This is a genomic window from Vibrio profundi (assembly GCF_005281835.1).
Lineage (GTDB): Bacteria > Pseudomonadota > Gammaproteobacteria > Enterobacterales > Vibrionaceae > Vibrio > Vibrio profundi.
The window spans coordinates 229,170-286,840 of record NZ_RZIS01000002.1 but is presented as its reverse complement, the minus strand read 5'-3'; the positions used below and the strand labels follow the sequence as shown (position 1 = coordinate 286,840).

At 44.2% G+C, this 57,671-nt stretch carries 46 protein-coding genes (2 of these 46 cut by a window edge); 20 read left to right on the top strand and 26 right to left on the bottom strand.

Going from position 1 to position 57,671, the window contains the following annotated elements:
• From ELZ11_RS06175 to ELZ11_RS06155, 5 genes are all read left to right on the top strand, one after another.
• Nucleotides 1-656, top strand: partial view of a bifunctional transcriptional activator/DNA repair enzyme AdaA gene (locus tag ELZ11_RS06175; RefSeq protein WP_137356509.1) — the 3' portion only. It extends 403 nt beyond the left edge of the window; the window shows 656 of its 1,059 coding nt (coding positions 404-1,059); its start codon lies beyond the left edge, outside the window; it ends in the stop codon at nucleotides 654-656.
• A gap of 116 nt (nucleotides 657-772) precedes the next feature.
• A complete protein-coding gene (locus ELZ11_RS06170; RefSeq protein WP_137356508.1) occupies nucleotides 773-1,075 on the top strand; it encodes a DUF1330 domain-containing protein in 303 nt (100 codons plus the stop codon).
• Between the two features lie 245 nt (nucleotides 1,076-1,320).
• Entirely contained in the window at nucleotides 1,321-1,731 is a 411-nt protein-coding gene (locus ELZ11_RS06165) for a hypothetical protein (protein ID WP_137356507.1), read from the top strand.
• 433 nt (nucleotides 1,732-2,164) lie between these two features.
• Nucleotides 2,165-2,689, top strand: a complete 525-nt coding sequence (locus tag ELZ11_RS06160) for an OsmC family protein (RefSeq protein ID WP_137356506.1) — start codon at nucleotides 2,165-2,167, stop codon at nucleotides 2,687-2,689.
• A gap of 436 nt (nucleotides 2,690-3,125) precedes the next feature.
• Nucleotides 3,126-3,527: a hypothetical protein gene (locus tag ELZ11_RS06155; RefSeq protein ID WP_137356505.1), complete on the top strand. Its 402-nt coding sequence runs from the start codon at nucleotides 3,126-3,128 to the stop codon at nucleotides 3,525-3,527.
• A gap of 866 nt (nucleotides 3,528-4,393) precedes the next feature.
• Here the strand turns inward: ELZ11_RS06155 and putP are convergent.
• The 4 genes from putP to ELZ11_RS06135 form a co-directional block, all read right to left on the bottom strand.
• On the bottom strand, nucleotides 4,394-5,884 hold the full coding sequence (gene putP / locus ELZ11_RS06150) for a sodium/proline symporter PutP (protein WP_137357023.1): 1,491 nt from the start codon (nucleotides 5,882-5,884) through the stop codon (nucleotides 4,394-4,396).
• 107 nt (nucleotides 5,885-5,991) lie between these two features.
• Nucleotides 5,992-6,696 (bottom strand): 1-pyrroline-5-carboxylate dehydrogenase, encoded by a 705-nt coding sequence (locus ELZ11_RS06145; protein ID WP_137356504.1) that lies wholly within the window; start codon nucleotides 6,694-6,696, stop codon nucleotides 5,992-5,994.
• A gap of 11 nt (nucleotides 6,697-6,707) precedes the next feature.
• Complete coding sequence (gene putA / locus ELZ11_RS06140) at nucleotides 6,708-9,866, bottom strand: bifunctional proline dehydrogenase/L-glutamate gamma-semialdehyde dehydrogenase PutA (RefSeq protein ID WP_137356503.1); 3,159 nt, start codon at nucleotides 9,864-9,866, stop codon at nucleotides 6,708-6,710.
• A 179-nt stretch (nucleotides 9,867-10,045) separates the two neighbouring features.
• Entirely contained in the window at nucleotides 10,046-10,873 is an 828-nt protein-coding gene (locus tag ELZ11_RS06135) for a helix-turn-helix domain-containing protein (RefSeq protein WP_137356502.1), read from the bottom strand.
• A gap of 425 nt (nucleotides 10,874-11,298) precedes the next feature.
• Between ELZ11_RS06135 and ELZ11_RS06130 the strand changes: the two genes are divergently transcribed.
• From ELZ11_RS06130 to ELZ11_RS06120, 3 genes are all read left to right on the top strand, one after another.
• Entirely contained in the window at nucleotides 11,299-12,402 is a 1,104-nt protein-coding gene (locus ELZ11_RS06130) for a PEGA domain-containing protein (RefSeq protein ID WP_137356501.1), read from the top strand.
• Nucleotides 12,403-12,535: 133 nt separating this feature from the next.
• Nucleotides 12,536-14,353 (top strand): SUMF1/EgtB/PvdO family nonheme iron enzyme, encoded by a 1,818-nt coding sequence (locus ELZ11_RS06125; RefSeq protein WP_137356500.1) that lies wholly within the window; start codon nucleotides 12,536-12,538, stop codon nucleotides 14,351-14,353.
• A 397-nt stretch (nucleotides 14,354-14,750) separates the two neighbouring features.
• Complete coding sequence (locus ELZ11_RS06120) at nucleotides 14,751-15,473, top strand: helix-turn-helix transcriptional regulator (RefSeq protein ID WP_137356499.1); 723 nt, start codon at nucleotides 14,751-14,753, stop codon at nucleotides 15,471-15,473.
• A 59-nt stretch (nucleotides 15,474-15,532) separates the two neighbouring features.
• On the opposite strand, the gene pdxH is transcribed toward ELZ11_RS06120, so the two are convergent.
• Complete coding sequence (pdxH, locus tag ELZ11_RS06115; RefSeq protein ID WP_137356498.1) at nucleotides 15,533-16,168, bottom strand: pyridoxamine 5'-phosphate oxidase; 636 nt, start codon at nucleotides 16,166-16,168, stop codon at nucleotides 15,533-15,535.
• A gap of 168 nt (nucleotides 16,169-16,336) precedes the next feature.
• Between pdxH and ELZ11_RS06110 the strand changes: the two genes are divergently transcribed.
• The 6 genes from ELZ11_RS06110 to ELZ11_RS06085 all read left to right on the top strand — a co-directional run bounded on the left by ELZ11_RS06110 (nucleotide 16,337) and on the right by ELZ11_RS06085 (nucleotide 25,678).
• Nucleotides 16,337-18,148: a sensor histidine kinase gene (locus tag ELZ11_RS06110; protein ID WP_137356497.1), complete on the top strand. Its 1,812-nt coding sequence runs from the start codon at nucleotides 16,337-16,339 to the stop codon at nucleotides 18,146-18,148.
• 25 nt (nucleotides 18,149-18,173) lie between these two features.
• On the top strand, nucleotides 18,174-19,403 hold the full coding sequence (locus ELZ11_RS06105) for a sigma-54-dependent transcriptional regulator (RefSeq protein WP_137356496.1): 1,230 nt from the start codon (nucleotides 18,174-18,176) through the stop codon (nucleotides 19,401-19,403).
• Nucleotides 19,404-19,519: 116 nt separating this feature from the next.
• The gene (locus ELZ11_RS06100; protein WP_137356495.1) at nucleotides 19,520-20,911 is read left to right on the top strand and encodes an HlyD family type I secretion periplasmic adaptor subunit; all 1,392 of its coding nucleotides are present in this window, start codon (nucleotides 19,520-19,522) and stop codon (nucleotides 20,909-20,911) included.
• Between the two features lie 52 nt (nucleotides 20,912-20,963).
• Complete coding sequence (locus tag ELZ11_RS06095) at nucleotides 20,964-21,632, top strand: transglutaminase-like cysteine peptidase (protein ID WP_137356494.1); 669 nt, start codon at nucleotides 20,964-20,966, stop codon at nucleotides 21,630-21,632.
• A gap of 5 nt (nucleotides 21,633-21,637) precedes the next feature.
• Nucleotides 21,638-23,548: a bifunctional diguanylate cyclase/phosphodiesterase gene (locus ELZ11_RS06090; RefSeq protein WP_137356493.1), complete on the top strand. Its 1,911-nt coding sequence runs from the start codon at nucleotides 21,638-21,640 to the stop codon at nucleotides 23,546-23,548.
• Between the two features lie 15 nt (nucleotides 23,549-23,563).
• Nucleotides 23,564-25,678: a type I secretion system permease/ATPase gene (locus ELZ11_RS06085; protein WP_137356492.1), complete on the top strand. Its 2,115-nt coding sequence runs from the start codon at nucleotides 23,564-23,566 to the stop codon at nucleotides 25,676-25,678.
• A gap of 78 nt (nucleotides 25,679-25,756) precedes the next feature.
• Here the strand turns inward: ELZ11_RS06085 and ELZ11_RS06080 are convergent, their stop codons facing one another.
• From ELZ11_RS06080 to ELZ11_RS06005, 16 genes are all read right to left on the bottom strand, one after another.
• Entirely contained in the window at nucleotides 25,757-27,427 is a 1,671-nt protein-coding gene (locus ELZ11_RS06080; protein WP_137356491.1) for a DUF342 domain-containing protein, read from the bottom strand.
• Between the two features lie 161 nt (nucleotides 27,428-27,588).
• Nucleotides 27,589-29,271 (bottom strand): fused response regulator/phosphatase, encoded by a 1,683-nt coding sequence (locus tag ELZ11_RS06075; RefSeq protein ID WP_137356490.1) that lies wholly within the window; start codon nucleotides 29,269-29,271, stop codon nucleotides 27,589-27,591.
• A 26-nt stretch (nucleotides 29,272-29,297) separates the two neighbouring features.
• Entirely contained in the window at nucleotides 29,298-29,597 is a 300-nt protein-coding gene (locus ELZ11_RS06070) for an STAS domain-containing protein (RefSeq protein WP_137356489.1), read from the bottom strand.
• Nucleotides 29,598-29,606: 9 nt separating this feature from the next.
• Complete coding sequence (locus ELZ11_RS06065; protein ID WP_137356488.1) at nucleotides 29,607-30,776, bottom strand: methyl-accepting chemotaxis protein; 1,170 nt, start codon at nucleotides 30,774-30,776, stop codon at nucleotides 29,607-29,609.
• 34 nt (nucleotides 30,777-30,810) lie between these two features.
• A complete protein-coding gene (locus ELZ11_RS06060) occupies nucleotides 30,811-31,845 on the bottom strand; it encodes a protein-glutamate methylesterase/protein-glutamine glutaminase (RefSeq protein ID WP_137356487.1) in 1,035 nt (344 codons plus the stop codon).
• Between the two features lie 2 nt (nucleotides 31,846-31,847).
• Nucleotides 31,848-32,471, bottom strand: coding sequence for a chemotaxis protein CheD (locus tag ELZ11_RS06055; protein ID WP_244291618.1), 624 nt, complete (start codon nucleotides 32,469-32,471; stop codon nucleotides 31,848-31,850).
• Between the two features lie 23 nt (nucleotides 32,472-32,494).
• Nucleotides 32,495-33,358 (bottom strand): CheR family methyltransferase, encoded by an 864-nt coding sequence (locus ELZ11_RS06050; protein WP_137356485.1) that lies wholly within the window; start codon nucleotides 33,356-33,358, stop codon nucleotides 32,495-32,497.
• Nucleotides 33,343-36,897 carry an aerotaxis transducer Aer2 gene (aer2, locus tag ELZ11_RS06045; RefSeq protein WP_137356484.1) on the bottom strand — a complete coding sequence of 1,185 codons (3,555 nt, stop codon included), beginning with the start codon at nucleotides 36,895-36,897 and terminating at the stop codon, nucleotides 33,343-33,345. Before aer2 ends, ELZ11_RS06050 begins: the two co-directional genes overlap by 16 nt.
• Nucleotides 36,898-36,905: 8 nt before the next feature.
• A complete protein-coding gene (locus ELZ11_RS06040; RefSeq protein WP_137356483.1) occupies nucleotides 36,906-37,370 on the bottom strand; it encodes a chemotaxis protein CheW in 465 nt (154 codons plus the stop codon).
• Nucleotides 37,371-37,373: 3 nt separating this feature from the next.
• Entirely contained in the window at nucleotides 37,374-37,841 is a 468-nt protein-coding gene (locus ELZ11_RS06035; RefSeq protein WP_374939807.1) for a chemotaxis protein CheW, read from the bottom strand.
• Between the two features lie 84 nt (nucleotides 37,842-37,925).
• Complete coding sequence (locus ELZ11_RS06030) at nucleotides 37,926-40,061, bottom strand: chemotaxis protein CheA (RefSeq protein WP_137356481.1); 2,136 nt, start codon at nucleotides 40,059-40,061, stop codon at nucleotides 37,926-37,928.
• A gap of 80 nt (nucleotides 40,062-40,141) precedes the next feature.
• Entirely contained in the window at nucleotides 40,142-40,501 is a 360-nt protein-coding gene (locus tag ELZ11_RS06025) for a response regulator (RefSeq protein WP_137356480.1), read from the bottom strand.
• Between the two features lie 9 nt (nucleotides 40,502-40,510).
• Nucleotides 40,511-40,786 (bottom strand): STAS domain-containing protein, encoded by a 276-nt coding sequence (locus ELZ11_RS06020; protein WP_137356479.1) that lies wholly within the window; start codon nucleotides 40,784-40,786, stop codon nucleotides 40,511-40,513.
• A 292-nt stretch (nucleotides 40,787-41,078) separates the two neighbouring features.
• The gene (locus tag ELZ11_RS06015; RefSeq protein ID WP_137356478.1) at nucleotides 41,079-43,127 is read right to left on the bottom strand and encodes a tRNA(Met) cytidine acetyltransferase TmcA; all 2,049 of its coding nucleotides are present in this window, start codon (nucleotides 43,125-43,127) and stop codon (nucleotides 41,079-41,081) included.
• 94 nt (nucleotides 43,128-43,221) lie between these two features.
• A complete protein-coding gene (locus ELZ11_RS06010) occupies nucleotides 43,222-44,199 on the bottom strand; it encodes a ParB/RepB/Spo0J family partition protein (RefSeq protein WP_137356477.1) in 978 nt (325 codons plus the stop codon).
• Nucleotides 44,200-44,206: 7 nt separating this feature from the next.
• The gene (locus tag ELZ11_RS06005; protein ID WP_137356476.1) at nucleotides 44,207-45,424 is read right to left on the bottom strand and encodes a ParA family protein; all 1,218 of its coding nucleotides are present in this window, start codon (nucleotides 45,422-45,424) and stop codon (nucleotides 44,207-44,209) included.
• 1,234 nt (nucleotides 45,425-46,658) lie between these two features.
• Between ELZ11_RS06005 and ELZ11_RS06000 the strand changes: the two genes are divergently transcribed.
• Nucleotides 46,659-48,632 (top strand): replication initiator protein RctB domain-containing protein, encoded by a 1,974-nt coding sequence (locus ELZ11_RS06000; RefSeq protein WP_137356475.1) that lies wholly within the window; start codon nucleotides 46,659-46,661, stop codon nucleotides 48,630-48,632.
• A gap of 259 nt (nucleotides 48,633-48,891) precedes the next feature.
• Here the strand turns inward: ELZ11_RS06000 and ELZ11_RS05995 are convergent, their stop codons facing one another.
• The 3 genes from ELZ11_RS05995 to ELZ11_RS05985 are packed head-to-tail and all read right to left on the bottom strand — an operon-like array spanning nucleotide 48,892 to nucleotide 51,128.
• Complete coding sequence (locus ELZ11_RS05995) at nucleotides 48,892-49,362, bottom strand: transcriptional regulator (RefSeq protein ID WP_137356474.1); 471 nt, start codon at nucleotides 49,360-49,362, stop codon at nucleotides 48,892-48,894.
• Nucleotides 49,359-50,291 (bottom strand): ATP-binding cassette domain-containing protein, encoded by a 933-nt coding sequence (locus ELZ11_RS05990; protein WP_137356473.1) that lies wholly within the window; start codon nucleotides 50,289-50,291, stop codon nucleotides 49,359-49,361. The genes ELZ11_RS05995 and ELZ11_RS05990 overlap by 4 nt, the downstream gene beginning before the upstream one ends.
• A 9-nt stretch (nucleotides 50,292-50,300) precedes the next feature.
• On the bottom strand, nucleotides 50,301-51,128 hold the full coding sequence (locus tag ELZ11_RS05985; protein ID WP_137356472.1) for an ABC transporter ATP-binding protein: 828 nt from the start codon (nucleotides 51,126-51,128) through the stop codon (nucleotides 50,301-50,303).
• 363 nt (nucleotides 51,129-51,491) lie between these two features.
• Between ELZ11_RS05985 and ELZ11_RS05980 the strand changes: the two genes are divergently transcribed.
• Together ELZ11_RS05980 and ribA are read left to right on the top strand one after the other, a co-directional pair.
• Nucleotides 51,492-51,689 carry a PA3496 family putative envelope integrity protein gene (locus tag ELZ11_RS05980; RefSeq protein WP_137356471.1) on the top strand — a complete coding sequence of 66 codons (198 nt, stop codon included), beginning with the start codon at nucleotides 51,492-51,494 and terminating at the stop codon, nucleotides 51,687-51,689.
• A gap of 189 nt (nucleotides 51,690-51,878) precedes the next feature.
• Nucleotides 51,879-52,931 carry a GTP cyclohydrolase II gene (gene ribA / locus ELZ11_RS05975; RefSeq protein ID WP_137356470.1) on the top strand — a complete coding sequence of 351 codons (1,053 nt, stop codon included), beginning with the start codon at nucleotides 51,879-51,881 and terminating at the stop codon, nucleotides 52,929-52,931.
• A gap of 71 nt (nucleotides 52,932-53,002) precedes the next feature.
• Here the strand turns inward: ribA and ELZ11_RS05970 are convergent, their stop codons facing one another.
• Nucleotides 53,003-53,761: a substrate-binding periplasmic protein gene (locus ELZ11_RS05970; protein ID WP_137356469.1), complete on the bottom strand. Its 759-nt coding sequence runs from the start codon at nucleotides 53,759-53,761 to the stop codon at nucleotides 53,003-53,005.
• An 84-nt stretch (nucleotides 53,762-53,845) separates the two neighbouring features.
• On the opposite strand from ELZ11_RS05970, the gene ELZ11_RS05965 reads away from it, so the two are divergent.
• The 3 genes from ELZ11_RS05965 to ELZ11_RS05955 all read left to right on the top strand — a co-directional run bounded on the left by ELZ11_RS05965 (nucleotide 53,846) and on the right by ELZ11_RS05955 (nucleotide 57,344).
• Entirely contained in the window at nucleotides 53,846-56,209 is a 2,364-nt protein-coding gene (locus ELZ11_RS05965; RefSeq protein ID WP_137356468.1) for a response regulator, read from the top strand.
• Nucleotides 56,210-56,321: 112 nt separating this feature from the next.
• On the top strand, nucleotides 56,322-56,531 hold the full coding sequence (locus ELZ11_RS05960) for a DUF3283 family protein (protein ID WP_137356467.1): 210 nt from the start codon (nucleotides 56,322-56,324) through the stop codon (nucleotides 56,529-56,531).
• A 96-nt stretch (nucleotides 56,532-56,627) separates the two neighbouring features.
• Nucleotides 56,628-57,344, top strand: coding sequence for a YebC/PmpR family DNA-binding transcriptional regulator (locus ELZ11_RS05955; RefSeq protein WP_137356466.1), 717 nt, complete (start codon nucleotides 56,628-56,630; stop codon nucleotides 57,342-57,344).
• A gap of 88 nt (nucleotides 57,345-57,432) precedes the next feature.
• Here ELZ11_RS05955 and ELZ11_RS05950 read toward each other — a convergent pair whose 3' ends face one another.
• Nucleotides 57,433-57,671: the 3' portion of a DUF2798 domain-containing protein gene (locus ELZ11_RS05950; protein WP_137356465.1), read on the bottom strand. It continues 73 nt past the right edge of the window; the window shows 239 of its 312 coding nt (coding positions 74-312); its start codon lies beyond the right edge, outside the window; it ends in the stop codon at nucleotides 57,433-57,435.

The following is a 57,671-nucleotide window of genomic DNA, read 5'->3' as shown; positions in this document are numbered from 1 at the left end:
AGTTTAAGCGTAGTTTGAAAGATGGAAGTGGAATTACCGATGCCATTTACTCATCTGGATTTGGCTCACTAAGCCGCGTATATGGCGAAACGACGCGAAGCATTGGCATGTCACCGAAGGCCTATCGGGCGGGTGGTCAGGGAGAGATTATACATTACGCGTGTAGACAGACTGCATTGGGACAGATGGTCATGGCGGCCACTGAAAAAGGCGTATGTTCTGTCCAGTTTGGCGAGACACGAGAATCCCTTGTGGCTTTACTAGTTGAAGAGTTCCCAAAGGCACAACTGATCCTTTCTCAGGCACAAAATGCCCCCGAGCTTGATAACTGGATGAGCGCACTCGACAATCATATTTCTCATGGCGCCCCTAAACCACAGGTGCCATTAGATATCAAAGGGACCGCATTTCAAATTAAGGTCTGGAAGTTCCTGATAAGTATCAACGAGGGAGAGGTCATGAGCTACGGTGAAGTAGCAGCACAAATAGATAGCCCGAAAGCAGTCCGAGCAGTTGGCACCGCTTGCGGAAAAAACCGTATTAGCATCCTCATACCTTGTCATCGAGTCTTACGGAGCAATGGCGATTTAGGGGGCTACAGGTGGGGGCTAGAACGAAAAAAAACTCTTCTCGATATGGAAAAGAAAACACGCTAAATGATACTTTGGCTTCTTAGTGGCCAGCAGATTATCAAACGTACTTTGAAGGCTGCATCTCAATTAGCTCAAGACAGTGTTAAAACAATCAGATTGATAGTAACGGAGATTAAGTAATGTATGAGTTTTTAGTTGGACTAGAAGTGTCAGACAACGATATCTATGCCGATTACCGTGCAGCCATGAAACCTATTCTGACTTCGTATGGCGGCAAGTTTGGGTTCGATTTCATCGTTTCCGAAGTTTTACGTTCTGAAGTCGATGCTCCTATCAATCGAGTTTTTACAATTAACTTCCCAGATCAAGCAACAGCAGAAAGCTTCTTTTCAGATGACCAATATTTAAAAGTTAAAACTCAGTACTTTGACGCCTCTGTTGTTCATACAACGATCATTTCTAGTTATAACAAACAACCTTAATCATCCCTTTCAACAAACTGCAACACTAAGCACTTCCAGTATTGAAGGTTCACGAGGCAAGGGGCCATTTTATTTGGCAGTATGACTAGCGGCTCAACAGGGGCACGTAATGAGTAAATTTCCATACAGCTAAAAACCATTACAAGTCATTGTTTATATTAATGTTAATAGGTTTTTCGTGGTTGTTTTATGAATTCAATAAGGGATAATCTCGACTTTATATCTCTATATGGATTATTGATACTGTGAAACTGAAAAAGCTAACCCCACTACTGATGCTACTCTTCGCATCGGCTCATACTCAAGCTCAAGATATTGTCGAACTTATTGGCCCCTACAATGTAACTGCTGAACAAGCACAAAGTTCAGTGGTTCATTTCTATTTGCCCTCAGGCAGCATTGGAGTAGTTGGCCTGACTGGAGGGGATGAATTTGCTGAAGCTGAAACTCCGAGTGGTATTTTTGACGATATATCAGAGAATAAAAAAACGCTCTTTCTTAGAACACAATTAAGCGAAGGTGACTCAGTTACAGCCGGAATCAGCACTAAATGCGGACTTAGCTTATCTGTAGTCATTCATACCATCGCCAAGAGCACGAATGAAGGCACGATTAAGCCTAAACTATCGATTAATACCGCAAGTAGCTGTTCTTAAAAGCGCGAACTTCATATGGCACCCTAGCGTCAACGGTATACTTTGGCGCTATATTTTCTTTTCTATCTAGATTTCCCCCTTTCCAACACAACGCCAGCCCTGACTTTCCTGACCACTTTCAATCAAAACCTTCAACCAGGAATTGTTCCGAATTCACATTACCTTGAGCTTAGTTCCCAAATGGGGCGTTAAATCCTAGATAAAAGAATTAGCACTCTTGTTGGTTATGTCTAAGCTTTACTCTGAATATTGAATGTTATTTCATCGAAACCTATTGACTTAACACATAACAAAACAGTCAAGCTGAAAGCCAAAACATAGAGTTTTGATTTCGTATGGTTCAGTGTTGTGGGCATAGTGTTTTAGGTTCAGACGAACGCTATCAAGACTTATTAGCGAACCATTCCCTTACCCGGCTACAAGGAACTCAACTATGAAGTCTATTGTTTTTGAAGCGCAGAAACCGCTTAAAGATAGCTATGCGAAAGATCCTAGCTTGGCTATGGTGACCGACCACGCCATCACTTCCGGTGACAGTGTTGTAGATCCTTACCATTCCATCGTTCAACCTATGGATGGCTGTGGGGTATCGATACCCGTTGGGGTTCATGCAGCTGTCGGAGGAAAGCACGACGCCCCAACACCAGGAGATATCCTATGCGCAGCCTTAGCGGCTTGCCAAGATTCATCTATCCGAATGGTCGCTAACTTAATGGGCATTGAATTGATCGAATTAGAAGTAACGGTGAAAGCTGTGGCGGATGTCCGAGGAACTCTGATGATGGATAAGTTAGTTCCGGTAGGATTTCAAAAAATGACCTGTGATGTAAAAATGAAGGTAAAAGACGGAACGGATGCGAAACAATTAGAGCGGCTTCAGTCAGCGGCAAAAGCATGCTGCGTCGTTCAACAAACACTTAAATCGCCCCCACCAGTCGAGACAAACTTTATCTCCTAACGCACACACGCTATGGAGTTAACGATGAAGCTGTCTTTGAACAGTGTGAGAGTACAGCCCTAGGCTTAGAACGCTATTAGCGTTGCTCACCACGCTTATCGACGTCAGTAATGACCAACATCATCACGTTCATTTTTGGTTATTGTCCCCCCTTTCAAACTGCACTGCTGCTGTTTGCGTACTCTCCAACTTCCTATCAGAACCATTCATAAAACCAACCGTAAGAGAGAGACTAATAAGCTACTAAAATATCAGATATAACTCCTTACAAAACGAAGCGAATAAGACAACATTTCCAAGAGTTTTGATTACTTTTTCCACCCCATGGATGAAACAATTACGCATAAGCAGCAATGTCAGTCCCTGTTTTTGCTTTTTCTTTTAAGCGACCTGCTGTTACTACTCAACTAACACTCACAACGTTACGAGGCTTTCCATGAAAAAACACCTATTAATCGCAGCATCGCTTTTCACGTCACACGCCACTTTTGCAAATCAACCGATTGAGTTAGGCATGTGGAACAACGTCAACCCTGATACTCAAGGTGTCACTCGTTTGAAAATAGAGGAAAACAATGACACTCATATCATTCAAGCATGGGGGAGCTGCTCACCGGTCGATTGCGAGTGGGAACCGACAACATTGCATTTTCTATCAACCCCACCAAGTCCAACACTTATTGGTGAGGCTATTGCGCGTTGGGATAATGACTTTTCGAAGCGAACATTTGTGTTTAAGCCTGAGGGAGAAAAGTTAATCGTCGAATCTTATGTCGTATTTACGGATGACTCAGATCGCCGCCCATACAAGCAAACGGCAATTTTCATGCGCCGATAAAACGCAAAAAAGAGCCACTAAAAAGTGGCTCTTTTCTTAATCAGTAAGCAGTCTAGATAGGTTTATGCTGTGAACAAAACGTCAGGTAAAGCCTACACTCCGAACCTCCTAATATCATTCCCTCAGCGCTTATGCCGTCGAGATTCTTGTTGCGGTATACTTTGAATTCGCCAATGCACTGGGTATCTCGAAAAGAACGTGTACGCGATCACTTCTGAATACGAAAACTTTCCTGTCACAAACATGAAGAAAGAAAAAACAAACGCAACAATAACAGCTCCGCAATAGGCACAAAGCATACCCGCGGAAAGCATTAGGGCTGCAGCTCCTAGTTTCATCACTCCGCTTTCAACTTGATGATCCAAAGGGATATGCCCATAAAGACCAAACAACAACAGAAACTCTTCCAAATAGTAACAATAAAATATACTACCTAAGGAAGCCCCACAAACCGCCACATACCCTGTAATTCGCTGATATTTTATCGGCAACTGCCTATATTCTTTTATTTGATTTATTAAATACTTAAGCACAATTCAAACCTCCATGACAGTATTCTTAAAATCGAAAACCATGAGCACACAAGGGATCGATCTACACCGACGCAGAGTATTCTTAAGTTAAACAAACGGAGCAATATCTCTCAGGTAAAAGTCCAAGCATTATGGAAAGCCTGAGAGGCATGACAAAAAAGAACAGCAATAAGGATAAGTATTTACAGGCTGGCGTAAGAAGAATCGTGTCTACTATTCGACGACGTACCCCCCCCAACTACGTTATTCATACATAAAAAAAGAGCCACTCGAAAGTGGCTCTTTTTATTAATCAGTAAACAACCTAAATAGGTTTACACTGTAAATGAAAGCTTAGTCTAGCTCGACCAGCTGCTTTTCAAACTCTTTGTGTTGAGCTTGAACAGCCTCTTCTGGTTCACCAGTAATTAGGCTCACAACTACAATAGCAATTGTAGAGAAGATGATTCCCGGTACGATTTCGTACACATCGAACCAACCGCCAGTGAACTGTTTCCAAAGTACGATCGTCACACCACCGATAACGATACCTGCTAGCGCGCCATTACGGTTCATACGAGACCAGTACAGGCTAAGAACAATTGCAGGACCAAACGCAGCACCAAAACCAGCCCATGCATAAGATACTAAGCTTAGAACTGAGCTATCTGGAGTCATTGCTAGGAATAGTGCTACCAATGAAATACCGATTACTGCAATACGACCAACACGAACGATGTCGTCTGACGTTGCGTCTTTCTTCAGTACTTGCTTGTACAGATCTTCTGCAAGTGCAGATGAAGATACAAGTAGTTGTGAATCGGCAGTACTCATGATTGCTGCCAAGATTGCTGCCAGTAGAATACCTGCAATTACTGGGTGGAACATTGCGTTAACCAATAACATGAAGATCTTTTCACCGTCGTCTAGCGCTGCTGAGCCAGAGTTCGTTACGTAGATAAGACCCACAAGACCAACCAGCATTGCACCTACCATTGAAAGCGCAGTCCAAACTACCGCAATGCGGCGTGCTGTTGTTAAGTCAGCGTTAGTACGAGTTGCTTTAAAACGTGCAAGGATATGTGGTTGACCAAAGTAACCAAGACCCCATGCTGCTAGCGAGATGATCGCAATGGCAGACAAAGGCTCGCCTTTCGCATCATTCCATAGCGTTAGTAGCTCTGGGTTGATAGCAGAAAGATCACTAGATAGCTGGCCAAGCCCGCCATTCATTGCAGCGATTGGCACGATAAGTAGTGCTGCAGACATTAGTAGACCTTGAACTAAATCCGTCCAAGATACCGCTAAGAAACCACCAAATAATGTATAAGATACGACACAGACCGTACCAATGATTACCGCTGTTGTGTAATCAAGGCCGAATACCGTTTCAAACAACTTACCACCTGCTACCAAGCCTGAGCTTGTGTAGAAAAGGAAGAATAACAGAATGAAAAAGGCTGAAATTGTTTGAATCATCTTCGATGTATCATTAAAACGACGAGATAGGAACTCAGGTAGTGTTAATGCATTAGTCGTGATGCTGTATGTACGTAGGCGTTTAGCACTGATTAACCAGTTAGCCCAAGTACCAACTAATAGGCCACCAGCAAGCCAGAAAGCTTCAAAGCCAGCCGCGTAAGCGTAGCCTGGTAAACCAAGTAGCAACCAGCCACTCATGTCTGAAGCACCAGCAGAAAGTGCCGCAGGCCATGGGCCTAAACTACGTCCACCTAAAAAGTAATCCGTTGAATTAGATGTACGTTTGTAAGCAATAACCCCGATAGCAAGCATCATTATTAGATACGCAATAAACGTAGATGTTATTGCAAAACTGTTTTCTATCATTTGATAGTCCTCATTTTTATAGAACGCCTTCCCTGCTCTATTGAAACCAATAGAGAAACACCAGCTTAAATAACGGTAATTTAAGCTGGCAAACTTTTGAAAGGTTAGTGAGCGTCGTTACCAAGCTCTAGCAAGGTCGCGTTGCCGCCCACAGCTGTTATATTTATAGTTCGCGTTCGCTCGGTAATAAAGCGAAGCGATAGGTGTGAATCATGTGCAACGAGCATTGACACAAGATCCGTTTCTGACACCAAACTCACGATAGCACCGTCGCGTTTGGCAAGTTGCAAGTTGATACTTTGTTCAACTTGAGTGGAGCCGATATAACCCACACTTCTTACATCGCATTCTAGTAACTGCTGAGCTGCATCGTACGACACAACTTGTACTAGATTTGAAGGTAAGTTGGCTTGAGCGGCTGACTTTTCGACGTGGATATTAAGTTCCACGTCATCACTGCAAAGCAGCACGCTATTACCGGCTAACAGCGCAGCAGTAACCATCGCAATGGCGGCCTGCTGAGCTGAAAGTTTGTTGTCACACTCATCTAAAATGATCAGTGCAACGCCTCGGCCTGCTGCGTAAAGCTCATTGGTTTCCCCTGTCGGGCCAACCAATTGATGGCTTTCTTCTAGTAGGTTAGAGGCTTGTTGAATATGAAATGAGCTAACAGGGCCAAGTTCTGGCGCAAACCCTTCCAATTCAGATTTTAAAGAAAGAACGTGATCGCTCTTATGAGCAAACTCGGTCAAATTCCATTGTTCCCACGCAAGCAATGCATCAGAAAAACCTGTCACTTGATGAACCATGATACTGCTCCTTATGCGTTGTCTTGAGTGGTTGATTGTTGTGCCGGTGTGTCAGCAAAGTGCACATTGGTAAAACGGTACAAGTAGTGTGGTCCACCTGCTTTCGGTCCTGTACCTGAAAGCCCTTGGCCGCCAAATGGTTGTACGCCAACCACAGCACCAACTTGGTCGCGGTTGATGTAGCAGTTACCCACGCGAGCATGCTTTTCAATCCAACGGTAAGTCGTTTCGTTACGGCTATGGATACCCATCGTCAGGCCGAAACCAGTTTGGTTAATTTGCTCTACCACGTTACTTAGTTCGCTCGCTTTAAAGCGAACAATATGTAGCACAGGGCCAAACTGTTCTTCTTTCAAGCAGCTAATATCGGTAATTTCGAATGCACTTGGTGGAACGAAATCCCCTTGAGCGCATTCATCAGAAAGCGTTAATTGCGCCACTTTCTTCTGAGTCGCAGTCATGTTTTCTAAGTGCGCTAACAGCTTTTGCTTAGCGTTCGCATCGATAACTGGGCCCACATCCGTTTTGTGCAAATGAGGAATACCAACATGCAACTCATCCATCGCACCTTGAATCAAACCAACGATACGGTCAGCAATGTCTTCTTGAACGAATAGAACACGAAGCGCAGAACAGCGTTGGCCAGCCGAAGCAAAGGCAGAACGAATAACATCACGTACAACTTGCTCTGGCAGAGCCGTACTATCTACGATCATTGCGTTTTGACCACCTGTTTCCGCGATAAACGGGACAGGCTTAGCATCACGACTTGCAAGTGAAACGTTAATACGCTGCGCAGTAGGAGTTGAACCTGTAAATGCCACACCTGCAATCGCGTTATGCGAAGTTAATGCGCTACCGATTTCTGCACCACGACCTGGAAGTAGTTGAATCGTGCCAGTAGGGAAACCTGCTTCATTCATCAACTCGACAGCGCGTGCGGCAATCAAGCTAGTTTGCTCTGCTGGTTTCGCGACAACCGTGTTACCTGCGATTAATGCAGCAGTTACTTGGCCTAAGAAAATCGCCAGTGGGAAGTTCCAAGGGCTGATACAAACAAACACACCGCGACCTTCACGTGAAGATACGCGAGTCACACCATCAAAGCCTTTCAACTCAAATGGACCAAGGTTAGCCGCTTGTTTTGCGTAGTAACGACAGAAATCCACCGCTTCGCGGACTTCATCCACGCTATCGTGAATCGTCTTACCTGCTTCTTGGTGACAAAGCGCGACTAACTCAGCTAAGTTTTCCTCAAGTAGATCTGCTAGCTTCTCTAGTAACAGGCTCTTCTGCTCGATTGGCATCGCTTTCCACGTTGGGTAAGCCGCGTCTGCGTTTTCAATCGCAGCGGAAACATGATCAAGGTTTGCAAACGCTACCTGCCCCACATTAATACGGCGATCGTAAGGCGCTGTTATCGCTTCGACTGAGTGATCTACCTTGATCATGCTTTCGAATAGCGATTCGCCGTTGATCATAGGGCCAGCATTCCAGTTCTTATCTAAGAAGCGGTGAACTTCTTGCTCGAACTGGAGCGCTTCACTTTCAATATCAATGTTCACGCCGTAAGAGTTTTTACGCTCTGGGAACACTTGTGAAGGCAATGGAATCTGAGTGTTATTTAACGTATCAAACGCCAACAACATATCGACAGGGTGTTGGGTTAGCTCACTAACAGGACAACGAGCGTCAACTAGACGGTGAACAAACGAGCTGTTCGCCCCGTTTTCTAATAAACGACGAACCAAGTACGGCAGCAAGTCTTTATGGCTACCTACCGGTGCGTAAATACGCACTGATTGTTGATAAGCTTCCATCGCGTGGTTGTATAGGGAATCACCCATACCGTGTAAGCGTTGGAATTCGAAATCTTTATGCTCTGCCATCACCGCAATCGCAGTCACTGTATGTGCATTGTGGCTAGCAAATTGAGGGAAGATGTTTCCACGAACGTTGTCGCTTAATAGGAAACGAGCACACGCTAGGTAAGCCACGTCTGTCGCTTCTTTACGTGTGTACACTGGGTAATTATCGTAACCAGCTTGCTGAGACCACTTAATTTCACTGTCCCAATACGCACCTTTAACCAAGCGAAGTGGGATCATATCGCCCTGCTCTTTCGCCAAGCCGTTAAGCCATACTAAAACAGGTAATGCACGCTTAGAATACGCTTGAATTACTAAGCCAAACTTACCCCATCCTTTAACAAGTTCGCTGCGGTAAAGCTTTTCAAACAACTTAAGCGACAGCTCAAGACGGTCTGCTTCTTCTGCATCGATAGTAATCGCAACATCAAGTTCAATCGCGCGGCGCAGCAGCTGATCCAGCGTATCGCATAGCTCAGTTAATACGCGGTCTTCATTTGCCACTTCATAGCGCGGGTGCAAAGCCGATAACTTAATAGAAACAGAAGGCGCTGGGCTCTTAGGGTTTGAGTAGCTATCGCGGCCAACCGCTTCAATAGCCATTAGGTAATCTTTGAAGTACTTATTCGCATCCGCTGTGGTTAGCGCCGCTTCACCTAGCATATCGTAAGAATACGTGAAGCCTTTGTCGCGCATGCCGCGACCATTTTTTTGTGCTTCAGCAATGCTGCGTCCCAATACAAATTGGTGACCCATGACTTTCATCGCTTGGTGCATCGCTTTACGAATCACAGGCTCTGAAAGCTTGTTAACTAGGCGGTTAACTGCTTGAGTCGGGCTTGGAGATTGCTTCTCAGACAAACCAACGACTTTCCCCGTCAACATTAGACCCCAAGTCGACGCATTCACAAATACAGAATCAGAGCTCTTTAGGTGAGACTTCCAATCGGCAACGCTTAATTTGTCACGAATCAGCGCATCGGCTGTCGCAGCATCTGGAATTCGCATTAACGCTTCAGCTAAACACATCAACAAAATGCCTTCTTGAGTATCTAAGCTGTACTCAAGTAGCAATGCATCAATCATTTGGATCGAACTTTTATCAGCGCGGATCGCTTCGATTAGCTCAGTGGTTTTGCCACTAATTTGTTGTTTTTCTGTCTCAGAAGGCGTTGCAAGCGGTAGAAGCTGCTCTAGCCATTGTGTTTCATCCACCATATATAATGGTGAGATGAGTGACCACAGTTTGTCTAACGGTTGTTCAACAAACTCCGGCTTTAACACATCAGTTGCTGTAAACATGCGTTTTCCTCAATCTCACACCCGAAAAAGTCGGGATATCTACAATGGATGCAGTGTATTTTGAGACCATAAGGAATACTTGTCAAAAACTCCGAGTTTTTTGCTAAAAACTCGCTTTTATAACAAAACAAAAACAAGGTCACACATAAAAGTACAAGATAATATGTCGTCTGGTTTAACTATTTAACAAATATTTGCTTTTTATATTGTGACGGGGAGATGCCCTGCAGGCGAGAGAAGGTATGAGTAAATGCACTTTGACCAGAAAAACCACTTAATTCAGCAACTTGCCCTAAAGTGAGATGACCTTGTTCGATCAGTTTTCTCGCTAAATCGATGCGCTTTCCGAGAACGTATTGATGCGGAGTAATGCCCATTTGATCCTTAAAAAGCATATGAAACTGGCTCTCTCCGAGGAAAACACTGCCAGCTAGTTGTGCAACCGATATCTTATTTGACAAATGTTGCTCGATGTAGCGGTCGATCACTTCAAGATCGAATCGAGATTCTTTATGGGAAGTTTCAAAAACGGAAATATGACGTTGCAGTAACGCAATAACAGTGTCGTTACAGGCTCGGCTTAATAGCAGATCGTCGGGGCTAGACTGCATCTCTTGCACTAACATTTGGATCAGTTTCTGGATTTGGCCATCAAGCTGAAAATAGGTATTAGCACTCGAGAGTTGGTTTAACTTCTCAAGCATCAAAGGGTCATCGGCAGAGGGTGCAGGCATATTAAGCACTAAAATATCCGATTGGCCGACCACGCCACCGAAAGCATGATCAGAGCAAGCCGTCACGACACAACCTTGCCCAGGGCCAACTAAATTCCCTTTACCGCTAACTTCAAACTCCGCCTGTCCCTTTAAACCAATGACCACTTGAGTGTAGTGATGATCATGACAATCCATATGTGAAGGAAGCGTCACAATCTCAGCCGGGCGAGGCGAATGCTCGATTGGCTCCAGTGTGGCTGGTTGAATAAGTGGTGCAATTAATTTAGGCATGACAGTCAAAATTCCCGATCAGAGATCCTAAATAATACTCTGAATTTTCCTGAAGATGAATTTGTTAATAATCCTAATCCATCAAATTCTCATTTAAAGCTATTGTTCTTATAGATCATTTACCAAGATCATGGCGATCATGCTTCCGGAACAATGATCAAGTAGTGACAAGTTACGGCTCATGTATGGTCAATTTTCAGGCTTTTTCACATTTCGTCATTTTTTCGCTAGCAGCTCAAATTATTACTCTTTCGAAAGTGAAAACTGCTTGCTCGCCCGCTTTCTAGAGGCTTTTTAGTAGATTCATTATTGATAACAAGCTATAAATGGAACCGATAACAAATTTCCATCTAATAATGAAGATTAACTCAAATCGTTAATCTATAACTTTAAATTTAATTCTATTTACTATGCTGCAGGGACCTATGACCAACTTTCGAATTTCGGCGCTTTTACTCGCGCTATCCCCTTTTTGGGTATCTGCATCGGTATCAGCTGAAGAACTCAATCAAGTTGACCCAGTCACTGCTATCGATGAAAAATTAGACGCAAAAAGTAACGATATTGAACAACTTTCAGGTGTTCAAACTCAAGTAAATGACGAACTAAAACAGCTTCAGAATCAAAAATCTAAGCTAGAGCGTGAAGGGCAAGAGCTAAAAGCAAAACGCAATCGAGCTAAGTCAGCACTGGATAAACAGTACAGTCGCTTGCTTGAAGACCCTGAAATCGACCTGATCTCATTCCAAAAAAGCTACCAAGACTCTTGGACAGCAGTCAAAGAAAACCAAACTGAGCAGCTTGAGAATGAACAAGCACTCAGTGAAAGTGAAATTCGCCTCTCTCAAATCAAGCAAAAGAAAGCTCGTTTAAACAATGAGTTCGCGAATCTTGAAGAGTCAAAAGTTGAAGCTAGAGTGAAACGTATTGCCACTGAGCTACGTGAAAGTGCAGTTCTTGAGACCAGTTACTCAACTACTTGCTCATCAACAATGACGTTAGGCGAGTGTATTAATCAGGGTAAGCAGCTAACAAATCAAAAAGCAGTGAACACTTTCAAAGCAAAATTGCTTGAACAGCTCACCGAAAGTGGTTTAGCGAAACAAAACTTGCAAGGTGTTCAGCTAAACATTCATGTGCAAGACAGCCAAATCATTAAAAGTGGCTTCTCTGGTAACAATGCTTACTTCACGCAAATGCAAGCTCAACTTCAAGCAAAACCAGAAACGGTTGCGGCATGTAAGCTGCTGAACGTTTCTACTCGCTACTGTTTAACGGGTGATAAAGCCGCAAAAGTAAGCAAAAACGACAAGCAATGGGCAAACGTGGTTGTACGTTCTGATCAGTACAACGACTCCGTTACTGTGAATGGCGTAAAGTACGGCAGTACTCCTGTTGAAATTTTGCTGCCAGCGGGTCGTCACCAAGTCACCGTATCTAAAGACGGTTACGAAACCTACAACAGAAAGATCACAGTAAATGGCAGTGACACGATTTGGGTGAAACTTCTGCCAAATAAAAACAGTTAAGAACATAGCTTAATTCACAAAGCTGAACTTAAATTCGCCATTTTGTTAGTAAGTTACTCAGATAGCTTCAGACAAAATGGCGTTTTCGTTTAGAATATCCTTCTATCCATCAATTTGATTAAAGTAACCCGTTATGCGCAAAGGTATTCCTGCTCTATTATTCACACTTGCTCCCTGCTTAGTAACTCCAGCGGTGTTGGCAGAAGCCGCGCCACAATCGGTTACTTCAATTGAAAGCACCTTGTTTACCAAACACTCAGATTTAGCTGACGTCGAAAAGAAGCTGGCTGAGAAACAGAATCAAGTTGATAACCAGCAAGAGCAGATTCATCGCGCAGAGCAATCTGTAACCAAGGCCGAAGCCTCTCTGCAAAAAGCCAAGGCTCAGTTGGAACGCGATTATGCACGCATGATCAATGAGCCAGAGTTAGATATCTCACCTGCTCAAACTGCTTACCAAGCCGCGTGGCAAGATGTAAAACAAAGCCAAGCTCAACAGTTAGAGGCTCAACAAACGCTTCAAGATCTTGGTCTAGAGCTTTCAATGATAGAAGCCGATAAGATGGTTATCGACGCTTCAATTCATGCTTTGAACAAAGATAAACTCAGAGCAAGAGCAGAGCGCTTGCGCAAAGAGTTAACACAAACCAGTGAGCAAAAGGTTAGCTTCACCAATACCTGTCAAACCGATATGACACTGGCACAATGTTCAGGCCAAACTACCGATCTCGCGTTGCAAAAGGCTGTAAATCAATTCCAATCCAATGTTATCGACGACAGTTCAGAATCTAAGCTGATTAAACAAAACCTTGCTTCTGCTTCGCTGAATATTCATGTCCTGAACCATAAAGTCGAAACCGCTAATTTCTACGACAACAACAAACACAAGGCTGTCGTTAGCGCGCAGTTAGAAACACGCCCTGCGAAAAATGCTCCTTGCCGCCTGCTAGGAATCGACTCCAATTACTGCTTCGACCAAGGTGAAACCGAACAAGCAGCAACTCAAAAAGAAGTCGCTTGGGTCAGCCTGACGGTGCGTTCAAACCAATACAATGACAAAGTGACCATTGATGGTGTGAATTATGGCAGTACACCTGTTGAAGTGATGTTGCCTGTTGGGCCACACATGGTCACGATCGAAAAAGAAGGCTACAAGTCTTTCCATCAGCAATTAACGGTAAAACGCGATCATAACTTACGTGCGGTGTTACGTGAGAAACAGAACAACTTAAGTGCTGGCGATAAATTTGCTGATGCCATCGGCCATAGCACTCGCGCACCGGAACTGATCATTGTTGGCGCAGGCGAATACTTCATTGGTGAAAATACGGCTCAGCAAGTTCGTATACCTCAAGCATTTGCCCTTGCAGCAACACCAACCAGCGTTGGAGATTTCAAAGCCTTCATCGAGCAAACGGGCTACCAAACCGACGCTGAATTGAAAAACACCTGTAACACCATCCATGAAACCGAAGTAACCCCAATTCCAGACAGCTACTGGAGAAATCCTGGCTTTAAGCAAACTGCGAATAACCCTGTTGTGTGTGTTAGCCGCAACGATGCCACTGCCTATGTTAAATGGTTATCGCAGCAAACTGGCTTCACTTACCGCCTTCCAAGCGACGTTGAGTGGGAAGTTGCTGCACGTTCTGGCAATCAAACCGATTACTGGTGGGGCGATAGCTTCGGAGCAGGCCAAGCCAATACTGGTTGGGCAGGTACGCCTTGGTCTAACCAAAGTACTTCGCCAGTGAAGTCTTTCCCTGCTAACTCCGCCGGATTCTACGACATGGTAGGCAACGTTTGGGAATGGACTAACGTCAATCACGGTTTGGCTAAAGGCGGTGCATGGAGCTTCTCTCCAAATGAAGCTAAAGCCTATAGCGAACTAAATGTATCGACTTCGACCTCGGCGAACTACCTAGGATTTAGGGTTCTAAGACAACTTTAATCAGTAAAATTATCATTATCGAAAAGGGGGGATTTCCCCCCTTTTTTGTGCCTACAGCATTTTGTAAAGTAGCCCCATGACGTAGTACTTCACACCTGTTTCATGTGATGTCTCAGATTGTTAGCACAACCCTCGCTAATAGTTTTTAACGTCTTCTACACGTCGGCAAGTAACTATCTTGTCTTTGCCAGCCCTTCTTCAGGCTGGCTTTTTTTATGCCTAAAGAAAATAGCCAGCTCGAAAGTGTTCACTTAATAATCACTTGCACCAACGTCAATGCCATGGCACAAGGCGCTATACCGTATTTGGGGCTGAGTCACACATTTTGGCTACCATCACAGGTACACTCTCATGAGTAACTAATGTCATATAAGATTCCCTATAACGAGACATCAATTTGAACGAGAAACTCACCTCCCAACAGGTTTCCCTGTTTAAGCAACTGCCAGGTTGCTGGGGATGTAAAGACAAAGATTCCGTCTTTGTGTACGCCAATGCTGCTTACGCAAAACTAATAGGTGTCGACTCACCCGACGATTGTATTGGGCGAAGTGACTTTGACATGCCAAGCCAAACCACACAGTGCGCGCAAGAGTTTCGCGACCAAGACCAATATGTGATGTCGACGAAGAAAACGCTCAAAGTATTAGACATTCACCCATACCCAGATGGCCGTTGGCACGCGCATATATTTACGAAAACGCCATGGTTAGATGAGCAAGGAAATGTTCAAGGCACCATATTCTATGGCCAAGAGTTGACCGACACCGCCATACTTGAAGTTGGGCATTGGGTTTGCCGAGTGACAGGAATGGAAACGGAGCAATCGAGCACTAAAAGCAAACATGGAGCAGCCAAACCAAATACTCCACTTTCCAACCGAGAATCTGAAGTGCTGTTTTTACTGCTCTATGGAAAGAAGCCTCAGTTCATCGCTAATTCGATGAACATTTCAATCAAAACCGTTGAAGGCCATGTCGCTCGCTTACGAAACAAATTCCAAGCCACAAGTAAGCATCAGCTCATCGAATACGCCCTCGATTCAGGCTATGGCTCGGTGATCCCCGAAACCTTACTCAAAAAACAAATATCGGTCGTTCTGCATAACGACGTCGCATAAAAAACGCCGATGGTTTTTAGCCATCGGCGTTTTTGTTCGCAATTAAGATTTAAATCAGCTTACGGTGCTAATCGGTCGATATCCCAGCTGTTATCTTGGCGTGAGAATAAGAAACGGTCATGAAGCCTACGTTCACCACCTTGCCAAAACTCAATGCTTTCTGGCTTCACTCTGAAACCACCCCAGAAACTTGGCACTGGGATTTCACCGCTAGCAAACTTTTGTTTCAGCTCTAGGTACTTACCTTCCAAAATTCCACGAGCTGAAATACGGCTACTCTGTTTACTCGCATACGCTGCTAACTGGCTTTCCTTCGGGCGTGAAGAGAAATACTTCATATTTTCCATTGCCGTTAGCTTTTCAGCGGTGCCTGTTACATGAACTTGGCGCTCTAGCGGGTGCCAAGGAAAGTGCAGGCTGATTTTGCTGCAATCTTCTAAATGCTGTGCTTTTCGGCTACCAAGGTTGGTATAGAAAATAAACCCATCTTTGTCACAGCCTTTTAGCAATACGATGCGTTGAAAAGGTTGTCCATTTTTGTCAACCGTCGCCACCGTCATTGCTGTTGGATCCGTTAAGTTCGCTTGAATAGCTTGCTCTAACCACAAGTTAAACTGTTCAATCGGATCGGCTTTTAAGTCTTTACGTCTTAAGCCGCCTTTCGCATATTCACGGCGGATATCATTCAGTTCCATCTTTGGACTCCTTGGAATTTTCCTGTGATTTTGCGCTCTAAAACCCTGAAACACAAGTCCACACAAGTTGATTTTGTGTGCCCGCTAACTCAATGTAATCCAGATCGCGTTAATATTGATACATCACTGATATCATTCGCTAATCAGACAAACATATTCGAGGCCGCCTTGAACAGCCCAAAGCGTTTCTTTACTAAGCCGTTTATTTTGCTCGCTCTAGTGATTGGTATCCTTGGTCTTAACTCAACTCACCAGTTAGCCAAGCAATATCATACGAAAAAGCTCACCACTTTATTGGAAGCAGCAGCCAGCAAGGCCAATCAACAAATCGATTCTGAGCTCGCCAAATTCCAACAGATCCCTGACTTATTGAGCCACGACCCGCGCCTCATTAACTACTTTCGCCATCAAAATAGTTCTGACAATCTCAATCAATTATTGGCGGAATGGTCGCAACAAAGCTTAGCGGACACGATATATGTACACGCTCTCAATGGCGATGTGGTTGCATCGAGTAACTACCAGCAACCTAATACCTTCGTTGGGCAGAATTTTGCGTTTCGTCCTTATTTCAAACAAGCCATTCAAGGGCAAGATTCGCAATATGTCGCCTTAGGTGTGAGATCCAACGTTCGAGGCTACTTTTTATCGTCACCACTAATCGAGAACAACGAAATCCTTGGCGTGATCACGGTGAAGGTCAGCTTAGAAAACATAGAACAGCTCATCACATCTGAAAGTTCAGACGTCATCGTGCTAGACAGCAATAAAGTCGCTTTCCTCTCCAGCAATACGGAGTGGTTATACCGCTCTTTTTTCTCGATGACACCTGAGCAGCGCCAGCAAATACGAGATTCTCGTCAGTATGGGCAAGAGCCGATCTCTCCCATCACGACCGTTAGTGCATTACTGTCTAGTCAACAAACCTTACCGACCGACCAGCTCATCAGCAGTAAGAACTACAATATTTTCGCCATCCCGTTTAATAACAATGGTTACCAAGTCATCGCTCTTAAAAGTGCAAAGCCGTTATTTAAAAGTATCGCGCAAGCCGATCTTATCTTCTTGGTTATTTATGGACTCATCGTGCTGATTGCATGGTCGTGGCGACAAACCTACAAGGCAAAGCTCGCGTTAACCGATCTCAATCAGCATTTAGAGCAAACCGTAGATAAACGTACTCAACATCTACAGCAAACTAACCAACAGCTGCAGCAAACTATCTTTCAGTATCAAGAGTCCCAGCTGAAACTTAAACAAACTGAGCAAGAGCTCACTCAAGCCGCCAAGTTGGCCGTTTTAGGTGAGCTTTCAGCCAGCATTAATCACGAAATCAACCAACCGCTTGCTGCACTTAGAACCTACAGTGAGAACAGCGTGAAGTTATTGGCGATGGGTAAAAATGAGATGGTGGCATCTAACCTAAGCCAAATGATCGCGCTCAACACCTCAATCTCAGAGATCATCGCACGTCTAAAAATATTTACCCGAAAAGTCACCAAGCAGGAACATCACCAAGCCAACCTGCATGATGCCGTTAATAACGCGACCGGCCTACTTAGCCCTCAGCTTATTCGCCAAGGTATTACCTTGCGCCTGCCTTTGGTCCCGAGTGACATCGTATTGAGCATACACCCAACGGAGTTAGAGCAAGTGTTGGTGAACCTCATCCACAATGCGATTCAAGCGTTCTCGGGCCAACAATCGCCGCAGATTGGAGTGGAATGGAGGCTTAACGACAACGTCTGTGAATTGATGGTTTGGGACAATGGACCTGGGATTTCATCCGAAAAATTGGAGCAACTGTTTGACCCATTTTTTACGACTAAGCCTGAAGGTTTAGGGCTCGGGCTATCGATTTCAAAAAGAATCATTGAAGCCTATCACGGCACGATAAACGCAACCTGTCACTCAACAAATGGCATGCTATTCTCTATGACAATACCGCTATATCAATCTATTGATGGTAGTAGTGACTAGCTATGCGTAAGGATGCTCAATAGCGATGCATGATATTTACTTTATCGATGATGAACCGACTATTCGCGATTCGGTGCAGCAAGGACTGCTGATCGAAGGGTTTGATGTGACCTGCTTTCCAAACGCAGTAGAGGCCTTAGCCACTATTGATACAGCTCGCGCAGCCATCGTAATCACAGACATTCATATGCCAGTCATGAATGGCGTTGAGTTTTCGACTCAGCTTCTCAAGCAAAACCCCCACTTCCAAATCATTGTCCTTACGGGTTATGGCGATGTGGAAACCGCGGTTTCTGCCATGAAGGCTGGCGCTTATGACTTTCTGGAAAAACCATTTTCTATCGACAAACTGTTAACGGCCATCCAAAAAGCTCAAGACAAGTTATCACTCGTCCAAGAAAACTATCTGCTGCGTAAAGAGCTCGAAATGCAAACCCACATTGGCCCTAAGCTAATCGGCCAATCAAAAGCGATAGTCGACCTTCGCAGACAGCTCATCGCTCTAGACCACCAGCAAGACACTTTAATCGCGATCACAGGGGCGGTAGGGACAGGCAAGAGAATTACAGCGCAATATACACATGACTTACATAGCGCAAGCGGAACCGAACTACTGCCAATTCCAGCATATGAGCTAAACACGGAATCAGAGCAACAGTGTAAAGATCAAGTTCAGAAGCTACTGGGTGGTATCTCTGGGGGCAGCCTTTACGTCTACCAAGGTGAAATTCTTCAATCACAACATTGGCAATGGCTGGCAGACTGCCAGACCTCAGACACTCGCCTGATCATTTCGGCGCTACAATGCCCAAAAGAAATGGCGACCAACTATCAATGCTTTGAATTGCCTAGCTTAGCTGAACGAAAAGAAGACATTAGTGACTTATTTAAACACTTCGCTCGTGGTGCCGCGAGCCGATACCAGCTCCCTCCACCAGCAATCACTTCGCAAGAGGTCATTCAATTACAAGAACACGAATGGCCAGAGAACATTAAACAACTGCGCCAACATGCTGAACTCCGAGCGCTGAAAGCGCAAAACGATAATCAAGAAGACACTACGGCTTCACTCTCTGAGCAGCAAAGTTCACTCAATCAAAGGATAGATGTGTTTGAACAGCAACTACTCGTAGAAGCCTTACATCGCCATAATGGTCGATTAAAGGATGTGCAGCTAGAATTACAGATATCGCGTAAAACACTTTACGACAAAATGAAGAAGCACCAACTCGACAAAACCAATTATAAGAATTAAGCATTTTTATAAAGCATAAACTGCGATAATCATATAAAACAAAATCTTAACTTTTGGTGGAACTAAGAATACACTCAAGGGTGCTTAAGCCACTGTTATACATACAAGGATGTTCAATGAGCCAAAAAGGCCTCAATAAGTTAACGACCACAGAATTAGAGTACGTAGACGATAAAACCGCTGCGTTGCTTTTGAACACTCCGACTAGCGCACGAATCATGTTATGGGTGATAGTGACCTTCTTCATCGCAGCCATTTTTTGGGCGGCGTGGGCACAAATCGACAAAGTCACCGTCGGCCAAGGCAAAGTAATCCCCTCTTCTCAAATCCAAGTCGTCCAGAACTTAGAAGGTGGCCTAGTTAAAGAAATATTGGTACGAGAAGGTCAGCAGGTACAAAAAGGCCAGCAGCTCCTCTTAATTGATGACACGCGCTTTCGCTCTGATTTCCGTGAACGTGAACAGCAAGTGGCTAACCTTACTGCCAGTGTATTGCAGCTTTCTGCGTCCCTTACCAGCGTTATTATTAATGAAGATACCTCTAACGAAAGCTGGAAAAGCAGCGTGTCGCTGGATTACAACAAGCTCGCATTCCCACCTAAATTCTACGAATTACAACCTAAGCTAGTACAACGTCAAAAAGCAGAATACCGCCAAGATTTAAATAACTTACGTAACCAATTATCGGTATTTGACCAGCAAGTTCAGCAAAAAGAACAAGACTTAATCGAAATTCTGTCTCGGGTAGAGAACCTTCGTCAAAGCTACCAATATGCAAGAAAAGAGTTAGAAATCACTCGCCCACTTGCAGAAGAAGGAGTGGTACCTCGCATTGAGCTTTTAAAACTGCAGCGACAAGTGAATGATACGCGCCGCGAATTGAACTCCAGTGAACTAAAAATTCCTGTACTACGGTCTGCTATTAAAGAGGCCAAACTAAGCCGTATTGATGCAGCATTGAATTTCCGTTCTGAGCAGCAAGAAAAGCTAAACCAAGCACAAGACAAGTTATCTGCGATAACAGAATCCGCAGTTGGCTTAGAAGACAGAGTAAACCGTACCGTTGTGGTCTCTCCAGTGACAGGCACAGTTAAGACACTAGGTATTAATACGGTGGGTGGTGTAATCCAGCCGGGCATGGACATCGTAGAGATCGTCCCTACCGAAGATTCACTGTTAGTGGAAGCCAAAATTGCTCCTCAAGACATCGCATTCTTGAGGCCAAACCTAGCAGCCATCGTAAAGTTTAGTGCTTATGATTTTACTAAGTATGGCGGGCTAGAAGGCGTGCTCGAACACATCAGTGCCGATACCACTCAAGACGAAGAAGGCAACAGCTTCTACATTGTGCGTGTTCGTACCGACAAACATAACTTTGGTCAAAACGAAGAGTTACCCATCATTCCCGGTATGACAGCCTCCGTCGATATCATCACAGGCAAGCGTACCGTGCTCGAATACATTATGAAGCCAATATTAGGCGCTAAGAATAACGCACTAAAAGAATAGATAGGGACATTTATGACTCACGCTAACTCTATAAAAATGAGTTATTAACGTAATGAAGTACCGCATCTCGCTACTCTTATTACTATTAGCATCCACCACATCTGTTGCTCTCAATACCAAAGAGCAACAATGGGTGAATGCTGTCAGTGCGACATATGGGGAACGCGCGGGAAAACGAGTCAAAACTTGGCGTAAGAACATCAACGAGTACAAAACGCTTTCCGAAAGAGACAAGCTAACTTCGGTAAACAGCTTCTTTAACCAACTTTATTTTGTGAACGACGATGTTTTATGGGGCAAAAACGATTACTGGGCCACACCATTAGAGTTCCTTGGCAGTAACGCCGGTGACTGTGAAGATTTCACAATCGCTAAGTACTTCTCATTACTTGAATTAGGCGTCCCAGATAAGAAACTTCGTCTTGTATACGTAAAAGCTCTAGAGCTAAACCAGTTTCATATGGTATTGGCATACTATACATCGCCAAGTGCCGAGCCTTTAATCTTGGACAACATTAACCCACAAATAAAGAAAGCATCGACACGAAAAGATTTACTGCCGATCTACAGCTTTAACGGTAAAAACCTTTGGCTAATGAAATCCTCAGCTGGAAGCGGCAAGCTCGCAGGTAAATCTTCTCGACTCAGCTTATGGAACGATCTCCGTTCAAGAGAACGTAACCTCAAATTAAACAAACCCATTATCAATTACGATGAGTAGGTACAATGACTTTATATAAACAACTCGTGGTAGGAATGGTAGCGGTCTTTATCTTGCTGATGGCATCCGTCTTCATGATAGAGTTCAACACCACCCGAAATCACCTAGAGCAACAACAACGCTCAGAAGTGAATAACACCATCAATACCGTAGGTTTGGCTCTCGCCCCTTACCTTGAAAACAAAGACCCTGTCGCGGTTGAGTCGGTAATCAATGCTCTATTTGATGGCAGTTCTTATTCGGTGGTTCGACTGATCTTCTTAGACACTGGTAATGAAATTCTGCGTTCATATCCAATCAAGCCTAACGGTGTACCGAAATGGTTTACCGATATGAACCTGTTCCAAAAGATTCATGACCGACGCGTCGTAACCAGTGGTTGGATGCAGTTAGCCGAAGTGGAAATTGTCAGCCACCCAGGTTCTGCTTACGAGCAATTGTGGCAGTCTTTCCTCAATCTATTAACGGCTTTCGGTGCCATATTTGTCATTGGTATGGCAGCGATTTCGTTAATCCTAAAACGAGCACTGAACCCACTTACTCTTATCATCAATAAAATGGACCAAATTGCTAAAAACCAATTTGGTGAACCACTAGAGAAACCACAAACCAAAGATTTAAGATTGGTGGTAGACGGCATTAACCGTATGTCTTCTCAAGTAGAGCTATCATTTAAAAACCAAGCCAAAGAAGCCCAAAAACTACGTGAACGCGCTTATATCGACCCTGTCTCTCATTTGGGTAACCGTGCGTTTTACATGAGCCAGCTAAACCAATGGTTAACAGAATCGAGTCTAGGCGGACTTGCAGTACTGCAAGCTCAATTTGTCGCTGACGAATATGAAGAGAAAGGTTACCAAGAAGGTGATGAATTAGTGGCTCAGCTTGCTGATATGCTCAAAACTTCAATCACCACACAAGGCGTGACCATCGCACGTATTTCCAAAGATGAATTTGGTTTCATTCTGCCAAATATTCAGGAAAGTGAACTAAGGCTCATCGCCGATAGCATTGTTAGCTGTATTCAAGGGCTGCATTCAGACCCTACGGGTACTGCTGACGCAGATATTTCCCTAGGTGTCACCTTCAGTAGCCAAACTAAGACCAGTACCGAAATCATGTCACTGGTGGATAACGCTCTATCTTTAGCTAAAGCCAACCCTGAGCTTAAATACGGTTATATTTCTGGTGACGAGCAGCAAAATATTCTTGGTAAACAGCAATGGAAAACATTGGTTGAAGAAGCAATTCACGATGAGCTGCTTACTTTCCGATTCCAAGCCGCAAACAACCGATTTGGTAAAACGTTCCACCAAGAAGTGTTCTCTGCAATTGAAAAAGATGGCGTTCGCTACAGTGCCAACCAATATCTATTTGCCCTAGAGCAACTAGAAGCCAGCCACATACTGGATGAATACGTTATCGAACAAGTGGTGGAGAAACTGAACTCCGGTGAACTAACACACCCTGCAGCAATTAACTTGTCTCCGAGCAGTATCGCTCAGCCTAGTTTCATCCGTTGGGTTGGTAAGATTTTGGAAAACAACCAAAACATCGCCGACAAGCTACACTTCGAAATCCCAGAAAACTGTTTTGTTCACGAGCCACATTACACAGCACTACTCTGTAATACGATTCGTAATGCTAATGCGGTATTCGGTGTCGATAATTACGGTCGTAATTTCCAATCGTTGGAGTACATCAACGAATTTAGACCAAGTTACGTGAAACTGGATTACTTATTCACCCATAACTTGGATGACGAAAAGCAGAAATTTACTCTGACTTCCATTTCGCGAACCGCTCATAACTTAGGTATCACTACCATCGCTTCGCGAATCGAAACCCAAACTCAGCTGGATTTCTTGTCTGATCACTTTGTTGAAGTATTCCAAGGCTTCATCGTAGATAAATAGTTGTAAGGTCATTAAATGCAAGATGCGCTACTCAACTCGCTAATTTACGTCAGCCGCTATTACGGGTTGGCGAATTCGCCTGAGGCTTTGGTCAACGGATTACCGCTTTCCGATGGGAAACTGACCCCATTTCTTTTTCCGCGTGCCGCAGAACGTGCGGGGCTTGTCGCCAAAGAAAACCGTTCTACATTAGATAATATTCCACACCTGATCTTACCGGCCATTTTACTGCTTAAAAATGGCGGCTCGTGTGTGCTCAACAGTATTAACTTAGAGAAACAAGAAGCCGAAGTCATTACCGCAGAAAGCGGTATGGTGCCAATTTTACTCCCGCTTAGTGAACTAAAAGAACAATACATCGGCCGTTACTTCTTAGTTAAAAAGCAGTTCCGCTACGATGAGCGCTCTCCTCAGGTACTTAAAACACGTGAAGGTCACTGGTTTTGGAGTACGATCTGGGAGTCTAAGAACATCTACCGCGATGTATTGATAGCTTCCATTCTGATCAACATGTTTGCTGTTGCTGCGCCGATGTTTACGCGTTTGGTGTACGACAAAGTGGTCCCTAACCTCGCGTTTGAAACCTTATGGGTTCTCGCGAGTGGTATCTTTGTAGTCTTCCTTTTCGACTTCCTGCTCAAGTTGATGCGCAGCTACTTCATTGATGTTGCAGGCAAAAAATCTGACATCCTCATTTCTTCAAAGATTTTCAGTAAAGTACTGGGAATTCGCATGGAGTCGAAGCCTCCTTCTGTGGGCGCTTTTGCTCGTCACTTGCAAGAATTTGAATCGATTCGCGAATTCTTTACGTCCGCCACTATAGGCTCACTGATAGACCTACCATTCGCCATCTTATTCCTTGGCTTAATTTGGCTGATGGCTGGTAACTTAGTCTTAGTGCCGATTGTAGGGGTCGTGCTACTCATCATTCACGCAATCCTGATTCAAGGGCCATTAAGACAAACGATTGAAGAAGGCTCTCGCCTCGCGTCTCAAAAATACGCTAACTTGATCGAAAGTATCGCCGGCCTTGAAACGGTTAAGCTGTTCAGCGCTCAAAGCCAATTCCAATATCGCTGGGAAGAAGCGGTTGCTCACATGGCGAACTGGAACATTAAAAGCCGCCGCATCACAGACAGCATTCAAAACGCTGCTGGCTTCGTTCAACAAAGCTGTAACGTCGGTATGATCATCTTTGGGGTGTACTTAATCGCAGAAGGTGAATTAACTATGGGTGGCTTGATCGCTGCGACCATGCTGAGTGGCCGCGCTATTGGCCCACTGGTTCAGCTGTCGCTGCTTTCTACTCGTTACAACCAAGCGAAGTCATCAATGACCATCATGGAACAAGTGATGGCAATGCCAGACGAACAAGAAGAAGGTAAACGCTATATCCACCGTCCTATTGTGCAAGGTCGTATAGAGTTAGACAAAGTCACCTTCCATTACCCAGATTCACCGATCGCTTCTATTCGTAACTTGAGCCTTACGATCAACCCCGGCGAGAAAGTCGCAATCATCGGCCGTATAGGCTCAGGTAAAACCACCCTAGAACGCTTGATTATGGGCCTGTACAAGCCTACAGAAGGCCATGTGCGTATAGATGGCACGGACATCGAACAACTCCACCATGTGGATATACGACGCAACATTGGCTGCGTTCCGCAAGACAGTAATCTGTTTTACGGCTCGATTCGCGACAACATTACATTAGGCCGTCCTTTAGTCGACGACCGAGATGTCATGGATGCCGCTAACCGCGCCGGGGTAACCGTATTTACTCAACAAGACCCGGCTGGTTTGGAACGCCAAGTGGGTGAAGGCGGTGGGCAGCTTTCAGGTGGTCAACGTCAGTCTGTAGCGATTGCTAGGGCCTTCCTAGGTCGTCCGCCAGTCTTGCTAATGGATGAACCAACCAGTGCGATGGATAACCGCTCAGAGATGCACATTAAGCAGCAATTGGGGCAATTAGTCCCAAGCGAAACTCTGATTCTTATCACTCATAAAACATCCATGCTTGATGTGGTAGATCGTGTGATTGTGATGGAAAAAGGCAGCATTATTGCTGATGGTCCGAAAATGCAGGTTCTTTCGGATTTGAAGAAAGGCAAAGTCAAAGCGGTCAGCTAAACATCAACCCAATATATCAAAGTCACGCAATCAAAAAAGGAGCTCACTGAGCTCCCTTTTTCTATCTGATACATCCGACTATGGCATCACATCTTCACTTTCCATTTTAGACGTACACTCAATTTTGTATTGGTTGAATGAGAACACGCTCGCTCCATGCGTTCGCTTGGTGGTGACCACCTCTTCTCCAAATTGCACCGATACACGCGTGAATACTCGCTCGGTCGCTTCAATGGTGTTGGTCGCTAGGCCATCCTCAAACTCAAGCTCTAATACTTCTAATTGAGACTTACCCGACTCCAACGCATGGTTGTTCTGCGCTTTCATATTCTCAATCAAATGCTGCTCTTCTTCGCTACGTTCCGCTTTCGGTTTCTTTTTAAACTCAAGCTCTTTACGAATCACTTCCATCGTCGCTTCTTGAGCTTGTTTATAGCTTTCTTTCAGCTCCGCGATTTTCTGCTTATAGGTATCGTAACGCGCAAACGCATGCACCTTGGTTGCGGTATCCCCTTCTACACCAAGGAATACACACGTGACTTTTCCGCCGACTTTGCTCTCGCCGCCGCTCAACGTGCCGTGTTTTTTCGGTGCATCCATTACCACTAAATCATGACCGCAGCGTAGCTCATTGTTCATGCTATGCACGCTCAAACGAATGTCTTGCCCAGCTTGTAGTTCAGAAAATTGAGCGTAGCTTGCGGTAATATCGCCCTTAGTCATCACCTTACAGCTTTTAGGCTCCCCTTCGCTGACGGTGTGGCCAATGATCCCTTTACCTACTTTGATGTCCCCTTGAGCCTGCACTTCTGCCGATTCAATAAAACCACCAACCGTGATCGTACCTGAAGCTTTTACCACCATACCCGGCTCGATATCGCCAGCAATTAATACGTTGCCTTTAAACTTCACGTGGCCTGTACCTACCCCAACTTTATTCAAGCAGAGGGCATGATCAACTTCGATGGATTTTTCTTTAATAAGCGGCATACCTGAACTGGTAGCAAGTAAGAGGTTTGGATCGGTTGGAGAAATATGTGTGCCTTTGCCCGGCTTCAATAAACTGTCTTTGCCCGGCAATGGTGGGATAATGCGGCCTTGAACGGTAAAACCAGGTTTACCTTTTGTTGCGGGAACTCGACGCATCACTTCGGCATTTTCATCCACAGTAATCGTCTCACCTAGGTTTCGCATATCAATCTTTTCAGATTCATCACCTTGTGGCTTTAGTACCTGTTTGGTGACGTCTTTAACCAAAGGGATAAACTGAGCATCTTTGCCTTTGACGGGAGGAAGTCCTTTGGCGACTGGCTGAGTGAATGTTTCACCGCCTTTGAGCTGATTGCTCATCACCATGACTTTTTTCAACGCCAGCTTATTGATGCCTTTACTGATATGAGCCTGTGCTAAGCAATGAACGATTTCGTTTCCGCGCAACCCACGCCCATTATACGCACCAGTCACTTTAATGCTGGCAAGCATTTCATCGGTAGAGACTTCAACCTCGGCAGTCGCATTTCGCACCTCGGCAAGTACCACGCCTTCATATGCTTCCCCTTTGCCTTCTTTAGCTAAGGTAACAAATCGCAGAGCTTCTTCGTCATCAAAGAAGTAACCATCGGCTTCAATGTTCGCTAACGCTTCGGGTAGTCCAACTTGGTCAAAACTAGAATCCACAATGATGCCAGATTGCAGTTTAGCCACAACCTGCTGTTTATCATCCGACAGTGCAATAATGTTATCCCACATACAGCCACAACTTCCCGAAAACGAAATTCAGAATCCAGTCTATAAAATATCTAATTTTTAGAGAATGCTGCCGATTCAATAATCAGGCTCACATCACTTAAGTTTTTTCTTGCAACAGAATCTCATTATTAAGAATTAATCTAATTATAGACCGAAAAAATCTAAGCAGAATTCATCGAATTTAGGCCATACACCGCGGTCACCCCTCGCCCTTCATTAAAGTAAGAGAGCGATTGGCACAATTCAGAGACCAAAACGATGCCTCGACCATGTGTTTTCAGATCGTCATTGTTTCGGTGTTTGTTAACATCAAACCCTTCACCATTATGTTCCAACTGCATGACCAGCTGCTTTTCTGCAGGTTTAAACTCAAGATCGAGCTTCACCCAAGCGTTTTCATCAAGCGCTTGTAAACGTTCTTCTCTCAATTGATAGAATGTATAGAAACCATCTGGGTCATCTTTCAATTTAGAATCCAGCAGCAGCAAACCATGCTCGATGGCATTGGCAAAAAGTTCAGACAATACCGAACACACCAGATCTAAATCTGCACCACCGGATATTACCCCGGTTAAATGTTGGCGAACTTCCGCCATTACAGTCACCGTGCTCAGTACTGGCTTAGGGAAGAACAAAGAAGATTTTGAAGGCACCTGACTTACAAAGTCGGTGTCGCTCATGGTACTCACTTCATCATGGCTTTGGATTGGAAAATCCATTAAAAGAATCGAAACATCGTCGCTTTCGCGCTGGGTAGAGAACTGTTTCACTTCTTCGTAAAGGGTTTCGATGATGGGGCCCGGTTTCACTAACGCTTGCTCTAAGCGCATTTGACCAAATTGCTCACCTGCGTTATTTTCCGCTTCTGTTACGCCATCTGTGTAGCTGACGATTTGCTGGCCTTCTTCAAGCTTGAGGTTAACCAAGTTCACCTCAAACTCGTCTCTACCCAGAACGCCGAGCGGCATATGGCTTGAAATCAACCTACGCTGAATGGTGCGGTCGGCATCCAAAACATAACTGTCAGGCAATCCGCCGCCCCACCAGCTCACATCTAAACCGTTATTTTTAACTTCAAATACGCTCGCCGCGAGCATCATCCCCATAGGTAGAAAGCGCACCAGTGAATCGTTCACTTCAGTGACAATTTCTCCTAGCGACAAGCCTTTAGCTGCCATAGAAAAGAATGCGCGAGAAGCAGGAATGGCCGAAATAGCAGCGGGCAAACCGTGGCCTGTTGCATCGGCAATCATAATGTAGACACCGCCATGAGGCCTTTTGGCGACGACAATTAAATCCCCGTTGAAGACTGTCGAAGGCGTTGAAATGTAATTAACCCCTTGGATATTGGTCAGCTGAGAGCCCATTTCATCCATTAAGTTGGTGAAAATAGATTCAGCGATGGTGTAGTCATATTTTACCTGCTCATGAAAATGACTCAGTTCATCACGCTGCTGTTTCATTTCACTGTGCATACGGGCAATGCGATAATGCGCTTGAACTTTAGCGACCAGTACCGATTTATCAATGGGCTTTGGTATGTAGTCGTCGCCGTAGCTCAAACATTTTTGGTAGGACTCTTGGTCGTTAAGAACGCTCAAAAATAAAATTGGAATATGATGCTCTGGAAAGGCTTCACGAATGTCTTTTGCAGTCGCAAACCCATCTTTCACTGGCATCATTACATCAAGAATAATGATGTCGGGTAGTTCGTCCATTTCTTGCATAGACGCGACCACCACCTCGCCATTTTCATAAGCATCAAACTGTGAAAACAACCCACTAAGCATGATGCGGCATAACTCTCGATTGGTCGCATGATCATCGACAACCATTATTCTCATATCGCTCTCCTTGATCTTAAGAATGGTTATTCAATGACAAACTTTTTATCAAAGCGTGAAATCAATAAGATCTTCTTCACCTGCGGCATGGTGTTGGTGATTTTGATCTTTTTGTCGTTAGGCGCGAGGTACTTCTGCATATTGAGTAGCATCCCTAACCCCGCACTATCGATGTAATCCACTCTTCGAAAATCGATGACGTAATTGAATTCTTTTTTCTCGTGATAACAGCTTCTAAATTCCTGAACCAAGTTGAATCCAAACGCGCCTTCAACCGTGATTTCTATCTTATTATCATTGTGGTTCACTGTGCTTGATATCGTCATAATCGCTCCCTAAAACAGTTCAACTTCACCTTCTTCGATACTTGCTTGACTCGCTGCAGGGCCTCCACGATTTCTGGAGTCTTCTAACAGTTGGTCTAGTTCTAATGCAAACTCTTCTTCGTTAATCTCTTTGGTGGTGAAGCGGTTCATTAATTTCACCACTTCATCAAACACATAAAGGCTGCCATTTGCGTACTCACCTTGCTGACTCACAATGTCGGCAAACTGCAGTGCACGAATACCATTACCTACTTGGCCCGCGAGTTGGCTACCAAGCTCTCTAATTTTGTGGACTTCATTTTCAACCGCTACGTTTACCTGCTGAACCCCTTTCAACATATCGTCGACCTGTTCTTTAGATTCAATCGCGATGGTCATATCAATCGAGGCCATTTCACCTACCGTCGCATTGGCTTGCTTCACGGTGTTTTGAGCAACATTGATTTCGCTTTCTATTTGATCGTTGAGTTCTTTAGCTTTCACAGACAGTTCCCGGACTTCTTGTGCCACCACAGCAAAGCCTCGCCCGGCCTCGCCAGCTCTAGCGGCTTCTATTGCGGCATTTAACGCCAATAAGTTTGTTTGTTCGGAAAGACCACGTACTCGCTCTAGTAAGCGGAAAACCGCGTCAAGCTTGGCCGACATATCGTGAATACTGTGAACCGCTGAAATACTTTTTTCAGACACATCCACCAAGGTAGTCACGAATTGATTAATGATTTCTTCGGTACGAGGCAGTACTCGTGAAAGGCTGTATTCACTGTCTTGGTTAGACAGCATTTCATTCACCAACCCTTCAGATACATGACTTTGTTCTTCACTAATTTTCTGTAAGCCAAAAAAGCTTTCATTGAGCGTTTCTACAGAGTCCTCAATGATCTTGTGTTGTTTACCCAGCGAGTCATGAATATTAGGTAGATTTTCAGAATAGAGCGTTCGCACAGTATCAATCGTTTGTGCTTTGATGCAGGTATGATCTTGATGAGGCGATTTAGCTTCTTTATTCGACTTCTTCGAACGATAAGGAAATGCACACCACGGCAGACCCGCAGCGGCGATCATCAGCCCTATTTGAATACTCGAAGTGGCATAAAAGACTGCAATAGTCAGCAACACTATCTGGCAAGTAATAACGAGCACGTATTTAGCCCGAGAGTTGGAATCCGTTTCAATATCCATATTGACGTCCTGACGTTATATTTTTTATAAGAATTTATTCGTTTACATACTGAGCAAGCACTTTAGGAATTTTAAATAAAGGCTTCACGTGCATCGCTGCGCCAATTTCTACCGCGACTCTAGGCATTCCCCAAACCACAGAAGTCTTTTCATCTTGAGCTATGGTAATGGCTCCTTGCTCTTTCATTTTGAGCATGCCCTGCGCGCCATCATTGCCCATTCCCGTAAGAATGATCGCCATAGCGTTGACACCAACGGCTTCTGCTATCGAGTCAAACATTACATCCACCGATGGTTTATGACGATTCACAGGCGGGCGATCATCAACTTGTCCATACAGCTTAGAACCTTTACGTATAATCACCATGTGCTTGTCACCAGGTGCGACGTAGGCACAACCTTTCACTAAAGGCACCGTACCCGCACTCAGCTCCTGCACTTTCACTTCACTGATACTGTCTAAGCGCTCTGCGAAAGATTTGGTGAACATGGCACTGATATGTTGAGTAATCACAATGGGTGGCAGTCCCGATGGTAAGGCTGACAACACATTTCGTACTGCCTCTGTACCGCCAGTAGACGCGCCAATCCCAATGATTTCGAGCTTAGACTTCCCGCTCGCAACCACGGTTTCAATAGACTGACTTGCTAGCGGTTCACTACTGACATTCGCCCCTGAGGCAATTTTTATCTTGGAGTTAATGAGATCTTTATAGCCAAGCATATCGCCAGTGCTATCCATGGCTGGCTTAGGGAAATAATCGACTGCACCCAACTCCAAAGCGTGCAACGTTGTATCGGCGCCATGCTGAGTTAACGTTGAAATCATCACCACAGGCATCGGGCGCAAGCGCATGAGGTTTTTAAGAAATTGAACGCCATTCATTTTTGGCATTTCGATATCAAGTGTCAGCACATCAGGATTCAATTTCTTGATCAACTCACGCGCTTCATAAGGATCTTCAGCGGAACCTACCACTTCAAGATCTGGATCAGACGAGATCAATTCAGTTAACAGTGAACGAAATACCGGAGAATCATCGACAACTAACACTTTTATCTTTCGCATACCTAAAACAACTCCACATCATCGGCTGGTTTATGACTTTCAATTTCAACTTGTTGAGCGTAATGATCCTCTTCATGTTTAAGATGACTGATCTCGGCAAATGGAATTCGCTTTAGCCAAGCTTTCCCCGTTAAAGGATCAAACAGAATTTTTCTTGGCTCTAAACCTCCTAGATCATAGGCATCGATCTCAAAACGTTCTTGTTTCGCGTAACGGAGAATAAAGTCTACGTTCTTCTCACCGATGGCAGACTTCCGCCCTAGCATTTGCGCGCCGCCAAACAGCTTCATTCTCATGTGGACGCGCTCTGCCCCAAGTGATATCAGCTGGTTAATCAGCATTTCCATCGCATAACTGCCATATCGAGATGCAGTAGATACCACATCATCATGAGACCAGTGATGGTGTTCTGTACTATGAGCGATCGGCAGTAAAAAATGATTCATGCCACCAACATGAGCATAAGGATCCCAAATACAAGCCGCGACACACGAGCCTAACCCAGTGCTAATAATTTCTGGTTGATCAGTACAATACACCCCGCCAGGAAGCACCTTAACCACATGCTGCTTCTTCTGGTTATGGTAAAACCGATTAACATAAGCGCTGTTTTCTCTTGCTAACATGGGCGACTCCGAATAATGCATGGCTATAACCTGTGGTAAATAGTGTTGCCTAGGTGGCGAAATATTTGGCAATCACTTCCAACCCCTTCCGAGTGCCCAATAAATAAGGTGCCATCATCCACTAACTGGTGGTGAAAGCGGTCTATCAACTTTTTCTGTGTCTCTTTATCAAAATAAATCATCACATTGCGACAAGAGATAAGGTCGAATTTCTTTTTCATTGGCCAATCACCGAGCAAGTTAAGCTGATTAAACGTCACATGCTCACGTAGCCGATTGGCACATTTGAACTTACCTTGAAACTCGCCCTTTCCTTTCACAAAGTTCTTTTTCAAATAACGGTTTGGAATACTAGGCAAAGACTCTTCGTCATAAATGGCTTCTTTAGCATGAGCCAATACATTGGTATCCAAATCTGTCGCCAGCAAAGAGACACGTTCGAAGTTATCGAACGCACCTTTATGGCTTAACGATGCCAAATAGCTATAAGGCTCTTCACCTGTCGAGCAGCCTGCTGACCAAATGCGAATCTCTTTTCGACCTTCGGCTTTCCACTTAGGAAGTAACTTCTCTTCGAGATAATCGAAGTGATGCTGCTCGCGGAAAAAGGCCGTTTTATTGGTCGTCAGAGCATTGATGAACTCCATCTTGTCCTGCTCTGAGTGTTCGATTAACTCACGATAATCAACAAAACGAACTAGCCCTTTTTCACGAAGCTTACGGCTCAGCCTGCCATACACCATGGCATATTTTTGATCCGTAAGATGGATGCCAACATTTTTATGAATGAACCACTGTATGAACTTAAAGTCCTTACGGGTTAATTCAAACTCTCTTGCTCCATCTATCTCCATGGCTGTCGAAGCTCTCGCTAGAACTCTTCCCATTCATCACCATCCTCGCCAAGCTTAAGCCCCGAATTAACCACCTTGCTGTGCTTAAGCTCGCTCACTTTTGCTCTTGGCTTCATTGGAGAGACCGTAGATTGGCTTGGCGCGCTACTTCCGTATTGAGCAACATTGCTGTCAGTACTGAAGAAGTTCATTAGGTTCAGTAGCTCTTTACCTTCAGAGCGTAGCGATTGACTTGCAGCCGAGGTTTCTTCTACCAGAGACGCATTTTGCTGTGTCATTTCATCCATAGTGGTGATGGCACGGTTGATTTCGTCAATACCCGTTGATTGCTCAATACTCGATTCAGCGATTTGTCGAATCAGCTCAGATACGCGAGCAACTGCGTCCACGATGTCGTTCAGGGTTTCACCCGACTCATCAACTAAGCGCGAACCTTCATCCACTTTTTCTACGCTGTCTTTGATTAAGCCTTTAATCTCCTTCGCTGCTGCTGCGCTTCGTTGTGCCAAGTTACGAACTTCACCCGCAACAACCGCAAAACCACGCCCTTGTTCACCCGCACGTGCCGCCTCTACTGCAGCATTCAATGCTAGCAAGTTGGTTTGGAAAGCAATTTCATCAATCACGCCGATAATGTCAGCAATCTTCTTACTGGCACTGTTGATTTCAGCCATTGCTTCAACGGCCTGACCAACCACTTCACCGCCTTTGCCCGCTTTCTTAGCCGCATCGTCAGAGAGATCATTCGCCCCTTTCGCGTTATCCGCGTTCTGTTTCACGGTCGCCGTCATTTGTTCCATGCTGGCTGCCGTTTCTTCAAGGTTGGATGCTTGCGCCTCAACACGTTGGCTTAAGTCATTATTACCATCTGCAATCTCAGTAGACGCAGTCGCGACTCGAGCCGACGAGGTCGTGATTTTCTCTACCATATTACGAATGTTGAGAATCGACGTGTTCACCGCTTCCGCTAAGCGGCCAAATTCGCCTTGGTGTTCATCGGACATGGTGCTTTTCAGATCGCCATCAGCCACTTTACTCATGACTCCAATACACTGACCAAGTGGATCGACTAAGGTGTCGAGCAAGCCATTGATCCCATCGCCCAATTCCTTCATGAATCCGCTGTAAACCGAGGTGTCAATTCGCTCATCAAGCTGACCTGCGGTTGCTTTCTGAATTAAGCTTTCAACTTGGCGTTGGCCGTCTTTTTGCTCGGTAATGTCTATCCACTGCAAAGCTGGGCCCATGTAATTGCCTGAAGCATCGTGCATGGCGATACAGGTTAAGTTGAACTCTAACGCGCCGACTTTAATATCAGATGAGAAAGGGAGTCGGTCAGGGTTGGCGATAATGCCACGTTGGTGAGCTGGATTCTTATGGAAGATATCAATGTTCTTGCCAACCAGGTTCGACGCATCGAAGCTCGGTAATTCAGCTTGAATATCTCGCTCTCTTGATTTTAATAGCGTAGAAAGCGAAGGATTGAGGTACTGGATAATGCCATCTTCATCAGCCATCATCAGGTTAGTCGTCATCCCTTCTACTGCCGAAGCTAGGCGGCCAATCTCGGCTTCTTTAGCACGCTCTTCTGTTACATCCTGCCACTCAAGCGTATTACCAATATAGTTTCCATCCACGTCCATGATTGCAGCAACGTTGAGCTGAATTCTGAGATCCGCAATGGCAATATCTGTGGTGTACGGCAAGTTATTAGGGTCAGACAATAATTGTCGCTGGTGGGCAGGATTACGGTGGAATTCATCAATACAGCGGCCCATTAGCCAATCTTCTGTCGCAGTAAAGCCAGACCAAACCGTTCTCAACGTCGCTTCGTGTTTCTTAAACAAGGAGACCGTTTCATGGTTAGCGTAAGTAATTAAGAAATCGCGATCTATCATCACCATGGCTGTTTGTGCTTGATCGACAGCCGACTGTAAACGCACTACGTTATTTTCACGAATACGTTCATCAGTTACGTCTTTCCACTCCAAAGTGTTACCGACGTATTCGCCTTGCGCATTGATGATCGCCGCAACATTCAATTCTATTTTCAGGTCAGCAATTGAAATATCTGTGGTATACGGCAGGTTAGCAGGCGTGCTCAGCATCTGTCTTTGGTGCGCTGGGTTTTTATGGAACTCATCAATACAACGCCCCATCAACCACTCTTCGCTGGCGGTAAATCCAGGCCATACCGTTTTCAACGTCGCTTCATGCTTCTTAAACAGAGCGACGGTTTCGTGGTTGGCATAGGTGATCAAGAAATCACGGTCGATCATCACCATCGCTGTTTGTGCTTGGTCGACAGCCGACTGTAAACGCACCACGTTATTTTCGCGAATACGTTCTTCCGTCACGTCTTTCCACTCTAATGTGTTGCCTACGTACTCGCCTTGCGCATTGATGATCGCCGCAACATTCAATTCTATTTTCAGGTCAGCAATCGAAATATCTGTGGTATACGGCAAATTATCTGGTGTACTCAGCATTTGTCTTTGGTGAGCAGGGTTCTTATGGAACTCATCAATACAACGCCCCATCAACCACTCTTCGCTGGCGGTAAATCCAGGCCATACCGTTTTCAACGTAGCTTCATGTTTCTTAAACAGAGCGACGGTTTCGTGGTTGGCATAGGTGATCAAGAAATCACGGTCGATCATCACCATCGCGGTCTGTGCTTGATCGATTGCCGACTGCAAACGCACCACGTTATTTTCGCGAATACGCTCTTCCGTCACATCTTTCCATTCTAAAGTATTACCCACATACTCGCCTTGCGCATTAATGATTGCGGCGACGTTGAGCTCAATTTTAAGGTCAGCGATCGAGATATCTGTGGTGTATGGCAAGTTGTCTGGCGTGCTCAGCATTTGTCTTTGGTGAGCAGGGTTCTTATGGAACTCATCAATACAGCGGCCCATCAACCATTCTTCGCTGGCGGTAAATCCTGACCATACGGTTCGTAATGTCGCTTCGTGTTTTTTGAACAGTGATATCGTTTCTTGGTTCGCGTAAGTGATCAAGAAATCGCGGTCAATCATCACCATCGCAGTTTGTGCTTGGTCGACAGCGGCTTGAAGACGCGCGACATTATTTTCTTGCGCTCGCAGTTCAGTTACGTCATTCCACTCCAAAGTATTGCCCGTATACTCGCCATTCGCGTCAATGATCGCGCCCACATTAAGCTCTAAAAGCACATCTTTGACATTGATGGTGGTGGTGTAAGGTAAGTTAGCCGGGTTAGAAAGAAGCTGTCTTTGATGTTGAGGGTTGGCATGAAAACCATCGATACAGAAACCTTCGAGAAAATCTTTATCGGCGCGAAATGACGGCCATACCGATTGAAACAAAGTCTCATGAGTTTTCAGTAGCTGAATCGAACGCTCATTGACATAAGTGATGTTAAATTCTCTGTCTACCATCATCAGCGCCGTTTGTGCCGCGCCCAATGCCGAAAGTAGCTGCTCTTTGGAAAGACCTTCTTCTTCCGCTGGAGTTTCTTCCATTAATGTATCTTGTACAGGTGACGTGTAAGCCGCCACTGGTTCCTTTCTTCTATTCCAGAATGACATAAATTACCTCACATTAGCGCTTCTTCTACTGACGAGTTAGTTAGCTCATTAACATCAAACAGAGCTTCAAGATTAATAATAATTAGGTGCCCATTAGCCTCTGAAGCTATTCCTTTGATGTAACTTTCATCTAAGGTAAGAGACATATGCGGAGCAGGTTTGATGGCAGTTGGTTCTAAGGCGTATACCTCAGCAACCGCATCCACAATGATGCCCAAAGGGTGTTTATTGGTATCATTAAGAACAATCACGACGGTGGTCGCATTAATCACGGCAGGCTTAAGATTAAATCGCATCCTAAGATCCACGATAGGCACGTACTCACCACGAATTTCGAGTACGCCAATTAAAAAATCAGGCGAGTTAGGCACCGTGCGCACATCGCTCCAGCCACGTACTTCTCGCACGTCTAAAATAGGGACTGCATACTCTTCTTCTTCCAATATAAAGCTCAAGTACTCTTCCGCTTCCATGCTTTACCCTGCCTTTAAGATAAGATCGATATTCAATAATTCTTCAGTGTCGAGGAGTGACATCACTTGCTCATCCACATTGAGCAAACCTTGAATGAATGGGCCAATACTCGATTCGCCAACCGAGGGATACAAATCGTTATCGCCTTGGCTGACCACATCGGACACCGCATCCACTACCAAGCCCATTAACTGTTCAGATTCACCGTTTGAGCTTCTTAGGACTAACACCACGGTTGTTGGCAGATAATCACACTCGCCAATATCAAAGCGAGCTCTTAAGTCAACGATTGGCACTATCATTCCGCGTAGGTTGATCACCCCTTTGACAAAGCTTGGTGAACGAGGGATCGGTGTTGGACGTTCCCACACTCGAATTTCCTCGACGTCTTGAATCACCACGCCATACAATTCTTTGTCTAAACGAAAACTCAGGAAATCAGCGTTTTCGCTGATTTCCGCACTCATCATGTTATTCGGGTCTTGCTCTTTTTCTGCTTCGGGAACGGCTTCCATTTTCCACTCCTAAACTAAGTGTCTTATCGCTTGCCGCTGTTAAGCCGCAATGCCTTTTTTCGTCGCTGAGTCTCTACTCTTATCTAAGAACGAGGTGATCAAACCTTGAATATCCAATATCAAAGACACCGAACCATCACCTAAAATAGTCGCGCCTGAAATGCCTGCCACTTTGCTGTAGTTCGACTCTAAGCTCTTAATCACCACTTGCTGCTGATCGAGCAATTCATCAATCAGTAAACCAACTCGATTTCCAGCCGCTTCTACAAAGCAAAGTATTCGGTCTTGTAGGTCACCGCTTTCGCCCATTTCAAATTCATCTTGTAAACGTACGATAGGAATATTTTCATCACGTAGACGATAAAGCTCGACCCCACCCGATGCGTGCTTGACGCAGTCTTTGTCAATTTGAATCGATTCAATGATCGTAAGCAGAGGAATGATGTACACTTCCCCACTGACTCGGACTAATTGCCCATCGAGAATCGCTAACGTCAGCGGCAGGCTGATGGTAAATTTGCTGCCCTTGCCGAGTTTAGATTCCACTTCAATATGGCCGCCTAGCTCTTCGATATTTCGTTTCACCACATCCATGCCAACGCCACGCCCTGAGATATCAGAAACTTCGTCTGCGGTTGAAAAGCCCGGAGCGAAAATTAGGTTTACCACTTGTTTGTCGGTCATCTCCTCACGGCGGGCATCTTCCGCTACCACGCCCTTCTTCTTCGCTTTTTCCCACAGCACATCGCAGTTGATTCCCGCACCGTCGTCTTCCACTTCAATAACAATGGAGCCGCCTTGGTGAAACGCATCTAGTTTGATGACGCCCATTTCAGGTTTTCCGCTTTGTACTCGTTGTTCTGGAAGCTCAATGCCGTGGTCGATACCGTTTCTCACTAAGTGCACCAATGGGTCGACAATGCGTTCCAATACGGTTTTATCGAGTTCGGTATTTTCACCGAGGATTTGCAGATCCACCTCTTTTTCAAGGCGGCCACACAAATCACGAACTAAACGTGGGAATCGGCTAAATGCGAAACTCATCGGTAGCATTCGAATGTTCAATACATTCTCTTGAAGGTCTTTACTGTTTTGGAGAAGTTGGTCGAGCCCTGCTTTCAGTTTCTCTAATTTATCGACACTGAAATCGTTGCCTATTTCAGTAAGCATCGATTGAGTGATCACCAGCTCACCAACTAAGTTAATTAAGCCATCCACTTTATCGATGTCGACTCGAATGGAGCTAACGCCAGTTTCTGTCTTCGCAGGTTTATTTGCGGCGGCAGGTTTATTTTCCGGTTCAGACTTGGCTGGTGTAGCTGAGGTTTCAGCTACGACATCTGTCTTAGGTTCATTCTCTTCTTTCGTTACTGGTTCAGGCTGTGAAGCCTCTGAGCCTTCATCAGATACAGAGACTTCATCACTAATCAGCCTTTCAATCGTTAAATCACATTCATCTTCAACCCACTCAAATATTTCGAGAATGTCGTCCTTTTCGATATCCGCAGCCAAAATAAATGACCAGCTTAAGTAACAAAGCTCTGACTCGATTTCATGAAGCTCTGGCAATTCAGGAGTTAAACATTGAATGCTGACATTAGGATCGAGGTCTTTCACTTCTCTAATGATGCGTAGCGGGTCATTACCACTGAAGAAAATCTCAGAATGAGGGATGAACTCCACTGCCCAAGGAGACGCTTCCGAAGGAGACTTGGTAGCTGGATCAGTGGCGGGAATATCTTCAACTGCAGGAGAATCAGTACTTGGAGATTCATTTGTCGCTTGCGTGTCATCTAGCAGTAATTTGAGTTCAACGTTCACTGATTCTTTGAAATCAGCATCAACCTCAGAATTGCTCTCGTGCCCTTCAAGCATGTTCTTAATACAGTCACAGCTTCTTAGTAGAACATCCACGCTCGCCTTAGTAAGGAACAACTCACCGTTTCTAACTAGATCGAGATAGGCTTCCACCGAATGCGTAAATTCACTGATATCAAACAAGTTAAACGTCGCAGCTCCTCCTTTAATGGAATGCGCCGCTCGAAAGATGGTGTTAATGGTTTCAATATCGGTGGAGGTAGGGTCTAGCTCTAGCAGTACTTCCTCAAGCACTTCTAAGTTTTCACGACATTCTTCGTAGAACATCTTCCTTAGTTGGTCCATATCTAAAGCCATAATCATCCCTACCCTGATGGAGCATATTTTTGATTTTGTTTGTGAGGCGCCTAACTATTGCAGTTATAAACCTGATGCAGCTATAAAACTCGTTTTAGCGTTTTGAGCAAAGTCTCGGGATTAAACGGTTTTACTAACCACCCCGTTGCACCCGCCGACTTCCCTTCCTGTTTTTTCTCGGTGCTGGTTTCGGTCGTCAGCATCAAAATGGGAATAAACTTGTAATGGGGGATACCACGAATTGCACGGACCAAATCGAAGCCGCCCATGATTGGCATGTTGACGTCCGAAATGACGACATCAAATTTGGTGGTTTTCGATTTTCTTAAAGCATCACTGCCGTCATTGGCGGTTTCCACTTCATAGCCTGCATCTTTTAGGGTGTGACTAACCATCTGACGAATAGATACTGAGTCATCGACTGCTAGGATTTTCTTCATATATAACCCTCAAAGTTCCTTTTCGGAGTAAAACTGTTTCTCTAGATTCAGTAATACAATCGCATCGGTTAATACCGAAGAGGTGTTTGTCATACTGATATCTAAACCGGCACGTTTAGCTGAATTGAAAAGTGACGCTAGGGTTTGAAGGCCTGCGGTATCGACACGTACCACTTGAGAGGCATCAATTGAGATAGGACTATCTTGCTTAAGCCATTCTAGGTATTTATCTTTAGAGTTGAGAACAGTAGAGATCTCAAGGGACTCTTCTAGCACACATTCCATGTTAATCCTGCTACTTTATTATTATTAGCCAATATGACGGTGTTGCTTATCTTTGAGTGTAGATAGGAATATTGATTTATCAAATAGATAGTAAAATTAAATACCCCTTCAAATAACAAGTGGTTTAGCCGAAACTCTGGCCTAATAAAAACAACACGTTATGAAAAAGGATTTATCAGTAGTGATTAGTCAAGGTTTGAAGAGAAATGTTGTAAGGCTATGAGATTTGGTCAGTTTACAGTGTAAATCTTTCGTTCACTTTACACTGTAAATTTAATTGGAGATTAAGGGCTTATTTACAGTGTAAATTATGAAGTAAGTATATGATGTCTTGCCTTAACTTTTGCTCAATTTGCTTACGACCTGAAAACTGAAAGTGATGGATACAATCATGCCAAGGCTGCTTCTGTATCACTTTCTTTATCAGTAGATCACTCACCCATTCTCTTTGATTCTGCTTAAGCGACAGAATTAAGCGTTCAAGCATAGAAGCGATACTGTCAAAGCTGTTGCCCCCGGAAGCGTAGTTTTCGAGAAGTAGTCGATGGTTAGGTTTGAGAGCCAACTGTGGATAAACCGAGAGTAGCGCTCTCACCATTTCGGTCTCTAATGTAGCCAATGAACTTGATAGTAAATACTGGAAGCTATCAGTGAACTCGTGACCCGCAGCTTCACACCACAATTGCGCTTGCTCGGACAACGCATCGACCATTACCAGTGAATGGCAGCCACTCGCCTGATCTCGCTGGTGCCCCAAATGCAGACTGCTAAATCCATTGTTCGTCCAAAATGTCACTAACTCGCTCGTCGCACCAAAGCTGGTGGCAAGGTAATCATATTGTGTTGCAGATTGTCGAACGCGTTTTATCATGTCGCTGCCAATCCCCGTTCTCTGCAAGTTTGGATGGACAGCAATTCTCATAATACGTAAACAAGATTGCTCTGCCGCTTCACTAATACCGATATGATTAGCGAGTAACGCAGGAACAAGATGACCTCTCGGGCGACGTTTACCTAGCTGAATATCTTGTATCAAACCTGATTCTAAATTACCTTCAGCTACAGACAGAACGCAGCCAATACAAGTTTGCTGGCTTAGTAAAACATGAAGTTTCATGTCAGGGTTCGCCAATAGCTGCATTAGGTCATTTGGCGATGTTTGGTAATGTGCATTGACCAACAGCGCAAAGCACTGCTTTAGTAGTTCAGGTGATTGCAGGTAATCAGTGCGCTCTAATACTCGCCAAGTGAGTGAGCCTTCAGAAACAGAAGCAGCATTCAACTCTTCATCGATTTCTGAATTCAAAAGAAACGCATCAAATAGCCAAGCTTCTAGTGGGTCTCCACTTGCCCATCGAATAGGTTGCTCGATCTGAAATGCTTTCCAGCCAGGTCTTTGCTCAGATAGCCAAGTTTGGAACTTGATCCCAAAGCCACGACCGCTTCCCTCATAGCCATGAACGGTTGTTGAAAATACCGCGCGGTGATAACGCTCAACCATACTCTTCAACATAGGCAATGGAATCGATGCCGCTTCATCAACCAGCAATAAATCGCACGAATACGCTTCTCTCAGTAACTCATCTGGTGCGACAAACTTAAGCTCACCAGCTTGATAACGGAGATGATTAGCACTCACAAATTCAGAATCAGGTAAAAGGTTGTTCGCGTGTTCGAAAACAGGTGCAATAGATTTAGAAGACGATGCGGTGATCAAAATACGATAAGGCTTCTGTTGTAGAAGCTGCGCAGCCGCGATACCTAATGCACTACTTTTTCCACGGCCGCGATCCGCTGTAACCACCAAAGGACGCTTTCTATGGCCAGTCACTACTTTATGAATTAAGGAGACAGCCTGTTTCTGCTGTTCAAAGATATCGCTTTCTTTATCTCTAACCACTTCCAAGTCAGGAAGTTCAGGAGCAGCTTGATTTTGAATAATTTGATAAAGCTTATTGAAGTGCGAATGAAGCCAGTGTTGATCCGCCTCGATGGAATCAGACGACATTTTGGGAGGCAAAATCAGTAATACTCCTCCCCCAACCAAGGCACCTAATGCAGCACTAAACCCATTCGCATCAAAACCTTCTCGGCAATCACAAATCAAAAGTTGGCATTCTCGCCCAAGCAATCCCTGCCCCTTCTTCATCGCGACTTGTGTTATGCCGTTAAATGCAGCGCCACCAATCTGAAAAATATTGTCGGCATAATAAGTGTCGATAACGCTCTGAACCAGAGACTGTTGCCAAATGTCCTCGCCATTAACCACAACACCATAACGGTGACGATTTTGTTTAGCGATTTTGGAAAGTTGAAGAAGGTAAGAAATTGAAGAGTTCATAACGATGCCCAATGTTGCGATGCGGACATGGTAGCACAGCTAAAGAAAAAGCCGCACAAGGCGGCTTTAGAGGAAGAGAGTATCTAACGTAAAACTATGAATCTAACTTTGACTCTACAAACGCCAAGATTTCTTTCATGGTCGCGTCATCAACTTTCTTTAAGTTCAATGCTAAGTTTGAACCTTTACGGCTATAAGTTGCACGGCCTTTAACTAAGTCGACTTTGCTTGAAGGCGCTTTAACTGGCGCAGGTGCCAACTCTAGAATCCAAGATTCAATAGTTTCAGTCACCTCTTTGGTTAGACGAGAAACCCCTTGAGCTTGGCTACGTTGCCACACAAATCCTTCGGTGTTCGCACACTTTTTCAATAGCTCTTGCTGCTGATCTTCATCTAAAGTTGCAAACTGCTTATGTAACTTCACGATGGTTGGTCGGCCTAAGTCGCTCACATTTGGGTATGCTTGTAATAGCTCCAACGGTAAATCAGCGGCCTTAAGGGCGCCACTTACCAAAGCTTCACTACACTGAAACATTTTCGCCAGAGCTTTTTGGTCTTCAGCTTCGCCACTTTCCAATTTAGCTTGCATCTCTTTACCTTTCTCATAAAGAGATAAAGGCTTATGAGCATTCGCCACGTCAGAAAGGAATTTAGCGTGCTCGGTATTAATGCCTTCAGCAACGTAAATTAAGAACTCTTTTTCCGCCAAGATACAAGACATACGACGACGGCTACCATCGAGAACTTCAATCTTACCGTTCTCTGCTTTACGGCCAACTGCTGGGTATTGTTGCCCACGCTCACGTAATGTCGTCAATACATCAGATAGAGCGTGCTCATTTAAGAAAGACTGCTCACGAGCATTATCAGCAAAGACTACTGTCTTATTCGCGATTTGATCTGCCGGAATACGGACTAGCTCAAACGATACTAGCTCTTCACCAGCAACAGATAATTCAATCACCTGCGCCTGTTCTTTCGCAGCTGTTTGCGCTTCTTGCGGTGTAACTACACGACGTTTATTGGCTTTACCAAAAAGCTTTGCATTCAAGTCAGATGTTTTAATTGCCATAGTCTAATTACCCCTGATTCAATGAAGACCAATTGCTGTGTAATACACGTTCAAGTTCCAGCGCACTTTTTTGTACCGCGTCTTGCGCTGTCGCCAATGTTTTCTTACCACCTTCGAAATCACTAGTGGTCAAATCAAAGACTGTGCTGTATGTATCAGCACAAGTTTCGAATGCACGGCTACGTGGAATCGTCGCCATCATAACTTGATCACCCAATAGGTAATTCATCTCAGTAAGAACGGAAACTTGCTTCTTATTGTCATCTTCAAACATGGTTGGCATCAAACGTACAAACTCTAGCCCTTTCCAATCTTCTGGGAACATTTCGTAAACCGTTGGAAGGTGCTGGAAGAAGTTCACTGTTGAAGCCCAGTCCAAACGTTTTGCCGCACATGGGATCAGCAAAGCATTGGATGCGTACATCGCGTTCCATACTAGTGGATCGACGTGTGGGCCAGTATCAATCATGATGACATCAAAATCGTCGGCAATTTTGTCAATCAGCTTTTCTTTAAGCAGACGAACAATATCTAACGACTGATTTTGAGAAAGGTGCTGCCACGCTTCGGCGTTGAACATCGCATCTTCTGGGAAAGCAGAAATAGTTTTCAGGTTCGGATACTGAGTTGGCAACAATACGTTCTTACGTAAAAACTCCGCATCAACTTCTTGGTCTTCTGGAACGTTGTCCAGCATGATATCAACCGCAGAGTAGATATTCTCATGCTCCGCAACGCTGATTTGCGGGTTCAAGAACAGACGTAAAGAGCCTTGTGGATCTAAATCGATAAGACAAATACGGTAGCGTTTATCCAAATTCAATGAAAGACAAGCCGCTAAATGAACCGCTGTCATCGACTTACCGGTACCACCCTTCTGGTTCTGAACATTAATAATCCATGGTTTATTGTCACCATGTTTCTTACGCTCATGAAACTTAGCAACGCCAGCGGCGTCCATAAGCATGTGGGCTTCTTCTAATGAAATCGAATAATGATTGGCATTGTTTTTTGTAAACTGATGTCCGGCCGCTTCAAGCTTGCTGATAGCGTCATCCAGTTTACGGCGAGTCAAGCCAGAACGTGTTTCCATTAAAGCTTTAGACATCGGAGGAAAGTGCTCGTCGCTTCTCTCTTCCAAAACAATCTCAATTCGATCTGCCTGAACTTGCTGAGTCTGTTCGGCTAATTGATAGAGATTATCAATCGTTTGTTCTCTTTTCATTGCCAATTTCCGTAATGATTAACTAAAGACAGATTGTACAACAAACACAACCAAATACAATAAAAAGCTGAACATACATTTATGAGCGAAATCACATAAAAATGAGCATATGTGGTCTTATTGATGAATATACCAATATTCAGGGACCAATTTCACCTTCATAATGAGACCCAAAATCGAACAGATTTAAAGTGTTACAGCATCACTTATTTACATTGTAAATTTAAATACAAGAAAATTAACCGGAACGATTGAAATTTCTTCACCAACTACGGTAAATGTGATTTGGACTATATTTACAGCAAATTGTCTATCCGTGAGTATCGCTCTCTCTTCCAAGCTTGCTAAGGCAAACTCTGCTTATCTAGCAACAAAAGCTAGTCAGCCACGGAAACATGATCAAGAACCGACAAAATCACAAACCGGCAAGAAAACGAACAATAAGGAAGAATGATCAAGGGAAATAGCGCGAACACTGGAGGTTAGTAAGATCACAGATAGAGGGATCCTTGATCGGAAAAATGATCAAGCTAATTACACTTCCGGAAGCATGAGTTTTTATAGCCAAATTACGGAGGAATGTAGATAGACTGGGACTTTATCTCGAAAAGCACGACCTCAATACACAAATCAAACTAACGCATTACTGAAATACATTTACACACCATATACCTGATCATGCTTTCGTAAGTATTCGGTGTCATGTCCAGATACAGTACTATGCACTCGGTCAGTTCCAATAGATGAGCAAACAAACAAATTGGAGGTAATTTCATCATATTTCACAAAAAACACGAATTCCTTGATCATCTTTCCGAATCGTTTTGCTTAAAGAAACGCGTAATAGAATTTGTTTGAGCGGAAATTTTATATTCGACTGTGGATAACATGTATAAACAAGATGATCATGCTTTCAGGGCTCACATGATCATGCTTTATAGTTCTAATGATCATCGTTCTGGGATATTCTGATCATGCTTTCTGAATATCAATGATCATAGTTTCGGGGTTTATATGATCATGCTTTCCAAAGCTATAAAATAAAATCAATAAATAACAACCACTTAAAAGCAATCGCCCGTCTAGATCATTAGATCATATAATCAATATAGATCAGTTTAATCAAATAGATCAGTTATTTAAAAGCCAATAAAATCTCTTTATTTATGATCATTTTTTCATTATCCTCATGGAACTATAGTGATATTACGGCTAGTGTGATACGGATCTAAAAATGAAGCCTGAAGAAAAATTATTAATTAAAGCTCGCAGCCACAAAGATGGTCACCTATTTGAGGTTTCTGAATCAGCCGTAGAATGGATTGAACAATATCAACATTTCAAAGGTGTCACTAAAAGCATCGTTGAATTACTAAACCTCATTTCACTACGAGGTTTTTCTAGTAAAGATGGTTATGTTTCCACCACAGAGATTGTGGAGTCTACCGATGGTCAAGTCACGCGTGCAGCCTTGCAGCAACGATTACGCGCAGCCGTTAATATAGGGCTTTTCACTCAAATTCCAGTTCGCTTTGAAGAAGGCCTTGCGGGAAAAACCATGCTTCATCGTTTTGTGAATCCAAACCAATTGATCTCTGTGTTAGGGGCCACCAGCTTAGTGACAGAGTCCGTTAAGCAGAATGAAAAGCAAAAACGTTCAAAAGCACTCGCTCAAACTCAAGTCAACAAGCGCTTGCTTAATGAGCATGGATTGAACACCCCACCAAGTATGAAAGATGAGGCGGATCAGTTTATTGTTTCTCCTACGAACTGGGCTGGCATCATCGATCAAGCTTTAGCGCCACCAAGAACACGCAAAAGTTATCAAAAATCAATGGTTTCGATCTCCGGAACACGAGCTGTGATCGAAACACGATCATCGAAAAATATTATGACTGTTGATGATCTGATGACCTTGTTCGCCTTGTTTACGTTAACTGTTCAATACCATGATCATCACCAAGAAGATTACCAGCTAGACGCCAAACACACGCCAAACAAAACGCCGTTGTACATCACTGATATTTTGTCTCTGCGTGGTAAGAAAGACAGCGGACCAGCTCGCGACTCAATTCGCGACAGTATTGACCGTATCGAGTTTACTGATTTCCAACTGCATGAGCTAACAGGCCGATGGTTAAGTGAGAACATGCCAGAAGGCTTCAAGAGCGACCGTTTTCGATTTTTGGCTCGTACTATCACGGCATCTGAAGAAGCGCCAACAGAAGGCGCTGACGGCGAAATTCGTATTAAGCCAAATCTGTATATTCTGGTATGGGAGCCGTCGTTCTATGAAGAGCTGTTAACGCGCGACTATTTCTTCTTGTTCCCGCCTGAAATTCTGAAACAACACACTTTGGTATTCCAACTGTATTCGTATTTCAGAAGCCGTATGGCGCGTCGTCATTCTGATTGCCTATTGCTCAGTGAATTGAATCAGAAGTTGGCACGAAACATTGATTGGCGTCGTTTTTCAATGGATCTGATCCGTGAGCTAAGAAAACTTGGGGAAGCAGACACGAATGCTGAGATCTTTACCGTTAATCTTTGGGGGTACCACCTAACGATCAGTTCAATGATCGAAAAAGGTAAAGTAACGGATTATCAGGTAGATATTAAATGTAACGCAGAAGAGGTGCTTAGGTACTCGCGAGCGCGTACCACAAACGCTGGTAAACGTAACATGGCTCCGACATTACCTAACCCGCTGCGTAACGAAATGGTTTCTAAGCAGAAACTGGATGAGTTGGCGGAAATCATTGATGGTGAATTTGAACCGATTCAACGCAAAGCACCTTCACCAAGAGGGAAATTAGGTCGCCGAGTTAAGCTGAAAAAGCATTCGGTTGAGATCAACGCTGATGAAATCACAATTACCTTATCTAAGTATACTTCACCAGAGGCTCTAGAACGCAGTATAACAGCCTTGTCGGCAATGACTGGTCATTCCCACAATTCAATCAAAGAAGAGTGCTCAGAGCTCATAGAGAAGCTAGATTGGCTAAGAGTTGGAGAGGAAGTGGTTCAATACGAGACGCTAAGTAAAATGATTGAGTTGTATAACGACCGTCATTCAAACAAACACCTGTCGATTGAACGATTGATTTCCGGCTTGGCGGTACGTCGAAAAGTGTGTAAGCAGGTGCTAGAAGGGCACTTAGATGACACAGTATTTCGTGCGTTAGATGAAGTAGCGATTGGCAATTAAAGCTTGATAATAATCCAACATAACGCTGACACTCTACTGACATAAGCAACTCGGTGACTGGTTAATATTTATCCCGAATAGACAACCTTTTGTCCTTTCTTATGATTAATAGATTGGCTCATATTGTTACATCATACTGAATAGATTTCGCGAGTTCTGATGAACTCGCTTTTTTTTGCCTGCCGTAAACTGCTAAGCCTCCAATAAAACCGTCAGATCTAACAAGCTGATCGCTTTACACTTGATCATGTTTCCGTATTTATTGGATTCTTTTACCTTCCATACCTTGATCATGCTTCGGTGCTAATGATGCCATAAAGTGTACATGCGCTTCGATCAGCTCTTGAGCCTGTGCCTGCCAGTGTGAGTGCTCTTGTTGGTTACTAAACTCTAAGGCTAGTACGCAAAGGTGTTGAATACGTTTTAGCGACCAGTCCACCAGTTCCGGCTGAGATTGGCTTTCACAACTGATCGCTTGCAGTTTCCCGTAGGCGAACATCAAATATTGATACGCCTGCTCAGGCTCTTGTCGATGCAGGTGGAATTGGTAGATGCGTAAGCAGCCGTCTAGCCAACAAGCGATCGCTTTACTTTGTTGATCGTTGATCTTGGGTCCCCACACCGCATTGGGAGGGCTAAGGATCAATAATCTTAACGTTTCTACTTGATCATGCTTTCGAGCTTGGTACCAAGCACTGATCTTTTCCAACCATACATCGAGTTCATTCATGCAACGCTATCCCACTGTTTTACAAAATGGTTTTCACTGATTTCTTGGTATTCATCTTGAACAATACTGCTCTGCTGACGAATCGCATCGGCGTCTAACGAATAGTTTGGTTCATTTTGTACCAGTTCGCCAAACGGCAAATCAGGATCAGGCACTGCTGAGATCAATAGTTTAGTGTAGGGGTGTTGCGGATTCGTCAGGATCGATTGAGTTGATCCCCATTCAACGATCTGACCTTTGTACATTACAGCCGTTTCTTCAGCGATGTAGTGTGCGGTGGCAAGATCATGAGTGATGTATAGGAAACCTATGCCCAACTCCTTTTTCATACGCTGCATGAGATTCAACACTCCTAGGCGAATCGACACGTCTAACATTGATGTCGGCTCATCCGCCAGAATGACTTCAGCGCCTACGGCTAACGCTCTCGCTAAGTTCACACGTTGGCGCTGGCCGCCACTGAGCTCATGAGGGTATTTAGCCAAGGTTTCGATAGGCAGTTCGACTAACATCAGTAGCTCTTCAAGGCGAGCCTCTAGCTCAGTTTTATTCGCCACTCTTTTATGGATTTTTAACGGCCTAGTGAGGTGATGTTCAATGGTGTGAGTTGGGTTTAACGAGCCGAATGGGTCCTGGAACACCATTTGTACTTTACTGCGGTAGTCGAGCACATCTCGGCGTTTAGTGATGTTGTTAATGTTTTGCCCATGAAAGAGAATCTCGCCTTCAGTTGCAGGGTAGACTTTAGTCATCAACCGAGCACAAGTACTCTTTCCGCAGCCAGATTCCCCCACTAATGCTAGCGTTTTACCTCCGTATAAATCGAAGCTCACGCCCTGTAGCGCTCGGAAGATTTCTTCTTTGCCAAACCCTCCACCGACCGTGAAGTCTTTGACGATGTTCTTAACTTGAATTATTGGTTCTTTCATCAAATGCTCCTAGCTGGCGATGGCGTGTTTGCTTTCATGGATATTAGGGAATGAGCTCCATAGCTTTTGCGTATATGGATGTTGAGGGTTGTTACGGATTTCAGTCGCTTGATTGATTTCGACAATTTCGCCGTAGCGCATGATCGCAATGCGGTCACACAGTTGGCTCATAAGTGCTAAGTCGTGAGTGATGAATAATACGGAGAAGCCGAACTCTTCTCTGAGCTGGTAAATCTGCTGCAAAATTTCCCTTTGAACAACGACATCCAGCGCGGTGGTTGGTTCGTCCATAATGATCAATTTGGGATTGAGAGACAGTGCAATGGCGATAACTAAGCGTTGGCGCATGCCGCCACTGAATTGATGAGGGTATTCGGTTAGCCGGTTGCGAGGTATGTTGACTAAATCGAGCAATTTCTCGGCGCGGTCTTTGGCTTGCTCATCGGTTAGCCCTTTGTGGTGACGCAGTACATCGGCGAACTGCTCTTGAATGGTCAAAACTGGGTTAAGTGAGTTCATGGCACTTTGAAACACCATCGCGATCTCACTCCAGCGTAAGGTGTTGAGCTGGGAATCCGATAGGTTGAGTAAATCTTGTCCGTCAAACATGATTTGCCCACCAGAGATAAATGCAGGCGGCTTGTGCAAGCGGTTGATTGCAAAAGCAATGGTACTTTTACCGCAACCGGATTCGCCCGCTAGGCCAAAAATTTCACCGGGCTGAATAGCGAAGCTAACAGATTTAACGGCGTTGAAATCACCGTCGTCGGTTATGTAGTCCACACACAAATTTTTCACTTCGATCAGTGGAGTGGAGGGAGACAGTTGGGAAGCCATAATGTCGGTTCTCTATATTTAAATAATAACCATTATCATTATCGTTTAATTAAAAGAACTTGAAGCGAGTGCGGTAAAAAGATTGAAGTGACTCGAAAGTTATTTGGTGAGCCTGCAAGATTTTTCAAAAGAAAGGTGAATTTTTTGGGGAAGAAAATGAGAGTTGGATCAAGTGACTTTCTTTAGAGGGAATCCTTTAAATGTAATCCGCAAAATTTGCTTTGGCAAAGCCTAAATAACATTTTTATAAGTGAGGTTTTAGAAGGGTCGGGAACTTCACATTTTGGTGCAGATTTTCTTAACAACAAAATATTCATTTGCTACAGATTACCTGTCCATAGCATGGTGTATTCGGAGGAAACAATGTCCATTAATTCTATCAACCATGATGAAATGACAAATATTGCTAGTAACTGGGATAGCTCAGAAGAAGAGGTTAATGTTAAGCCTGAAAAGCAAATGAAGTCAGCCGAAGCTCGTCGTCGTATTGAAGCTTTGAGAGAAATTCGAGAAAGTGGCTTGAGCCTAGAAGAGGCGAGAGAGCTTGGGTTAATACATTGATCCCTTTCTCATTATTGTAGGGTGGCCAAGGCCACCCTTTTTATTTCTGTTTCAAGACAATTATTTAAATCTGTTGCATATTTGACAGCCTACCAGTCCCCCACTAGCCTTATAGATAAAATTAACAATATGAAACGCGTTTCTTTATATGTTGGTTCAAAAACAGTTCAGCTGTGCTAGGAGCAAGTTATGCAAAATGAAGTTTTATTTTATGAGCCGGAAGATAACAATGGTTATCTATCAAATTTCGCAGCGTGCCAAATCGAGGTGAACGATGAAGTTTGGCCGACAAGCGAACACTACTATCAAGCCATGAAATTTTCGTCTGATGAACTGCGAAAGGAAATCTTTTACGCTGCCTCTCCTGAAGAAGCGTTTCAATTGAGCCGACGCTATGAAAACCATGTTCGTGAAGACTGGTATGAGATTCGTGTGGATGTGATGAACTTCATCGTGTCTGAGAAATTTAAGCAGAATTCAATGTTTGCCCATTTGCTGGCGAGTACAGGTGACTCTGTGATTAAAGAACATTCTCACAAGGATGCTTTTTGGGGGGATGGTGGTGATGGCTCCGGTGACAATCATTTAGGCAAAATATTAATGAGTGTGCGTGATAAGTTAAGACAAACCGAACCGTACAATCATGTTGATTTTGTTGATTACGCTAAGCTTCCTACCCAATGGGGCGTATTCAAAATGTATGGCTTTGTCGAGCGTTCTACTGGCAAAGAGCACCTAGCGTTAGTGTATGGCGATATCGATCAGTCTGTTGCTCCGCTTATCCGTTTGCACTCCGAATGCCTGACTGGTGATGCGCTATTTAGTGCTCGCTGTGATTGCGGTTTCCAGCTCTCTAGAGCGATGGAGAATATCGTGGATGCAGGCAGTGGGGTGCTTTTCTATCTACGTCAAGAAGGGCGGGGGATTGGTTTAATCAACAAGATTCGAGCTTATCATCTGCAAGATAACGGCGCAGACACCGTTGAAGCGAACGAGCAGCTCGGCTTTGCCGCAGACATGCGTGACTATTCTTTTTGCCGCGGAATGCTGAGCTTTTTAGGTATTAATTCCGTGCGCCTAATGACCAATAACCCTCGGAAGGTGAATGCGCTAGAAAGTTCAGGGATCAATATCATTGAGCGTGTACCGCTTCAAGAGGGCAATAACCCCCATAACAATCACTATTTGAAAACTAAAGCGGCCAAGCTCGGTCATATGTTTGATACTGGTTTTGTTCGCTAGGTTTGGCGAGTAGCAGACAATAAAAAATCCGCTCGATATAGAGCGGATTTTTGTATGAAAGTTTGAAGCGACTATAAATAACTGTCGACGATGGCTTCCAGTTTACCGCTTGATTTGAGATCTTTAAGACGTTGGTTTATAAAACCTTGTAACTGTTGGTCCATTTTAGGATCAAAAGCGAGGTGAATAGGGTAGTCTGGGATCACTGAACTAAACGATTGGATTTGGAAAGATTTTGGATCGAGTTTTTGCATAGCAAGATTGTATTTTACTCGAGATTCCATTTCGACAAACACGGTGTCGCCAGGGATACGTTTTAGAACCCTAAATGCAGCGGTGTAATCTTTGACTCTAAGCTCTGCTAGTTTCCCTTGCTCAATATAAGGGTCGAGGTTTGGGTATTCAAAGCCCATTAGTAATACTACGGCTTTGTCGTCTAGGTCTTTCATGTCCTCGAACTCAAATGGCTTTTTGTTACTGCTCATCAGAGTATGTTTTACATTGTAAATTGGAATATCGGATAAATTGGCGGATTGAATGTTACCCCATGTTGGGCTGCCATAAGTAATCCAGTTTTCTTGTTCACGCGCTTCAAGCTGCGTGATCATTCGATTAAATGGGTAGGTGTGGTATTTGAGCTCGTATTTGGTGTCGTCGAATACTGCTTTGACGATATCAGTCACAATGCCGCTATGCGTAACCCCATTTTTTTCGATTTGAAAAGGTTGTGCTTGTTTTTCGATTACGTAGTAATGAATAGGTTCGGCAGCTGATACGCTCCCTGCAGATAGCAGGCCGATGATTGAAGCGGACAATATTTGTTTTTTCATGTCTTTCCCTGAATTACACGTGATTTACTACTATTATACTAGTTGAATATATCTAAGTTGCTAGGTCAAAATCGGTACATAAATATGGTGAAAATGGATAGGCACTATGTTGGGTTATCTCGCCAGTTACTGGGAGTTATCATAGTTATTAGCACCTTGTTTACTTTAATCGTAACGGGGCTAAGTTTCTATGTAGATTACCAAAATCGAGTGTCCGGCATCAGTTCGCAGATCGATCGGGTCGAAGCGAGCTACTTGTCAGGTTTAAGTTCCAGCCTATGGGTAGAAGACAGAGAGCAACTTAAGGTGCAAGCTGAGGGTATATTTAGGTTGCCTGAAGTTCACTACGCGGTGATCAAAGATGATTCTGGTGTCATCGTCGAATTAGGCAAACCTGTCCTTGAAAACCGTTATGCGCAATCGTGGGATATGGAGTACCCATTAGGCGACAAAAAGTATTACCTAGCGACCCTCACCGTCCATTCTGATTTAAGCATGATCCTACAAGATTTTGAGCAGCGCATCGTGGTGTTATTGCTGTTCGAAGCCGTGAAAATATTCTTACTGACCATTGTGACCTTGTTTGTGGTGTATAGATTGGTGGTTCGCCGTTTGATGTCGATGTCTTCGGTGATTAGCCAGTTTGAAGATGGCAACAAGCCCGCCTTACTTAAAGTTGATGAACGTCGCTACGTTGATGAAATTACTATCCTTGAACAAAACTATAATCAAAGCGTTGAACAAGTTCGTCGTCATTACGTTGAGTTAGAAAAAGCCAAAGATGCGGCAGAGGTGGCAAGCCGTAATAAGAGTGAATTTTTGGCTAACATGAGTCATGAAATTCGCACCCCTATGAATGGGATTATCGGTTTATCGTCGCTGTTGTCTGAAATGAAAATGGACGATGAACAAAAAGAATACGTCGATATGCTCAACAGCTCGTCCTTGACGTTACTTGATCTGATTAACGACATCCTAGATTTCTCTAAGATTGAAGCAGGCCGCTTAGAGCTTGAAAACTCGATGTTCAATTTGGCGGATATTGCCGCTGATGTTGAATCGACTTTTAGAGTGAAAGCTGAGCAAAAGAACTTGCTGTTTAAGTCAACTATCGACCACCGTATTCCAAACTATGTCACCGGTGACAATACCCAGTTAAGACAAGTGCTGAATAACCTCGTCGGTAATGCGATTAAGTTTACTGAGAGCGGATACGTGCATTTGCATATTCACCTTGAATGGGAAAAGGTGAATACCGCTCGCGTGCGTTTTGAAGTGATCGATAGTGGTATTGGCATTGCGGATGATAAACAGCAAGCGGTATTCGAGAAGTTCCAACAAGCGGATGGCAGTACCACTCGTAACTATGGTGGTACAGGGCTTGGTTTGGCCATTTGTCAGAAGATAGTCGCGCTGATGGGCGGGGAGCTAAAACTGAGTAGTGAAGAGGGCAAGGGCAGTACTTTCTTCTTCAATATTGATTTTGAAACTCAGGCTGAACAGCAAGAAATGACGCATATCGATTTCAGTGACCTGTCGGTTCTATTGGTCGATGATAGCCAGCTCAATATGCGTATTACCTCGTCCCAATTGCAAAGCTTCGGCGCGAAATCGGTGTGTTGTGAACAGCCGAATATCGCATTGGATCTCGTGGCTCAGTCGATTGCTGAGAACAAGCCGTATGATTTGGTGTTGGTCGATAAAGTCATGCCGATGATGGATGGCTTTGCACTGGCGCAAGCATTGAAAGCGCGTTTTGATAACCAATGTCCTAAGTTGGTGATGGTGTCGGCGTTTGCTGAAAGTAGCGATGAGTCGCTTGCGAAACAAGCGGGTTTTGCGGCTTACTTGTCGAGGCCATATCAAGATAATCAATTGAAGTGGTTAATCAGAAAAACGCTGTCTTCGAATGATGTGATGGTCACTCAAGACAAACCTGTTGCAACGGCTTCACAGCCAAGTGAAATACCAGTAGAAGCCACTCCACGTTCAGTGACTGCGGTTTCTGATGCTATGGTTGAATCTTCCAACGATAACTTACCAAAAGTGCTGGTGGTAGAAGACTCATTGGTTAACCAGCAAGTGGCGAAAATGATGCTCACCAAATTAGGGCTGTCGGTAGATATTGCTGAAAATGGCCTGATTGGCGTAGAAATGTATAAGCTTTACGACTACGAGATGATCTTTATGGATTGCCAAATGCCGGTTCTTGATGGTTTCGAAGCGACTAAGCAAATTCGAGCCTTAGATAAAGAAAAAGGCCAACGCACGCCTGTCGTGGCGTTAACGGCCAATGTGGTCGTGGAAGATAAGCATCTTTGTTTTGACGTTGGAATGGATGAATTCTTATCTAAACCAGTGAACCATCAACAATTGTCGACAGTCGTGCATCGCTTTATTCCGCGATTGTTGGCACAAACCAAGGAAGACGAGCAACATATCCTTTGATCTACTACCTAGAAAATCATCAGTAGCGCCAGATTTTGCGCTTTATGTTGGTTTTCTAGGTTCGCTCTATGCTATATTTCTTCGCCAAGTGTATTACTGACTAAGGCTTTACATGTCTATCAACCTTTCACTTCTTCCACCCGATGAGAAAAATAAAATCGAGCTGGATAAGCAAGCCTCTTTTCTCGTTTGGAAATTGAAACAAGCGAAAAGTGGTCCCGAAGCCATTGTAGAACAAGCGGCTAAAATCGTGGACCCACAAGAAAAGGTGTGGTTTGAACAGTCAGTTGAAAAATATAAGCGAGTAATGGGCGTCGCATAACGCGTCACTACCATTACTTTGCAAAGGCTGAATAATTGTATTGATTCAGCTTTTTGCTAAAATTTGCCCGTTAATTGAATCAGAGAGAAGATCCCGATGGGAAGAAGTTTTGAAGTGCGCAAAGCCTCAATGGCGAAAACAGCAGGCGCAAAAATTAAAGTTTATTCCAAATACGGTAAAGAAATTTACATGTGTGCGAAGAATGGTGGTTCAGATCCAGATATGAACCTTTCGCTGAAGCACCTTATTGCTAAGGCGAAAAAAGACCAAGTACCAGCGCACGTTATCGACAAAGCGATCGATAAAGCAAACGGCGGCGGCGGTGAAGATTACGCTCCTGCACGTTATGAAGGTTTCGGCCCAGGTGGCACTAGTGTAATCGTTGACTGTCTAACAGATAACGGTAACCGTACTTTCCAAGACGTTCGCCAATGTTTCGTTAAAACTGGTGCGAAAATCGGTGTAGAAGGTTCTGTTTCTCACATGTTCGCTCACCAAGCGGTATTCCAGTTCAAAGGCGAAGATGACGAAGTGATCTTAGAAACGCTGATGATGGAAGACGTAGACGTGACTGACGTTGAGCTAGAAGACGGTGTGATCACTGTATTTGCTCCAACAACAGAATTCTTCAAGACTAAGACTGCCCTAAACGGTGCATTCCCAGACTTAACGTTAGACGTTGAAGAAATCACTTTCGTTCCTCAAACTCATACACCAGTTGCTGGTGAAGATGCTGAGAAGTTCCAGAAGTTCCTAGATATGCTAGACGACTGTGATGATGTTCAGCAGGTTTACCACAACGCTGAACTATAATTCGACTTCGAATGAATAGACAAAAACCGAGCTTAGGCTCGGTTTTTTTGTATCTGGTATTCAATAAATACCCTTGATCATTCTTCCGTTAATTGTGCGTTTGGTTGGTGATCGGTTGAGTTCCTTGGAGTTGCGCGATCTCTAATGAGTTGGCAATCGCTGATGTTGAGTCCATTTTTGGTCTTGGTTTAGTGGCCCAAACTGAGAATTTGCGAATCAAAGGTAATACCGTGAAACCAAGCACCAATGCACAAGGCCATGACATGGTAAAGCTCTGTAGCCAAATTGGTGGCCACTCAGCGCTAAAGCCCATTTTCGTGCCTGAGA

Excerpts from the sequence above, each read along its gene's own strand:
- ELZ11_RS06170 (WP_137356508.1), top strand. The coding sequence starts at position 773 with ATGTATGAGTTTTTAGTTGGACTAGAAGTGTCAGACAACGATATCTAT.
- ELZ11_RS06160 (WP_137356506.1), top strand. The coding sequence starts at position 2,165 with ATGAAGTCTATTGTTTTTGAAGCGCAGAAACCGCTTAAAGATAGCTAT.
- ELZ11_RS06155 (WP_137356505.1), top strand. The coding sequence starts at position 3,126 with ATGAAAAAACACCTATTAATCGCAGCATCGCTTTTCACGTCACACGCC.
- ELZ11_RS06145 (WP_137356504.1), bottom strand. The coding sequence starts at position 6,696 with ATGGTTCATCAAGTGACAGGTTTTTCTGATGCATTGCTTGCGTGGGAA.
- putA (WP_137356503.1), bottom strand. The coding sequence starts at position 9,866 with ATGTTTACAGCAACTGATGTGTTAAAGCCGGAGTTTGTTGAACAACCG.
- ELZ11_RS06135 (WP_137356502.1), bottom strand. The coding sequence starts at position 10,873 with ATGCCTAAATTAATTGCACCACTTATTCAACCAGCCACACTGGAGCCA.
- ELZ11_RS06130 (WP_137356501.1), top strand. The coding sequence starts at position 11,299 with ATGACCAACTTTCGAATTTCGGCGCTTTTACTCGCGCTATCCCCTTTT.
- ELZ11_RS06125 (WP_137356500.1), top strand. The coding sequence starts at position 12,536 with ATGCGCAAAGGTATTCCTGCTCTATTATTCACACTTGCTCCCTGCTTA.
- pdxH (WP_137356498.1), bottom strand. The coding sequence starts at position 16,168 with ATGGAACTGAATGATATCCGCCGTGAATATGCGAAAGGCGGCTTAAGA.
- ELZ11_RS06105 (WP_137356496.1), top strand. The coding sequence starts at position 18,174 with ATGCATGATATTTACTTTATCGATGATGAACCGACTATTCGCGATTCG.
- ELZ11_RS06100 (WP_137356495.1), top strand. The coding sequence starts at position 19,520 with ATGAGCCAAAAAGGCCTCAATAAGTTAACGACCACAGAATTAGAGTAC.
- ELZ11_RS06095 (WP_137356494.1), top strand. The coding sequence starts at position 20,964 with ATGAAGTACCGCATCTCGCTACTCTTATTACTATTAGCATCCACCACA.
- ELZ11_RS06090 (WP_137356493.1), top strand. The coding sequence starts at position 21,638 with ATGACTTTATATAAACAACTCGTGGTAGGAATGGTAGCGGTCTTTATC.
- ELZ11_RS06085 (WP_137356492.1), top strand. The coding sequence starts at position 23,564 with ATGCAAGATGCGCTACTCAACTCGCTAATTTACGTCAGCCGCTATTAC.
- ELZ11_RS06080 (WP_137356491.1), bottom strand. The coding sequence starts at position 27,427 with ATGTGGGATAACATTATTGCACTGTCGGATGATAAACAGCAGGTTGTG.
- ELZ11_RS06075 (WP_137356490.1), bottom strand. The coding sequence starts at position 29,271 with ATGAGAATAATGGTTGTCGATGATCATGCGACCAATCGAGAGTTATGC.
- ELZ11_RS06070 (WP_137356489.1), bottom strand. The coding sequence starts at position 29,597 with ATGACGATATCAAGCACAGTGAACCACAATGATAATAAGATAGAAATC.
- ELZ11_RS06065 (WP_137356488.1), bottom strand. The coding sequence starts at position 30,776 with ATGGATATTGAAACGGATTCCAACTCTCGGGCTAAATACGTGCTCGTT.
- ELZ11_RS06060 (WP_137356487.1), bottom strand. The coding sequence starts at position 31,845 with ATGCGAAAGATAAAAGTGTTAGTTGTCGATGATTCTCCGGTATTTCGT.
- ELZ11_RS06055 (WP_244291618.1), bottom strand. The coding sequence starts at position 32,471 with ATGTTAGCAAGAGAAAACAGCGCTTATGTTAATCGGTTTTACCATAAC.
- ELZ11_RS06050 (WP_137356485.1), bottom strand. The coding sequence starts at position 33,358 with ATGGGAAGAGTTCTAGCGAGAGCTTCGACAGCCATGGAGATAGATGGA.
- aer2 (WP_137356484.1), bottom strand. The coding sequence starts at position 36,897 with ATGTCATTCTGGAATAGAAGAAAGGAACCAGTGGCGGCTTACACGTCA.
- ELZ11_RS06040 (WP_137356483.1), bottom strand. The coding sequence starts at position 37,370 with ATGGAAGCGGAAGAGTACTTGAGCTTTATATTGGAAGAAGAAGAGTAT.
- ELZ11_RS06035 (WP_374939807.1), bottom strand. The coding sequence starts at position 37,841 with ATGATGAGTGCGGAAATCAGCGAAAACGCTGATTTCCTGAGTTTTCGT.
- ELZ11_RS06030 (WP_137356481.1), bottom strand. The coding sequence starts at position 40,061 with ATGGCTTTAGATATGGACCAACTAAGGAAGATGTTCTACGAAGAATGT.
- ELZ11_RS06025 (WP_137356480.1), bottom strand. The coding sequence starts at position 40,501 with ATGAAGAAAATCCTAGCAGTCGATGACTCAGTATCTATTCGTCAGATG.
- ELZ11_RS06020 (WP_137356479.1), bottom strand. The coding sequence starts at position 40,786 with ATGGAATGTGTGCTAGAAGAGTCCCTTGAGATCTCTACTGTTCTCAAC.
- ELZ11_RS06015 (WP_137356478.1), bottom strand. The coding sequence starts at position 43,127 with ATGAACTCTTCAATTTCTTACCTTCTTCAACTTTCCAAAATCGCTAAA.
- ELZ11_RS06010 (WP_137356477.1), bottom strand. The coding sequence starts at position 44,199 with ATGGCAATTAAAACATCTGACTTGAATGCAAAGCTTTTTGGTAAAGCC.
- ELZ11_RS06005 (WP_137356476.1), bottom strand. The coding sequence starts at position 45,424 with ATGAAAAGAGAACAAACGATTGATAATCTCTATCAATTAGCCGAACAG.
- ELZ11_RS06000 (WP_137356475.1), top strand. The coding sequence starts at position 46,659 with ATGAAGCCTGAAGAAAAATTATTAATTAAAGCTCGCAGCCACAAAGAT.
- ELZ11_RS05995 (WP_137356474.1), bottom strand. The coding sequence starts at position 49,362 with ATGAATGAACTCGATGTATGGTTGGAAAAGATCAGTGCTTGGTACCAA.
- ELZ11_RS05990 (WP_137356473.1), bottom strand. The coding sequence starts at position 50,291 with ATGAAAGAACCAATAATTCAAGTTAAGAACATCGTCAAAGACTTCACG.
- ELZ11_RS05985 (WP_137356472.1), bottom strand. The coding sequence starts at position 51,128 with ATGGCTTCCCAACTGTCTCCCTCCACTCCACTGATCGAAGTGAAAAAT.
- ELZ11_RS05980 (WP_137356471.1), top strand. The coding sequence starts at position 51,492 with ATGTCCATTAATTCTATCAACCATGATGAAATGACAAATATTGCTAGT.
- ribA (WP_137356470.1), top strand. The coding sequence starts at position 51,879 with ATGCAAAATGAAGTTTTATTTTATGAGCCGGAAGATAACAATGGTTAT.
- ELZ11_RS05970 (WP_137356469.1), bottom strand. The coding sequence starts at position 53,761 with ATGAAAAAACAAATATTGTCCGCTTCAATCATCGGCCTGCTATCTGCA.
- ELZ11_RS05965 (WP_137356468.1), top strand. The coding sequence starts at position 53,846 with ATGGTGAAAATGGATAGGCACTATGTTGGGTTATCTCGCCAGTTACTG.
- ELZ11_RS05960 (WP_137356467.1), top strand. The coding sequence starts at position 56,322 with ATGTCTATCAACCTTTCACTTCTTCCACCCGATGAGAAAAATAAAATC.
- ELZ11_RS05955 (WP_137356466.1), top strand. The coding sequence starts at position 56,628 with ATGGGAAGAAGTTTTGAAGTGCGCAAAGCCTCAATGGCGAAAACAGCA.